Origin of the sequence: Tabrizicola sp. (genome assembly GCF_030694085.1) — a bacterium.
GTDB lineage: Bacteria > Pseudomonadota > Alphaproteobacteria > Rhodobacterales > Rhodobacteraceae > Tabrizicola.
In genome coordinates this window covers 55,404-109,926 of record NZ_JAUXZE010000048.1, presented here as the reverse complement: position 1 = coordinate 109,926, position 54,523 = coordinate 55,404, and the positions used below count along the sequence as shown (strand labels likewise).

56 protein-coding genes, 1 tRNA gene and 1 riboswitch (2 of these 58 only partly in view) are annotated in these 54,523 nt (G+C 66.1%); of the genes, 32 read left to right on the top strand and 25 right to left on the bottom strand.

Annotated features, from left to right (window positions below):
- The 3 genes from Q8M85_RS12675 to Q8M85_RS12665 all read left to right on the top strand — a co-directional run.
- Positions 1 to 1,656: the 3' portion of a nitrate reductase gene (locus Q8M85_RS12675; protein WP_305545076.1), read on the top strand. The gene continues 993 nt to the left of window position 1, outside the view; the window shows 1,656 of its 2,649 coding nt (coding positions 994–2,649); its start codon lies beyond the left edge, outside the window; it ends in the stop codon at positions 1,654 to 1,656.
- 187 nt (positions 1,657 to 1,843) lie between these two features.
- The gene (nirK, locus tag Q8M85_RS12670; RefSeq protein ID WP_305545073.1) at positions 1,844 to 2,992 is read left to right on the top strand and encodes a copper-containing nitrite reductase; all 1,149 of its coding nucleotides are present in this window, start codon (positions 1,844 to 1,846) and stop codon (positions 2,990 to 2,992) included.
- Positions 2,993 to 3,061: 69 nt separating this feature from the next.
- Positions 3,062 to 3,868: an SUMF1/EgtB/PvdO family nonheme iron enzyme gene (locus tag Q8M85_RS12665; protein ID WP_305545070.1), complete on the top strand. Its 807-nt coding sequence runs from the start codon at positions 3,062 to 3,064 to the stop codon at positions 3,866 to 3,868.
- Positions 3,869 to 3,938: 70 nt separating this feature from the next.
- Here the strand turns inward: Q8M85_RS12665 and Q8M85_RS12660 are convergent, their stop codons facing one another.
- A complete protein-coding gene (locus tag Q8M85_RS12660) occupies positions 3,939 to 4,373 on the bottom strand; it encodes a pseudoazurin (RefSeq protein WP_305545068.1) in 435 nt (144 codons plus the stop codon).
- Positions 4,374 to 4,464: 91 nt separating this feature from the next.
- On the opposite strand from Q8M85_RS12660, the gene Q8M85_RS12655 reads away from it, so the two are divergent.
- Positions 4,465 to 5,160, top strand: a complete 696-nt coding sequence (locus tag Q8M85_RS12655) for a Crp/Fnr family transcriptional regulator (RefSeq protein WP_305545065.1) — start codon at positions 4,465 to 4,467, stop codon at positions 5,158 to 5,160.
- On the opposite strand, the gene Q8M85_RS12650 is transcribed toward Q8M85_RS12655, so the two are convergent.
- Together Q8M85_RS12650 and Q8M85_RS12645 are read right to left on the bottom strand one after the other, a co-directional pair.
- Positions 5,141 to 6,322 (bottom strand): NnrS family protein, encoded by a 1,182-nt coding sequence (locus Q8M85_RS12650; RefSeq protein WP_305545062.1) that lies wholly within the window; start codon positions 6,320 to 6,322, stop codon positions 5,141 to 5,143. The two genes, Q8M85_RS12655 and Q8M85_RS12650, sit on opposite strands and share 20 nt — an antisense overlap.
- A 15-nt stretch (positions 6,323 to 6,337) precedes the next feature.
- On the bottom strand, positions 6,338 to 6,547 hold the full coding sequence (locus Q8M85_RS12645) for a DUF1858 domain-containing protein (RefSeq protein ID WP_305545059.1): 210 nt from the start codon (positions 6,545 to 6,547) through the stop codon (positions 6,338 to 6,340).
- Between the two features lie 140 nt (positions 6,548 to 6,687).
- Here Q8M85_RS12645 and Q8M85_RS12640 point away from each other — a divergent pair, with 140 nt between their 5' ends.
- The 9 genes from Q8M85_RS12640 to Q8M85_RS12600 all read left to right on the top strand — a co-directional run bounded on the left by Q8M85_RS12640 (position 6,688) and on the right by Q8M85_RS12600 (position 13,497).
- Positions 6,688 to 7,140 (top strand): cytochrome c, encoded by a 453-nt coding sequence (locus Q8M85_RS12640; RefSeq protein WP_305545056.1) that lies wholly within the window; start codon positions 6,688 to 6,690, stop codon positions 7,138 to 7,140.
- 9 nt (positions 7,141 to 7,149) lie between these two features.
- A complete protein-coding gene (locus Q8M85_RS12635) occupies positions 7,150 to 8,502 on the top strand; it encodes a cbb3-type cytochrome c oxidase subunit I (RefSeq protein WP_305545051.1) in 1,353 nt (450 codons plus the stop codon).
- A 68-nt stretch (positions 8,503 to 8,570) separates the two neighbouring features.
- Entirely contained in the window at positions 8,571 to 9,305 is a 735-nt protein-coding gene (locus Q8M85_RS12630) for a CbbQ/NirQ/NorQ/GpvN family protein (RefSeq protein ID WP_371135245.1), read from the top strand.
- Positions 9,306 to 9,309: 4 nt separating this feature from the next.
- Positions 9,310 to 11,190, top strand: coding sequence for a nitric oxide reductase activation protein NorD (locus Q8M85_RS12625; RefSeq protein ID WP_305545044.1), 1,881 nt, complete (start codon positions 9,310 to 9,312; stop codon positions 11,188 to 11,190).
- Between the two features lies 1 nt (position 11,191).
- Positions 11,192 to 11,368: a hypothetical protein gene (locus Q8M85_RS12620; RefSeq protein ID WP_305545211.1), complete on the top strand. Its 177-nt coding sequence runs from the start codon at positions 11,192 to 11,194 to the stop codon at positions 11,366 to 11,368.
- On the top strand, positions 11,365 to 11,583 hold the full coding sequence (locus Q8M85_RS12615; RefSeq protein ID WP_305545041.1) for an NnrT protein: 219 nt from the start codon (positions 11,365 to 11,367) through the stop codon (positions 11,581 to 11,583). The genes Q8M85_RS12620 and Q8M85_RS12615 overlap by 4 nt, the downstream gene beginning before the upstream one ends.
- A 292-nt stretch (positions 11,584 to 11,875) precedes the next feature.
- Complete coding sequence (locus Q8M85_RS12610) at positions 11,876 to 12,163, top strand: ATP-binding cassette domain-containing protein (RefSeq protein ID WP_371135244.1); 288 nt, start codon at positions 11,876 to 11,878, stop codon at positions 12,161 to 12,163.
- Between the two features lie 256 nt (positions 12,164 to 12,419).
- Positions 12,420 to 12,493: transfer RNA gene (locus tag Q8M85_RS12605), tRNA-Gly, on the top strand.
- Positions 12,494 to 12,672: 179 nt separating this feature from the next.
- Positions 12,673 to 13,497, top strand: coding sequence for a hypothetical protein (locus Q8M85_RS12600; protein ID WP_305545036.1), 825 nt, complete (start codon positions 12,673 to 12,675; stop codon positions 13,495 to 13,497).
- Between the two features lie 88 nt (positions 13,498 to 13,585).
- On the opposite strand, the gene Q8M85_RS12595 is transcribed toward Q8M85_RS12600, so the two are convergent.
- From Q8M85_RS12595 to fabB, 3 genes are read right to left on the bottom strand one after another with little or no spacing between them, the layout of a single operon-like run.
- The gene (locus Q8M85_RS12595) at positions 13,586 to 14,353 is read right to left on the bottom strand and encodes a hypothetical protein (RefSeq protein WP_305545034.1); all 768 of its coding nucleotides are present in this window, start codon (positions 14,351 to 14,353) and stop codon (positions 13,586 to 13,588) included.
- Between the two features lie 21 nt (positions 14,354 to 14,374).
- Positions 14,375 to 15,163 (bottom strand): enoyl-ACP reductase, encoded by a 789-nt coding sequence (locus Q8M85_RS12590; protein ID WP_305545031.1) that lies wholly within the window; start codon positions 15,161 to 15,163, stop codon positions 14,375 to 14,377.
- Positions 15,164 to 15,169: 6 nt separating this feature from the next.
- Positions 15,170 to 16,399: a beta-ketoacyl-ACP synthase I gene (gene fabB, locus Q8M85_RS12585; RefSeq protein WP_305545029.1), complete on the bottom strand. Its 1,230-nt coding sequence runs from the start codon at positions 16,397 to 16,399 to the stop codon at positions 15,170 to 15,172.
- A 279-nt stretch (positions 16,400 to 16,678) separates the two neighbouring features.
- Between fabB and Q8M85_RS12580 the strand changes: the two genes are divergently transcribed.
- Positions 16,679 to 17,380: a glycosyltransferase family 25 protein gene (locus tag Q8M85_RS12580; protein WP_305545026.1), complete on the top strand. Its 702-nt coding sequence runs from the start codon at positions 16,679 to 16,681 to the stop codon at positions 17,378 to 17,380.
- Positions 17,381 to 17,493: 113 nt separating this feature from the next.
- Complete coding sequence (locus Q8M85_RS12575; RefSeq protein WP_305545023.1) at positions 17,494 to 17,877, top strand: hypothetical protein; 384 nt, start codon at positions 17,494 to 17,496, stop codon at positions 17,875 to 17,877.
- Between the two features lie 9 nt (positions 17,878 to 17,886).
- On the opposite strand, the gene fabA is transcribed toward Q8M85_RS12575, so the two are convergent.
- A complete protein-coding gene (gene fabA / locus Q8M85_RS12570) occupies positions 17,887 to 18,396 on the bottom strand; it encodes a bifunctional 3-hydroxydecanoyl-ACP dehydratase/trans-2-decenoyl-ACP isomerase (protein WP_305545021.1) in 510 nt (169 codons plus the stop codon).
- Positions 18,397 to 18,484: 88 nt separating this feature from the next.
- Between fabA and Q8M85_RS12565 the strand changes: the two genes are divergently transcribed.
- The 3 genes from Q8M85_RS12565 to Q8M85_RS12555 all read left to right on the top strand — a co-directional run bounded on the left by Q8M85_RS12565 (position 18,485) and on the right by Q8M85_RS12555 (position 21,374).
- Positions 18,485 to 19,735, top strand: a complete 1,251-nt coding sequence (locus tag Q8M85_RS12565; protein ID WP_305545018.1) for an MFS transporter — start codon at positions 18,485 to 18,487, stop codon at positions 19,733 to 19,735.
- 70 nt (positions 19,736 to 19,805) lie between these two features.
- The gene (gene irrA / locus Q8M85_RS12560; protein WP_305545015.1) at positions 19,806 to 20,216 is read left to right on the top strand and encodes an iron response transcriptional regulator IrrA; all 411 of its coding nucleotides are present in this window, start codon (positions 19,806 to 19,808) and stop codon (positions 20,214 to 20,216) included.
- Between the two features lie 336 nt (positions 20,217 to 20,552).
- Positions 20,553 to 21,374 (top strand): multiprotein-bridging factor 1 family protein, encoded by an 822-nt coding sequence (locus Q8M85_RS12555; RefSeq protein WP_305545013.1) that lies wholly within the window; start codon positions 20,553 to 20,555, stop codon positions 21,372 to 21,374.
- A gap of 39 nt (positions 21,375 to 21,413) precedes the next feature.
- Here the strand turns inward: Q8M85_RS12555 and Q8M85_RS12550 are convergent, their stop codons facing one another.
- The gene (locus Q8M85_RS12550) at positions 21,414 to 21,956 is read right to left on the bottom strand and encodes a fasciclin domain-containing protein (protein ID WP_305545011.1); all 543 of its coding nucleotides are present in this window, start codon (positions 21,954 to 21,956) and stop codon (positions 21,414 to 21,416) included.
- A 106-nt stretch (positions 21,957 to 22,062) separates the two neighbouring features.
- Positions 22,063 to 22,932 carry a hypothetical protein gene (locus tag Q8M85_RS12545; RefSeq protein WP_305545008.1) on the bottom strand — a complete coding sequence of 290 codons (870 nt, stop codon included), beginning with the start codon at positions 22,930 to 22,932 and terminating at the stop codon, positions 22,063 to 22,065.
- Between the two features lie 118 nt (positions 22,933 to 23,050).
- Here Q8M85_RS12545 and miaB point away from each other — a divergent pair, with 118 nt between their 5' ends.
- The 8 genes from miaB (at position 23,051) to metK (ending at position 31,058) form a co-directional block, all read left to right on the top strand.
- Positions 23,051 to 24,370: a tRNA (N6-isopentenyl adenosine(37)-C2)-methylthiotransferase MiaB gene (miaB, locus tag Q8M85_RS12540; protein ID WP_305545005.1), complete on the top strand. Its 1,320-nt coding sequence runs from the start codon at positions 23,051 to 23,053 to the stop codon at positions 24,368 to 24,370.
- 155 nt (positions 24,371 to 24,525) lie between these two features.
- Entirely contained in the window at positions 24,526 to 25,116 is a 591-nt protein-coding gene (locus Q8M85_RS12535; RefSeq protein WP_305545003.1) for an OmpA family protein, read from the top strand.
- 4 nt (positions 25,117 to 25,120) lie between these two features.
- Positions 25,121 to 25,510, top strand: coding sequence for a hypothetical protein (locus Q8M85_RS12530; protein ID WP_305545001.1), 390 nt, complete (start codon positions 25,121 to 25,123; stop codon positions 25,508 to 25,510).
- A gap of 206 nt (positions 25,511 to 25,716) precedes the next feature.
- A complete protein-coding gene (locus Q8M85_RS12525) occupies positions 25,717 to 26,730 on the top strand; it encodes a PhoH family protein (RefSeq protein WP_305544998.1) in 1,014 nt (337 codons plus the stop codon).
- A 169-nt stretch (positions 26,731 to 26,899) separates the two neighbouring features.
- Entirely contained in the window at positions 26,900 to 27,400 is a 501-nt protein-coding gene (ybeY, locus tag Q8M85_RS12520; protein WP_305544995.1) for an rRNA maturation RNase YbeY, read from the top strand.
- Positions 27,401 to 27,443: 43 nt separating this feature from the next.
- Positions 27,444 to 28,325: a transporter associated domain-containing protein gene (locus tag Q8M85_RS12515; RefSeq protein WP_305544992.1), complete on the top strand. Its 882-nt coding sequence runs from the start codon at positions 27,444 to 27,446 to the stop codon at positions 28,323 to 28,325.
- Between the two features lie 3 nt (positions 28,326 to 28,328).
- Complete coding sequence (gene lnt, locus Q8M85_RS12510; protein WP_305544990.1) at positions 28,329 to 29,825, top strand: apolipoprotein N-acyltransferase; 1,497 nt, start codon at positions 28,329 to 28,331, stop codon at positions 29,823 to 29,825.
- 10 nt (positions 29,826 to 29,835) lie between these two features.
- A riboswitch (SAM-SAH riboswitch) is annotated at positions 29,836 to 29,884 on the top strand.
- Positions 29,885 to 29,891: 7 nt separating this feature from the next.
- The gene (gene metK / locus Q8M85_RS12505; RefSeq protein WP_305544987.1) at positions 29,892 to 31,058 is read left to right on the top strand and encodes a methionine adenosyltransferase; all 1,167 of its coding nucleotides are present in this window, start codon (positions 29,892 to 29,894) and stop codon (positions 31,056 to 31,058) included.
- 38 nt (positions 31,059 to 31,096) lie between these two features.
- Here the strand turns inward: metK and Q8M85_RS12500 are convergent, their stop codons facing one another.
- Positions 31,097 to 31,426 carry a GYD domain-containing protein gene (locus Q8M85_RS12500; protein ID WP_305544984.1) on the bottom strand — a complete coding sequence of 110 codons (330 nt, stop codon included), beginning with the start codon at positions 31,424 to 31,426 and terminating at the stop codon, positions 31,097 to 31,099.
- A 201-nt stretch (positions 31,427 to 31,627) separates the two neighbouring features.
- Between Q8M85_RS12500 and Q8M85_RS12495 the strand changes: the two genes are divergently transcribed.
- Together Q8M85_RS12495 and aroA are read left to right on the top strand one after the other, a co-directional pair.
- Positions 31,628 to 32,314, top strand: a complete 687-nt coding sequence (locus Q8M85_RS12495; RefSeq protein ID WP_305544981.1) for a tRNA (guanosine(46)-N(7))-methyltransferase TrmB — start codon at positions 31,628 to 31,630, stop codon at positions 32,312 to 32,314.
- A 107-nt stretch (positions 32,315 to 32,421) separates the two neighbouring features.
- Positions 32,422 to 33,768 carry a 3-phosphoshikimate 1-carboxyvinyltransferase gene (aroA, locus tag Q8M85_RS12490; protein ID WP_305544978.1) on the top strand — a complete coding sequence of 449 codons (1,347 nt, stop codon included), beginning with the start codon at positions 32,422 to 32,424 and terminating at the stop codon, positions 33,766 to 33,768.
- 338 nt (positions 33,769 to 34,106) lie between these two features.
- Here the strand turns inward: aroA and Q8M85_RS12485 are convergent, their stop codons facing one another.
- The 4 genes from Q8M85_RS12485 to ettA form a co-directional block, all read right to left on the bottom strand.
- The gene (locus Q8M85_RS12485) at positions 34,107 to 34,265 is read right to left on the bottom strand and encodes a DUF3309 family protein (protein WP_305544975.1); all 159 of its coding nucleotides are present in this window, start codon (positions 34,263 to 34,265) and stop codon (positions 34,107 to 34,109) included.
- Between the two features lie 245 nt (positions 34,266 to 34,510).
- The gene (locus tag Q8M85_RS12480; protein ID WP_305544972.1) at positions 34,511 to 35,425 is read right to left on the bottom strand and encodes an alpha/beta hydrolase; all 915 of its coding nucleotides are present in this window, start codon (positions 35,423 to 35,425) and stop codon (positions 34,511 to 34,513) included.
- 97 nt (positions 35,426 to 35,522) lie between these two features.
- Positions 35,523 to 36,416, bottom strand: coding sequence for an alpha/beta fold hydrolase (locus Q8M85_RS12475; protein ID WP_305544970.1), 894 nt, complete (start codon positions 36,414 to 36,416; stop codon positions 35,523 to 35,525).
- Positions 36,413 to 38,068, bottom strand: coding sequence for an energy-dependent translational throttle protein EttA (gene ettA, locus Q8M85_RS12470; protein WP_305544967.1), 1,656 nt, complete (start codon positions 38,066 to 38,068; stop codon positions 36,413 to 36,415). Before ettA ends, Q8M85_RS12475 begins: the two co-directional genes overlap by 4 nt.
- Positions 38,069 to 38,203: 135 nt before the next feature.
- Between ettA and Q8M85_RS12465 the strand changes: the two genes are divergently transcribed.
- Both Q8M85_RS12465 and Q8M85_RS12460 read left to right on the top strand, forming a co-directional pair.
- Positions 38,204 to 38,767 (top strand): hypothetical protein, encoded by a 564-nt coding sequence (locus Q8M85_RS12465; protein ID WP_305544965.1) that lies wholly within the window; start codon positions 38,204 to 38,206, stop codon positions 38,765 to 38,767.
- Between the two features lie 93 nt (positions 38,768 to 38,860).
- A complete protein-coding gene (locus tag Q8M85_RS12460) occupies positions 38,861 to 39,469 on the top strand; it encodes a nicotinate-nucleotide adenylyltransferase (protein ID WP_305544962.1) in 609 nt (202 codons plus the stop codon).
- Between the two features lie 74 nt (positions 39,470 to 39,543).
- On the opposite strand, the gene Q8M85_RS12455 is transcribed toward Q8M85_RS12460, so the two are convergent.
- The gene (locus Q8M85_RS12455) at positions 39,544 to 40,422 is read right to left on the bottom strand and encodes a helix-turn-helix domain-containing GNAT family N-acetyltransferase (RefSeq protein ID WP_305544959.1); all 879 of its coding nucleotides are present in this window, start codon (positions 40,420 to 40,422) and stop codon (positions 39,544 to 39,546) included.
- Between the two features lie 135 nt (positions 40,423 to 40,557).
- Here Q8M85_RS12455 and dacB point away from each other — a divergent pair, with 135 nt between their 5' ends.
- Positions 40,558 to 42,063, top strand: coding sequence for a D-alanyl-D-alanine carboxypeptidase/D-alanyl-D-alanine-endopeptidase (dacB, locus tag Q8M85_RS12450; RefSeq protein WP_305544956.1), 1,506 nt, complete (start codon positions 40,558 to 40,560; stop codon positions 42,061 to 42,063).
- A 450-nt stretch (positions 42,064 to 42,513) separates the two neighbouring features.
- Positions 42,514 to 42,747 carry a hypothetical protein gene (locus Q8M85_RS12445; protein ID WP_305544953.1) on the top strand — a complete coding sequence of 78 codons (234 nt, stop codon included), beginning with the start codon at positions 42,514 to 42,516 and terminating at the stop codon, positions 42,745 to 42,747.
- A gap of 40 nt (positions 42,748 to 42,787) precedes the next feature.
- Here Q8M85_RS12445 and Q8M85_RS12440 read toward each other — a convergent pair whose 3' ends face one another.
- The 10 genes from Q8M85_RS12440 to mrdA form a co-directional block, all read right to left on the bottom strand.
- Positions 42,788 to 44,041: an FAD-binding oxidoreductase gene (locus Q8M85_RS12440; protein ID WP_305544951.1), complete on the bottom strand. Its 1,254-nt coding sequence runs from the start codon at positions 44,039 to 44,041 to the stop codon at positions 42,788 to 42,790.
- Positions 44,042 to 44,054: 13 nt separating this feature from the next.
- Entirely contained in the window at positions 44,055 to 44,681 is a 627-nt protein-coding gene (locus tag Q8M85_RS12435) for a hypothetical protein (protein WP_305544949.1), read from the bottom strand.
- Between the two features lie 17 nt (positions 44,682 to 44,698).
- Positions 44,699 to 45,871, bottom strand: coding sequence for an iron-containing alcohol dehydrogenase (locus tag Q8M85_RS12430; RefSeq protein WP_305544947.1), 1,173 nt, complete (start codon positions 45,869 to 45,871; stop codon positions 44,699 to 44,701).
- Complete coding sequence (locus Q8M85_RS12425) at positions 45,868 to 47,250, bottom strand: aldehyde dehydrogenase family protein (RefSeq protein ID WP_305544945.1); 1,383 nt, start codon at positions 47,248 to 47,250, stop codon at positions 45,868 to 45,870. Before Q8M85_RS12425 ends, Q8M85_RS12430 begins: the two co-directional genes overlap by 4 nt.
- Before the next feature lie 64 nt (positions 47,251 to 47,314).
- On the bottom strand, positions 47,315 to 48,682 hold the full coding sequence (locus tag Q8M85_RS12420) for a glutamine synthetase family protein (protein ID WP_305544943.1): 1,368 nt from the start codon (positions 48,680 to 48,682) through the stop codon (positions 47,315 to 47,317).
- 218 nt (positions 48,683 to 48,900) lie between these two features.
- A complete protein-coding gene (locus Q8M85_RS12415) occupies positions 48,901 to 49,791 on the bottom strand; it encodes a DMT family transporter (protein ID WP_305544941.1) in 891 nt (296 codons plus the stop codon).
- A gap of 150 nt (positions 49,792 to 49,941) precedes the next feature.
- Positions 49,942 to 50,856: a glyoxylate/hydroxypyruvate reductase A gene (locus Q8M85_RS12410; protein WP_305544938.1), complete on the bottom strand. Its 915-nt coding sequence runs from the start codon at positions 50,854 to 50,856 to the stop codon at positions 49,942 to 49,944.
- Positions 50,857 to 50,964: 108 nt separating this feature from the next.
- Positions 50,965 to 51,585 carry a DUF1345 domain-containing protein gene (locus Q8M85_RS12405; protein ID WP_305544935.1) on the bottom strand — a complete coding sequence of 207 codons (621 nt, stop codon included), beginning with the start codon at positions 51,583 to 51,585 and terminating at the stop codon, positions 50,965 to 50,967.
- Positions 51,586 to 52,725 carry a rod shape-determining protein RodA gene (rodA, locus tag Q8M85_RS12400; RefSeq protein WP_305544933.1) on the bottom strand — a complete coding sequence of 380 codons (1,140 nt, stop codon included), beginning with the start codon at positions 52,723 to 52,725 and terminating at the stop codon, positions 51,586 to 51,588.
- A 10-nt stretch (positions 52,726 to 52,735) separates the two neighbouring features.
- Positions 52,736 to 54,523 carry the 3' portion of a penicillin-binding protein 2 gene (gene mrdA / locus Q8M85_RS12395; protein WP_305544930.1) on the bottom strand. It continues 159 nt past the right edge of the window, so the window shows 1,788 of its 1,947 coding nt (coding positions 160–1,947); its start codon lies beyond the right edge, outside the window; it ends in the stop codon at positions 52,736 to 52,738.

Genomic DNA, 54,523 nt, shown 5'->3' with positions numbered 1-54,523 from the left:
ACGGGCCAGCCAAACGCGATGGGCGGGCGCGAGGTCGGTGGGCTGGCGAACATGCTGGCCTGTCACATGGAGATCGAGAACCCGCAGCACCGCGCTGCCGTGCAAGCGTTCTGGAACGCACCCGGCATCGCGGAAACGCCCGGTCTGAAGGCCGTCGACATGTTCCGTGCGGTCGCGGATGGCCGGATCAAGGCGATCTGGATCATCCACACCAACCCGGTCGTTTCGATGCCCGAGGCTGATCTGGTCGCCGAGGCGTTGCGCGGCTGTCCGTTCGTCGTGGTGCAGGACATCACGGCCAGGACCGACACCGCCCGCCTTGCGCATGTGCTGCTTCCGGCGACGGCCTGGGCAGAAAAATCGGGCACGGTGACCAACTCCGAACGCCGGATCAGCCGACAGCGCGCCGCCTTGCCAGTGCCGGGGCAAGCGCGCGATGACTGGCGCATCCTGGCCGAGGTGGCGGGACGAATGGGGTGGGGCCAGGCGTTCGGCTGGGAAACGCCCGCCGAAATCTTTGCCGAACATGCAGCACTTTCCGGCGTGGCCGGTGCGTTCGGCCTGGACTTCGACATCTCTGACCACGCGTCGATCGACCCTGCCCGCTACGACGCGCTGGCGCCGTTCCTGTGGCCCGCAACGCCACGTCGTCGGGGTGGGCGGTTCTTCGGCGATGGCCAGTTCCATACGCCGGACGGCAAGGGCCGGATGCTGGCGGTTCAGGCGCCAACGGTATCGCAACCGGATGGAGTCCGGCTGAACACGGGCCGCATCCGTGACCAGTGGCATACGATGACACGGACGGCGAAAAGCCCCCGTCTGTCGTCGCATCTGGCCGAGCCATTCCTTGAGCTTCACCCGAGCGATGCCGAACCTCTGGGGCTGCGCACCGCCGACCTGGTCGAGGCGACGAATGACCTTGGGCGCGCCATTCTGCGTGTCCTCGTGACGGATCGCGTCGCCCCTGGACACCCCTTCGCCCCGATCCACTGGACAGGAGAGACGGCTCCGACGGGGCGGGTCGATGCTCTGGTGGCCGCCAACCCGGACCCTCTGTCGGGCCAACCCGACAGCAAGGCAAGCACGGTCGCCCTGCGCAAGTATCCTGCCGGCTGGTACGGTTTTGCGGTGTCGGCGGGCGATTTCATCCCGGACTGCGGCTATTGGGCCAAGGCGCGGATTCATGGCGGATGGCGGGCCGAACTGGCCGGGACTGTCGCGCCGGATGACTGGGTGTCGCAGGCGCGCAAGCTGTTCGCCCTGGCCGACTGCGGTTCGGTATCGATGACAGATCAGGCCCGCGGCATGTCGCGGGTCGCCTTCCACCGGGACGGGCGTCTGGTGGCAGCTTTGTTCGTCGGGCCAGACCCGGTCGAGCTGGCCCGCGACATGGTGATTGCCCTGCTGGAACAAGGCGGCGATGCGAATGACGCTCTGGCGGGACGCGCGCGGGGCGGGGTCGTCGACGCGGGGCCGACGGTCTGCGCCTGCATGAACGTCGGGCGGAACACAATCTGCCAGGCCATTGCGACGGGGCGCGCGCTGACGGTAGCGGCTTTGGGAGAAGCGCTTGGCGCAGGAACGTCCTGCGGGTCGTGTCGGCCCGAACTTGCGGGTCTGATCACCCGGTTCAGATGCCGTGAGGCAGCAGAATAGCTACCTTCGTCATAACGTTACCCCGCGCGACCTGTCCCCGGTCGCGCGGGTCGTCACCACACCTGCGATAGCCACAGAACTTGTCATGGGGGGCCGGTATCGGCGACGCACGTTGTTGCAGGACAACGAAGGCGTTCGGACATAGGGCTAAACTCGCCTCAACTGACACACAGATGAGGGAAGCTCGATGTTTACGCGACGCACTGCACTGATGGGGGCCGCGATGATTGCCGCTGCTCCGTTTGTCGTCAAGACCGCCGGGGCGGAGGAGGTGATGGACACCTCGGCTGCCGCGCCGGTCGATCTGTCAAGCTTGCCCCGCCGCAAGGTCAAGCTGGTCAAGCCGCCCTTCGTGCACCCGCATGAACAGGTGGCCAGCGACGGGCCTGCGGTGATCGAATTCGAGATGAAGATCATCGAGAAGGAGATCCAGGTGGACGAGGACGCCTGGCTGCAGGCCATGACGTTCAATGGCTCGGTTCCCGGCCCGATGATGGTGGTGCACGAGGGCGATTATGTCGAACTGACCCTGTTCAACCCGCCCGAAAACATGATGCAGCACAACATCGACTTCCACGCGGCTACCGGCGCTTTGGGTGGTGGTTCGCTGACGCTGGTCAACCCCGGCGAAAAGGCGGTGCTGCGGTTCAAGGCGACGCGGCCGGGGGTGTTCGTCTATCACTGCGCTCCGGGCGGTCCGATGATCCCCTGGCATGTGGTGTCGGGCATGTCGGGCTGCATCATGGTGCTGCCTCGGGACGGGCTGAAGGATCATCTTGGCAATCCGGTGTCCTATGACCGGGTCTACTACATCGGCGAGAATGACTTCTACATCCCGCGCGGCCCGGATGGCGCCTACCTGCGCTTTGCGGATGCCGGCGAAAGCTATTCCGACACGCTGGAGGTGATGAACCGGCTGATCCCGTCCCACGTCGTCTTCAACGGCAGGGTGGGGGCATTGACGGGCGACCAGGCGCTTGAGGCCGAGCAGGGCGAGCGCGTGCTCTTCGTCCACAGCCAGGCCAACCGGGACAGCCGTCCGCACCTGATCGGCGGGCATGGCGATCTGGTCTGGGAGAGCGGCAAGTTCAACAACCTGCCGGAACGCGATCTGGAGACCTGGTTCATTCGCGGCGGATCGGCTGGTGCGGCGCTTTACACCTTCCTGCAACCGGGCGTCTACGCCTACGTCAACCACAACCTGATCGAGGCGGTGAACCTGGGCGCGACGGCGCATGTGATCGTCGGCGGCACCTGGAACAATGATCTGATGGAACAGGTCGTGGCTCCGGTGGAATACGACGTCCTGCACGAAGGACGCAGCGCGCTGCCGTAACGGCGGTCGCATGCTGGCGGGGTGGTCTGTCGTCCCGGACCACTCCGCCCTTTTTTCCCGGAGGATGAAATGAAACGTCGTGTGGCATTGGGGCTGCTGGCAGGTGTCGCCATCGGCACGGCTGGGGCGATCCTTGTCGCGTCGATGCAACGACCGCCAGTGGCCCCGCCCCAGACCGTCCTTATTCCGGCGGGCCCGCAGGACTATCGCCCGGCAGGAGAATTCCGCCAGGGCACCCGCATCGTCGATGCCCCCTTGCAGCGGGTCGATGTGGCGACGCTGGAAATCATGACCCACCATGTCTCCGAGACCGACTATGCCCGATGCGTGGCGGCAGGTGCCTGCGCTGCCGCGCCGGTTTCTGGCGTGGCGGGGGCGGCTCAGACCAACGTCAACCATGCCGACGCCACCGCCTATGCCGTCTGGCTGTCTGACGAGACGGGGCAGCTCTGGCGCCTGCCGACCGATGCCGAGTGGCTTAGGGCGGCGGCGGAACGCGGCTTTGACGACGGTTTTGGGGAAGACGCCAACGGTGCCGACCCCTCGCGGCGCTGGATCGCCAGCTACCGGCGCGAAGTCGAATTGCGAGGCGAGGCTGACCTGCAGCAGCATCCGATGGGCCATTTCGGGACGAATTCGATGGGCGTGGCCGATATATCCGGCAACGTCTGGGAATGGACTGAAACATGTTTTCAGAACGGCACGCTGACCCGGGACGGCAAAGCGATTGCCACCAGCTCGGATTACTGCGGGGTCCGGGCGGTGCAGGGCAAGCACCGTGCGTTCGTCATCGATTTCATCCGCGATGCCCGTTCAGGCGGCTGCGCGGCGGGTGTGCCGCCAGATTACCTGGGGTTCCGGCTGGTGCGCGACTAGGCGCGGATCATCGGCGGACAAAGGAAAAGGCGGCCCGTCGAGGCCGCCTCATTTTCGGTGTGGCGTCAGGTCAGTTTGCGACTTGCGTGAACAGCGGCTCGAACCGGGTCTTGGCCTTGCCCTTCTGCGTCACGGCAGACGCCGCATCCAGATTGACCGGAGCACCGACCTGGATCAGCGCAACCATGCCCATGCTGTAGTGGGGCGTGCATTTCAAGCCGTATAGACCTTCGGCGGTCAGCGTCAGGACATAGTCATCCCCCATGCCGCTTTTGAACGCGTCCACACCCTCGGGAAGCATCCCGTCGATGCCCTCGACGTTGTGGCCCTTGTCGGTCGAGATGAAGGTGACGGTGTCGCCCACGGCGGCCTTCACGAAGGCGGGCTCGAAGACCATCGCGCCATCTGCCCCCTTGTTCAGCATCTTCACGTCGAAGTTTTCGGCCTGGGCCGCCGCGGTCAGCACCAGGGCTGTGATTGTTGCAGTGATCAGTTTCGGGAACATGTCCGGTCCTTTCAGGTTTATGGTCTTGCATCCCCTTCTAGGGTAAGGTCGCCCCCGGTTCGTTGTGCTGCCACAACATCGGAGGCATCGTTTGCACAAACTTGACGAAAGCCTTCTGGCCAGTCTCCCGCCCTTCCGCAGGCTTTCCCGGCCCCAGATCCGCGAGATCCTGGATGCTGCGACGGCGCTGCGGTTCGACCCGGGTGTTGCTGTCTTCAGCGAAGGCTTGCCGGTCGAGCGGTTCTTCCTGCTTCTGGATGGCCATATCCGGGTGATCCGCACCACCCCCGGCGGCGATCAGATCATCGCGCTGCACATCGCGCCGGGGCAGCTGTTCGGGATCGGGGCGGCCATCGGGCGCACCACCTATCCAGCGACAGCAATGACGGCGGATGATTGCGTGGCCCTGGCCTGGCCGAACCGGCATTGGGCCGAGTTCGTGCAGAAATACGACGGCTTTGCCACCGAAACCTACAAGGTCGTGGGCGAGCGGGTGGGCGAGATGAACAACCGCATCGTCGAAATGGCAACCCAGGCCGTCGAACAGCGCATTGCCTGCGCAATTCTGCGGCTGGTGACCCAGGCCGGACGCAAGGTCGATGGCGGGATCGAGATCGGCATGCCGATCACGCGGCAGAACCTGTCGGACATGACCGGCACCACCTTGCACACCGTCAGCCGCCTTCTCAGCGGGTGGGAGCGGGACGGGATCGTGCTGTCGGAACGGCGCAAGATCACGGTGACCGCGCCGCACCGGCTGGTGATGCTTAGCGGGGCTGCGGGTTAGGCACGCGGCGGGCGGGGTTCGGCATGCTCAGGATCGGGGCAAGCCGGGCGGCAAAGATTGCAAAACCGGCAGTCCAAAAGGTTGCCGCCACCCACAGGCTCGCCTCTGACGACAAGGCTGCGCGCGTCAGGGCTGCCAGCGCCACGCAGGCAAAGGCCAGGCTCAGCGCGCGGCCTGCCCGCAGCTCGCGCCCGGTATGGCCCAGCGAGGCGCGCATCATCACCGACAGCGTCATGCCGCCGATCGCGCCGATGCCAAGTAGATGCAGGCCCACCACAGCGGGCAAGGTGCCCAGCACCGAAAGACCAAGGGCCACCAGGCCGACCGGGATGAAACCATAGGCCAGATGCAGCATTGACAGGATAGCTGACCGCCAGACCCTCCACCCACGCCAGCGGGCCAGGCGGAAAGCTTGAACCACCCCTGCGAGGATCATGGCCAGTCCCGTCAGCCGCGCCTCGGGCAGCGCGACCCACGCGATCAGCGCCCCCAGCATCAGCACCAGACTGGCCCCATCGAACCGCCCGAACGGCACCGGCATCGGCCCGTCCCCCTGTTTGGCCAGCCAGTTCCGGGTGAAGCTGGGAATGATCCTGCCGCCGATCAGCCCGATCAGAAGGACGACCATCGCAAATCCCAGGCGGCGGCCATATCCGGCTGTGCCAAGCTGCATTGCCTCAAGGTGGAAGGTGATGTTGGCGGCAAGATACATGAGCACCGGCACGACCACGCGCAGGTTGCTCCAGTTCCGGCCCGCGACGATCTCGACCGTGATCATCGCGCCAATGGCCAGCAGGAAGGCGCAGTCCAGTGCCATGACCGCCACCGGCCCCAGGCCAAGGCCCCCGGCGACCGCCGGCCGCCCGGCCACCCACAGCGCGGCCAGAGCCATCAGCGGCCAGCCGCGCGTCGGCATCCGCCCGGTCCAGTTCGGGATCGCGGTAAACAGGAACCCCGCCAGCACGGCCGAGGTATAGCCGAAAAGCAGCTCGTGGATGTGCCAGTCAGTCGGGGTGAACGGCCCGCTCAGGCTGACGCGCCCGGTCCAGACCGCCATCCACAACGGGATCACCAATGCCGCAAAGCTGCCCGCCAGCAGGAAAAGCGGGCGGAAGCCATAGCTGAACAAGGCGGGGCCGGAGTAGGCTTTATCGGGCCGCATGTCGGCTCCTTCAGGTCAGCCCGCCGCTGCGGCCTGCAGTGCGGTGCGAAAGGCGATCTCGTCCAGGCCATATTCGGCGCAGGCGTCGATCACCGTGTGAAACGGCGCGATGGGGCAGCCGAAACAGGCCATTCCCTGCGCGCGGAAGACATTGGCCACCTCGGGCCAGTGTTCGAAGATCAGCCGCAGCGGCAGATCGGGATCGTCGAGTCTGGGCCTGCGCATGGTGCCTCCGCCCTGGCAGTCGTGCCATCTGGCCACATTGCTGCGCGCGAAGGGCCTTCGTCGTTGTGCTGGCGCAACGTCCGGCGGTGCGGTGGCCTGTAGAACCGGGCCTATCCGCAACAATCGCCAGGACCGACCCGATGTCAGAGATCCTTACGAAGTCACGGGCCAGAAACATCTTCTACGGGGGCTCGCTGTTCTTCGTCGTGGTGTTCGTGGCCATGACGATCCATTCCCACCGCTATGTCGTGAACGTCTCGACCGCCGGCATGCCGCTTACGCCCGAAGTGCGCCTGGGCAAGCATGTGTGGGAGCGTCACAGCTGCATCAACTGCCACACCCTGCACGGCGAGGGCGCCTATTTCGCCCCCGAACTGGGCAACGTGATGACCCGCTGGGGCGTGCTGGAGGACCCGCAAGCCGCCTATGAGGTGCTGGACGGCTGGATGGCCGCGCAGCCCAGCGGCGTCGCGGGGCGCCGCCAGATGCCCCAATTCGCCATCACCCCGGAAGAGATGCGCGCCTTGTCGGAATTCCTGCGCTGGGCGGATCAGACCGACACCCAAAGCTGGCCGCCCACGGACGCGGGCTAGGAGAAAGACATGAAATATCAATCGCAAAAGGTGGCTTACGCCTACTTCATGGTGGCAATGGGCCTGTTCGGGATTCAGGTTCTGGGCGGGCTTCTGGCGGGCTGGATCTACGTCTCGCCCAACACCCTGTCGACGGTGCTGCCCTTCAACATCATCCGCATGATCCACACCAACGCACTGATCGTCTGGCTGCTCTTGGGTTTCTTCGGCGCAGCCTACTTCCTGGTGCCCGAAGAATCAGAGCGGGAAATCTGGTCGGTCAAGCTTGCCTATCTGCAACTGGTCATCCTTGTCGTCGGCACCCTTGGCGCCGTCGGCAGCTATCTTGTCGGCATCCACGGTGGGCGCGAGTTTCTGGAGCAACCGCTCTGGGTCAAGTTCGGCATCCTCGTGGCTGCGGTGATTTTCCTTGTGAACATCTCGATGACCGTTCTGGCGGGCCGCAAGACCGCGATCACCGGCGTCCTGCTGACTGGCCTGTGGCTTCTGTCGCTTCTATGGGTTTTCGCTTTCATCAACCCCGACAACCTCAGCCTCGACAAGATGTACTGGTGGTTCGTCGTCCACCTGTGGGTGGAAGGCACCTGGGAGCTGGTGATGGCCGCGATCCTGGCCTTCCTGATGCTGAAGCTGACCGGCGTCGACCGCGAGGTGGTGGAAAAGTGGCTTTACGTCATCGTCGCCACCGCCCTTTTCTCGGGCATCCTTGGCACTGGCCACCACTTCTACTGGATCGGCCTGCCGGAGTACTGGCAGTGGACCGGGTCAATCTTCTCGGCCTTCGAGGTGGTGCCGTTCTTCGCGATGATGTCCTTTGCCTTCATCATGGTGTGGAAGGGGCGGCGCAATCACCCCAACAAGGCGGCGCTTCTCTGGGCGCTGGGCTCGGCGACGGTGGCGTTCTTCGGGGCCGGGGTCTGGGGGTTCCTGCACACGTTCCACGGCGTGAACTTCTACACCCACGGCACGCAGATCACCGCTGCCCACGGTCACCTGGCCTTCTACGGCGCCTATGTCGCGATGAACCTTGCCATCATCACCTATGCCATGCCGCTGCTGCGCGGCCGCGCGCCCTACAACCAGGTGCTGAACATGGTGTCGTTCTGGCTGATGACCGGGGGCATGGCGTTCATGACCTTCGTCCTTACCTTCGCCGGCACGATCCAGACCCACATGCAGCGCATCGTCGGGGACTATTACATGGACGTGCAGGACCAGTTGGGCCTGTTCTACATGATGCGCTTCGGGGCCGGTATTGCCGTGGTGCTGGGGGCGATCCTGTTCATCTACGCCCAGATCGTTGTCCGGCGTGAAGTCATCACGCCTGGCCCGGTGGCCCTGCCGGAAGGAGAGGCCCTGTGAACGCCCTTTCCCCCGAACGGACGCGGGCCGAGGCCCCCTACTACCGCCCCACGGCGCAGGAAGTCGCGCTGTTCGAGGCGGCCCATGCCAAAGGTCTGCCCCTGCTTCTGAAGGGGCCGACCGGCTGCGGCAAGACCCGGTTCGTGGAACACATGGCTGCCCGCCTTGGCCGCCCGCTCTACACCGTCGCCTGCCACGACGACCTGTCCGCCTCTGACCTCATCGGGCGCTACCTCCTTCGCGGCGGGGCGACCGAGTGGGTGGATGGCCCGCTGACCCGCGCGGTGCGGGAAGGGGCGATCTGCTACCTTGATGAGGTGATCGAGGCGCGCAAGGACGTGACGGTGGTCCTGCACCCCCTGACCGACAACCGCCGCACCCTGATGATCGACCGCACGGGCGAGGAACTGGTGGCCCCGCCCGGCTTCATGCTGGTGGCCAGCTACAACCCCGGCTACCAGAACATTCTGAAACGGCTGAAACCATCGACCCGCCAGAGGTTCCTGTCGATCACCTTCGGCTTTCCCGATCCGGCTACCGAAACCGCTGTGGTCGCCCGCGAAAGTGGCCTGGATGACGCCCGTGTGGCCCCCTTGGTGCGGCTGGCGGGGCATATCCGCGCGCTGTCGGGGATGGACCTGGAAGAGGGGGTCTCGACCCGGCTTCTGATCTACGCCGCCAGCCTGATCGCCGGGGGGATGCCCATCGAACGCGCCTTGCAAGCGGCGGTCCTCGAACCCCTGACCGACGAGCCGGACGTGGTGCAGGCCCTGCGCGACGTCATCGCCAGCGTTTACGGATAGACCGATGGCCCTGCACCCGATGGACCTGATGGACCCGGAAGAGACGGTGGGCAACCTCTGGCACGGGGTTGCACAGCGCCTGGCACCGGTCGCGGGCTACCCTGCGCACGCGGTCGCGCTTGACGCCCTACGCCCCAGCCTTGTGCTTCTGTTCCGCGCGCTGGGCGGCCGGCCGGGGGTCGAGATCGCCCCCAGCCCGGCAACCGCCTCGCGCCATCGCCGGGGGATCGGCGCCGGTCTGGCCGAGACGCGGGCACTGGAGCATGTCGCCACCTTTGACGGCGAAGCCTTGCGCCTGCCTCCGGTGATGGATGCCTTTCCCACGGTGGACCTGAACCGCGCCGCCTATCTGTGGCTGGCGGCTCTGGCGGCGTCGTCCCAACCCCGCCCGGCACCGGCGGACCCGCTTGCTGCCGCCCTGGCTCATCTGGACGCGATGGAGCGGGCGACGACCCGCGCGCTGCGCAGTTGCCCGGGGCTACGCAAGCCCCACGCCGCCCTGTGCAGGCATCTGCTGGACATCTATCCCGACCATGCCGTCTTGCCGACCGAGCAGAAGGTTGCGTCCCGCGTGCGCCTTTTGCTGGCGGGCGGCACGCTTGCACCGACCGATCCAGTGCCCGCCCCGCGCGGCTATGCTCCGCCACCGCCGCTGCCGATCTGGCTTCAGCTTGACCAAGGTGGACGCAGCACCGCCGCAACTCCGGCAGAGGACGCGATCATCGCGCCCCCCGGCCTTGCCGGCCCCACCCGCAAACAGGGCAAGCGCGAGGATAACGAACAGGCCAACCGCACCGACAGCTTCATCATGCACCGATTCGAATCCATCTTCTCGTGGGTGGAAAGCATGGGCCTGAACCGCGCGACCGATGACGATGATCTGGAAAATGCCCAGAAGGCGGCCGAGGATCAGGACCACATAACCCTCACCAGACACCACAAGCGCGCCGCCACCCGACTGCGCCTGCATCTCGACCTTGCGCCGCAGGATGCCGACCATGAACGGCTTTCCGACACCTTCACCTACCCCGAATGGAACCACCGCGCCTGCGCCTACATGCCCGACCACAGCCGCGTTCTGGAAGCGGACGCCACGCCCGGCGAAAGCTTCGCGCCGGACCCGCGCCTGATGACCCGCGTCCGGCGGCAGTTTCAGGCGCTGCATCCCCGCCGCATCCTGCTACCCCGGCAGGTCGACGGAGCGGAACTTGACCTCGACGCCCTTGTCACCGCGCAGGTCGCGATCCGCGCCACCGGCCAGGGCAGTGATCGTATCTTCCGCGATCTTCGGCCTGTAGAGCGGGACCTGTCGGTGGCGATTCTGATGGACTGCTCCCGGTCCACCGAATCCGTCGTGGGCACCCGCAGTGTCATCGACACCATGCGCGAGGCCTTGGCGGCCCTGGCCGGCGGCATCGATGCGGTCGGCGACCGGCAGGCGATCTGGGGATTTTCGTCGCTGCGCCGCGACCGGGTCTTCCTGACCCGCTGCAAGGGATTTGCCGACCGCCTGACGCCTGAAGCCACCGGCCGTATCGGTGGCCTGCGCCCGGGCCACTACACGCGGCTTGGGGCTGCGATCCGCCACGTCTCGACCCAGCTCGCGACCGAACCCTCGGCCCGCAAGCTTTTTCTGGTGCTGACCGACGGCAAGCCGAACGATCTGGACCACTATGAGGGGACCTACGGTATCGAGGACAGCCATATGGCGGTGCGCGAGGCCAGACGACTGGGCCAGGCGGTCCACGGGGTCATCGTCGATGCCGACGGGCAGGACTGGTTCGCCCGGATCTTTGGCCGCGCCGGATTCACCCTGCTGCCCGATCCCGGACGACTGGGCCGCGCCCTTCCCGACATCTACCGATCCCTGACACAGGAGACCTGACATGCGCCCGATGCTGTGCCTGATCCCTTTCCTCGCGCCGACCGCTGCCCTGGCCGAGGCGTTCCAGCGTCCGATCCCGCAGCCGCAAACTGCCGAGGCGGAGCTGGCCTACCTTGCCGCCTCGCTGATCTTCCTTGCCGCGCTGATCGCCGTGCAATGGCTGGTCAACCGCAGATGAGCGTCTTGCGGCTGACCCTGATCCTGTATCCGTTCGGGGCAGGGGCGATGGCGGTGAACCTGTTCTTCGCCTCGCTGATCTGGTCCTGGGTCGGCTGGCCGGTGCTGACACCCGTGCAATCGCTGGCAGGTGGCCTTGTGCTGGGCCTGCCCGCGACAGCGGTTTTCGCCCGTCACATCCGGGCACTGATGGCCAAGGCAGACAAGCAGCCATGAGGTCGCGGATTTTCCCGCTGCGCAAGGTCAGCTCGTGATGCCCAAGCCCGGAAACGAGGATATCCACATGCCGTGCAAGCGACGTGCGCATGGCCGGCAGACCTTCGGTCGTGAAGACGGTGCCCCAAAGCGACAGCATCGTCGCCGGAACCATGATCAGCCGCGGATCACCGTCCACCGCCTTGGGGCATAGATCGCCGCGCGCGACGCCTGCGTCGGGATTGGCTCGGACGGTTGCCAGGCTACGGCTGAGAACAACCCGTTCATGGCATGACACAAGGTCGGGAAAGCGATGCCCTTCGGACGGTCAGGGACACGACGAAGACCGCCGGCTTGCACGCAGGAAAGCCTGACCGCTCGACAGACTGTGCTGATGCGACTTCAGGATCACGGGCGCGGCGACCCGATCCGGCGGAACGCGGCAGCGGAACATCCGCTGACCCTGCTCGGCCTGGAAGACCGGATCGACTGTCTGACGGCCAACCTGTCGGGCGGGCAGAAACAGCGCGTCGCCGTCGCGCTGGTTGCTAACCCCGAGGTCGTGTTTGCCGACGAACCCCACCGCCGCGCTGGACCATGACCCGAGCCAGGCGGTCGTGCAACTGCTCAAGCGGATGGCGCTGACCGTGGAACGACCACTGTCATGGTGACCCACGACAACCACATCCTTGAACTGGTCGACCGGATCGTGACCCTGGAAGACACCCGCGTCGTCCGCGATACCGGCGCAGAGTAGATCCAGCGCTTGCGGGTCGGCATCTCCGCACAAAGAGGCAGGGTTCATCGGGGCACCGCCTTGACGAACCGGCTTGGTCCGAATACCTACCACATGCAGCGCGGGCGTTGTGTAATGGTAAGACCTTAGCCTTCCAAGCTAAAGACGCGGGTTCGATTCCCGCCGCCCGCTCCACCTTCCCAGCCTGGTCCGGTACAAAATTCAATGGCTTGGCCGCTGGCACTTAGCCTTTGTCAAGGTTTGGCCTGGGCCGCCTGTGCCCCAAGATCTGCCCACGCGGATGGGTCTGGTCATTCCGACGGATTGTCACGGCTTCGGCGTATGATCCAGGAGAGGCGATGGAGACGTGTGGAATGACCCGACCGGATGAGCATGGACCCGAAGGGCTGGCCGCGGACTTGCCGTATCTGGCACGGCGGCGACTTCTGGTGACGGGATTGGCGATGGGCGGTATGGCGCTGTCGCTCTGGGCCGCGCGGGGCAGGGCGCAGACGGCAACGGGGACGTCGGCGGACGGCAGCACCTGTGTCGCGCTGCCCGCAGAGACCCCCGGTCCGTTCCCGGCGGACGGAACCAATGTGCGCGAAGGTCAGATGGTCAACATCCTGACGGAAGCAGGCGTCATCCGCGAAGATATCCGCACCTCGATCGGCGGGCTTCTGCCCGTGGCCGAGGGTGTCCCGGTCAGGCTGGAAATGACATTGCAGGACATCCGCCGTGCCTGTGCGCCACTGGCGGGGCACGCCGTCTATCTGTGGCAGTGCGATGCGGCGGGGGTCTATTCGATCTACGGCGCGGCCGACCGCAACTACCTGCGCGGCGTCGCCATAAGCGATGCATCGGGACGGGTCCGATTCACCACCGTTCTGCCCGGTTGCTACCCGGGTCGCTGGCCGCACCTGCATTTCGAGGTCTTCACCAGCGCCGAAGCTGCGGTCAACGGCAGACAGGCGCTTCTTACCTCGCAGTTCGCGTTTCCCGAGGCCCCCTGCGCTGCGACCTATGCCGCCGACCCGCGCTACGCGGCAAGTGTTGAGCCTTTCGAAGGCGTGAGCCTGCGGCGGGACGGGATATTCCGCGGCTCTTCGGAGGCGGAACTTGCGGCACAGGTCCTGGCGATGACCGGCAGTCCCGGCGCGGGCTATCGGGCGTCTGCGGTTGTGGGCCTGCTGGCCTGACTCTGGTCGTAGGGTGGGCGGATCGCCCACCCTACGCGTGTTTCCCATTCCGACGCTTGTCGCACTGAACGGGCGTAGGGTGGGTGATTCACCCACCCTCCTTTGCGTCGGGGGGGACCAGATGCACCACGCCCGTCGTGCAATGCAGATGGCGACCCGGAAAGAGCGGCGCATATTTCTGCACGAAACGCGCTCTGGCCTCCTGGAACGACTGGTCCTTTGTTCCGCCGCCGTGGTGGCGCAGGTGGAAGTCTATCACATGGGCCGAGCCACCCAGAAGCTCGGCCTGGAGGCAGAGATCGGGGCCGTAGAAATGGAAGCCCTCCAGATCATAGGACCCGATGACTGGCCGCGACCGGCGCATCACGATGAAACATTCGTCCAGCGTCTCGACCCGGCCTGGCACCCCGCCCATGAGACGGTCGTCGCCCCAGGGGTCCGAGATGTGCATCCGCAGGAAGCGGCGGTGGTGCTGGACGGGCCGGTAGCGACCGCCCGCCACGCCCGCAAGCAGCCAATCGGGCTGGGTCCGGTCCAGGTCGTCCAGCGCCTGCAGAAGCTGGGCATGGCCCGCCCCCAGAAGCTCGACGTCGTCGTGGCAGAAAACCACAAAGCGACCCCGTGCCCGGGTGAGAAGCGATTTCTGCCAGCCGTAGCCGTCGAAGCGGTTGCCATCCCGGTTGTCGGCGGCAAGGAACTCGCTGTTCGTCGGGGTAAAGCCGGTGCGCGCGAACGAGCCCAGCAGGCGGTCGTACTTTTCCTGGCTGCGCACCAGGGTGCAGATGGTGAAGTCCGGGTCGTCAGCGCTTTCGTCAGTGACGCAGGTGGGGGTCACGTAGCTGGGGGTCAGGGTCATGGCACCTCTGGCCCCATTGCGTCAGAGGTTCTCGGCCTGCGGGAAGCCAAGCGCGTGATAGCCACCATCGACGTGGATGATCTCTCCGGTCGTGCAGGCACCGTAGTCCGAGCAGAGCCAGACCGCGGTGCCGCCGATTGCCTCCAGCGTCGCATTGGCGCGCAGGGGGGCGTTGTCCTCGGTGTGGCGGAAGGTCGCCCGCGCGCCGCCGATGGCGGACCCGGCCAGCGTCTTCATCGGGCCGGGGCTGATCGCGTTGACGCGGATCTTCTGCGGGCCAAGGTCGTTCGCGAGGTAGCGGGTGGCCGATTCCAGCGCCGCCTTGGCGACGCCCATCACGTTGTAATTCGGCGAGACGCGGTTCGAACCCTGGAAGGTCAGGGTGATCAGCGACCCGCCATCGGTCATCAGCGGCTCGGCGCGGCGGGCGATGTCGATGAAGCTGAAGCATGAGATGTTCAGCGAATTCAGGAAGTTGCCCTTGGTGGTGTTGATGAATCGGCCGGTGAGTTCGTTCTTGTCCGAAAAGGCGATGGCGTGGACGACGAAATCCAGCGCGCCCCAGCGGCGCCCAACTTCGCCGAAGCAGGCGTCCAGGCTGTCCTCGTTCGTGACGTCGACGTCGATCAGGAAATCCGACCCGACGCTTGCCGCCAGCGGCTGAACCCGTTTGCCGAAGGCCTCGCCCTGGTAAGAGAAGGCCAGCTCTGCCCCCTCGGCCGCCAGGGCGGACGCGATGCCCCAGGCGATCGAACGTTCGTTCGCCACGCCCATGACAAGCCCGCGCTTGCCCTTCATCAGTTCGGCCATGACGCGCTACCCTTGGTACTTGGACATGACGAGGGTGGCGTTGGTGCCGCCGAAGCCGAAGCTGTTGGACAGGACCGAGTCGAGCTGGACGTTGTCGCGCATCGTGGTGACGATTTCGGATGGGTCAAGGCCGGGATCCAGCGTTTCCACGTTGGCCGAGGCGGCGATGAAGTTGCCGTTCAGCATGATCAGGGAATAGATCGCCTCCCACACGCCCGCGCCGCCAAGGCAGTGGCCGGTCAGCGACTTGGTGGAGGCGATGGGAGGCGTGGACCCCTGACCGAAGACGCGGCGGATCGCCTCGACCTCGGTCACGTCGCCGACCACGGTCGAGGTGCCGTGGCTGTTGATGTAGTCGATCTTGCGGTCTTTCGGCAGGGTCCCAAGCGCCAGCCGCATCGCGCGTTCGCCGCCTTCGCCCGACGGGGCGACCATGTCGTAGCCGTCCGAGGTCGCGCCGTAGCCCGTGACCTCGGCATAGATCTTCGCGCCGCGCGCGAGGGCGTGTTCCAGCTCCTCCAGCACCACGACCCCGCCGCCACCGGCGATGACAAAGCCGTCGCGGTTGGCGTCATAAGTGCGCGAGGCGCGGTCGGGCGTGTCGTTGTACTTGGACGACATCGCGCCCATTGCGTCGAAGAGGCAGGAGAGCGTCCAGTCCAGTTCCTCGCCGCCACCAGCAAAGACGATGTCCTGCTTGCCCATCTGGATCAGTTCGGTCCCGTTGCCGATGCAATGGGCGCTGGTCGAGCAGGCGGAGGTGATCGAATAGTTCACGCCCTTGATCTTGAAGGGTGTCGCCAGGCAGGCCGAGACGGTCGAGGACATGCCCTTGGTCACGCCGAAGGGGCCGATCCGCTTGGGCGCGCCGGTTTCGCGGACGATGTTGTGGGCCTTGAAGAAGGCCTTTGTCGAAGGCCCGCCGGAACCGACGATGATGCCGGTGCGGTCGTTCGAGACGTCGGCTTCGGACAGGCCGCTGTCCTTTACCGCCTGGTCCATCGCGATGAAGGTATAGGCCGCCCCGTCGCCCATGAACCGCAGGTCGCGCTTGTCGATGTGGTCCTCCAGCACGATGTTCGGCTGGCCGTGGACCCGGCAGCGGAAGCCGTGTTCGGCATAGTCGGGGGCGAAGACGATGCCGGACTTGCCGGCGCGCAGGGAGGCTTCGACCTCGGCGGCCGTGTTGCCGATGGACGAGACGATGCCGATCCCGGTGATGACGACGCGGCGCATGGGGCCTCCTTCGCTGACTTGAGGACTGTTTAGGGCAGAGGGGGGGAGGGGGCAAGGAGGTTGGGGCGGAGAGCTGTGACCTGTTTCGTCCAGGCCAGACCCGTTTTGGCAACCGAAGGGACAGATCCTGCCTGTCCATCCCGCATACACTTGCAACGAACGCCGCCGCGCCTGCGCGCGGGCGTGTGCCGCTTGTCTCGACGAAAGCGACCGACTAATCCTGATGGCATGTCACCAGCCCACCCACCGACGCGATTTGACCGGGCCCTCCTGCGGGCTTTGTTCGATCGTGTCTACGTGATCAATCTGCCCGACCGGGCCGACCGGCGGCGCGAGATGACGGCGCAGCTGGCGCTGATCGGCCTGGCGGACGATCCGCTGGTGCATTTCTTTCCGGCGGTGCGGCCCGCAGACCCTGGCGATTTTGGGTCGCTGGGCGAGAGGGGCTGCTTTCTCAGCCACCTTGGCGCGCTGAAGGACGCGGTGGCAGCGGGCCATCGCAGCATCCTGATCCTTGAGGACGACGTGGACTGGACCCCCGCCGCCCTGGCGCGGAACGCTCGCCTTGACGCGTTGCGCGATACCGACTGGGGCTTTCTGCACGGCGGGCGTGGTCACGACCAGGCGGCGGCGGGCGGGGCAATCTCGTTACAGCGGCTGGAGCCGGAGCGGGAGTTGCTCCTGGGCCATTTCATCGGCCTGCGGGGGGATGTGATCGGTCAGATGGTGGACTACCTGGAAGCGATGCTGCGGCGCCCCAAGGGCTCGCCCGACGGCGGGCCGATGCATGTCGACGGGGCCTATTCCTGGTTCCGCCGCGCGCATCCCGAGGTGGCGGCCTATGTCTGCACGCCGTCGGTCGCGCAGCAGCGGTCAAGCCGGTCCGACATCTCGGTCCCGACTGGATGGCGGGCGACCAGGGCCGCCGACTGGGCGCGCCGGGTGCTGCGGCCGGTCCGGGCGCTTTTGCGCGGACGCTGATCGTTGTAACGGGCCGCGTCCGTGCATTGAAGGCTTGACCGCAATCGAGCTGGCAGGAAATCTTTCCGGGCCGGAGCATTTGTCCGGCACCCTGCTTGCAAGGAGTTCCAGGAATGTTGAATCGCCTGATTTCGACCGTGCTGATCTCGTTCGCCGCACTTCAAGGTGCCTTTGCGCAGGACGGCACGCCGATGACCACCGAGGAATTGACTGCCCTGACCGCGGATGGGGTCACCCTGACGCTGGGTGGCGCGGGGATGGGTTACACGGGCGAGCTTGCCTTGGAGGCCGATGGAACTGCCACGGGCGGCGCCAAGATGGACAATGGCAACAAGCTGTCCATCGCGGGGACCTGGGCGATTAAGGATGGCAAGTTCTGCCGCACCTGGACCGATCTCGACGGTGGGAAAGAGGTCTGCGAGACCTGGGTCAAGACCTCGGACACTTCGGTCGAGGTTTACAACGGCGACAAGATGCTTGGCGTCAATTCCTGGTAGCCGCCGACCTTATGCCTCGCTGAGCGCGACCTTCATGTCCTTGACGAGGTAGATCACCTCGCCATCCGCTTCGACCCGCCCGTCGGCGACGCCCATCGTCAGGCGGCGGGTCTGCAGGGCCTTGGTGAAGTCGACGTAATACGTCAGCTTCTTACGGTCCGGGCGGACCATGCCTGTCAGCTTCACCTCGCCCACGCCAAGCGCATAGCCGCGCCCCTGCCAGCCGCGCCAGCCCAGGTTGAAGCCGGTCAGCTGCCAAAGCCCGTCCAGCCCAAGGCAACCCGGCATGATCGGGTTGCCGGGGAAGTGGCAGTCGAAGAACCACAGGTCCGGGGTGATGTCGAACTCGGCGACGACATGGCCCTTGCCATGCTCGCCCCGGTCTTCCGAAATGTCGGTGATCCGGTCCATCATCAGCATAGGGGGCGCGGGAAGCTGGGCGTTGCCGGGGCCGAAGAGCTCCCCGCGCGAACAGGCCAGAAGCGCTTCCTTGTCGAAGCTTGTCGGATAGGACGCCATCCCTTGTGTCTCCCCGTGATCCCCTTCGCCCTCCCTAGCATTGGGTGGTGAAGGGTGGCAAGTCTGGCGCGGCAAAGAGGGCGTGGACATGACGGCGTTGCAGCGGTTCATCACCGCAAGCGGGATGACCAACCTGGCGGACGGGATTGCCGTTGTGGCCTGGGGCTGGATCGCATCGCTGCTGACGCGGGATGCGCTGCTTGTCGCGCTGGTGCCAGTGGCGCTGCGTCTGCCCTGGGCGCTGCTGGCGCTGCCCGCCGGGCTGGTGACGGACCGGGTGGACCGGCGGCGGCTGATCCTGGGCATGGACGCGGTGCGGGCGCTGGCCTTTCTGGGGGCGGCGGTGGCCCTGTGGCTGGCGCTGCCGCTGGACAGCGCGCCCAGCGAAGGCGTGTCGTCCCCGGGGCTGTATCTGGCGCTGGTCGTGGCGGCCCTGGTGGTCGGTGGGGCCGAGGTCTTTCGCGACAATGCCGCACAGACCATGCTTCCGTCGCTGGTCCCTCCTGACCAGCTGGAACGGGCGAACGGCCAGTTGTGGAGCGCGGAGCTTCTGACAAACGCGCTGATCGGCCCGGCGCTGGGGGCTTTTCTGATCGGGCTTTGGCTGCCGCTGGCGTTCGGGCTGAACGCGGTGGCTTACGGGCTGGCGATGCTGTTGGTGGCGGGGCTGGCTGGTTCGTTCAAGGTCGAGCGGACGGATAAGCGTGGCTGGAAGACCGAGATCCGCGAGGGTTTCGCTTTCCTGCGCGGGCGGCCCTTGTTGAAGACGCTGGCCTGGACGACGGGGTTCTGGAACCTGTTCCACAATATGATGATGATTGCGCTGGTGCTGCACACGCAGGAAAATCTGGGGCTTTCGGCTGCGACCTATGGGCTGATGCTGGCGGGCGGGGCGGTGGGTGGAATCGCAGGCAGCCTTCTGGGCGAACGGATTGTGGGCGCCCTGGGTCCAGTCAGGACGATGCGCTGGGCAATGGTTGCTTCTCCGCTGGGATTTGCAGCCATTGCCTTGGCTCCGGGACCCGTGACGGTGGCCCTGGCTTTCGCTGCGATGGAGTTTGCCGGGCTGGTGTGGAACGTCGTCTCGGTCAGCACGCGGCAACGGATGATCCCCAATGCGATCATGGGGCGGGTGAACAGTCTGTATCGGCTACTGGCCTGGGGGATGATTCCGGTGGGACTGGTGCTGTCGGGGGCGATCGTAAGTCTGGCCGAGCTTGGCCTGTCGCGCGGGCAGGCTTTGATCGCGCCGTTCTGGTTCGCGGCAATCGGGTCACTGGTGCTGACTTTGGCGGTCTGGAGGGCAATCGCACGCGGATTTGCGGGGATTTCCCGGTGATCCGGTCGATTCCGCATTGAAACTGTCGGGTTTGCGCCCCTATATCAAAGGGGATTTCAGGGGGCGGGCATTGACCGGCACGGAACGCAGTGCAGACTGGCTGAAGGCGGGGGGCCTGCGCCCCACGCGGCAGCGGCTTGCGTTGGCGGAACTTCTGGTCGGCGACGGGATGAACCGGCATGTCACCGCCGAAAGCCTGTATGCGCTGTCTGCCGATGCAGGCGAGAAGGTCAGCCTTGCGACTGTCTACAACACGCTGCGGGCCTTCTGCGAGGCGGGCCTGATGAACGAGGTCGTGGTCGATGGCTCGAAAAGCTATTTCGACACCCGCACCGATGACCACCCGCATTTCTACTGGGAAGACAGCCATTCCCTGACCGACGCCCCGGCCGAAGAACTGGAGATCGCGCAACTGCCGAAGGTGCCCCAGGGCATGGCGGTCAGCCGCGTCGACGTCGTGATCCGCCTGCGCAAGGCCTGAGACTCCCTCGACCGCTTTCCGAAACTGCGGCCTTTCGCGGCCCACCTCCGGCTGGGCCAGGCCGATCCGCAGCGACACGCCGGGCGAAGCTTTCGAGGGGAAGACGTCGGCAGCCCGGCGTGTCTGCGGCGCTGATGCGCCGTGCGGTGGTCGGGGAAAAGGTCCTGATCTGTAACCTGTTGGCAAAGGGCTTTGGACAACAATCTGGGGTCGGGCGCCGGTAATTGACGCTGCGTCAGGTTTGCCATGCGCAGCCCTTCGCGCACAGTTGCAACGCAAGGTCAGAGGTTGCGTTGACGTGCGGTCCGTTGCATCTGGTTGCACGGGAGGTGGGCGATGGAGATTCCCGAAGACTTCGCGGGCCGGCTGCGGCTGGCGCTGAAGCAGGCAAACATCTCTCCGGCGGCGCTGGGGGCGGCAGTGGGCGTGGACAAGTCCGTCGTCTCGCGCTGGCTTGCGGGGCGGGTCCGGCCGACGCAGCACAACCTGTCGCGGATTGCGGGCGTTCTGGCGCAAGGATTGCCGGGCTTCACCGTTTTGGCTTTCGAGGCCCCGGCCGCCCAATTCCGCGCCCTGGTGCAGCCCGTGGCCTCCCAGCCTGAGCCGGGGCAAAGCCTGACGATTCCCTTTGGCGTGCTGGAGTCGGCCCGACGCGAAACCGGACGGCGCGGGGTGGAGTATGTCGGGTCCTACCTGATGTACTATCGGTCGTTCAGCCAGCCCGACCGGATCGCCCGGATGGCGATGATGCTGCGCCCGGTCGATGGGTTGATCGAGGCGCGCTATGGGGCCGAGGGCTTTGCCTTCCAGGGCTGGGCGCTTCTGATGCTGAACCGGATGTATCTGGTGCTGGCGGAGGAACGCTTCGAGGCGATGGCCTTTCTGGTCCTGAACGCGGGCCAGCAGCCGAAGGCGCGCTTCATCACCGGCATCCTGTCCGGTCCTGCCGAGGGGATGCTGGTCCCTACCGCCTCGCCCGTGGTTCTGGTGCGCCAGCGTGACCTGACCGGAGAGGCGGGCGAGGACCTGCGGGCGCATCTGCTGGATTGCCGACTGCCGCCACTGATCGATCCCTCCGAAGCACCCGCGTCGGTGCGGCGCGTGCTGGGGGCGGGGCCGCTAATGCAGGTGCCCTTTGCCACGGGCGAGGAGCCATAGATCGGGCGGGGCTTCCCCCGCCCGAGGCGGTGTGCGGGCTTACTTCGGCACCATCACCGTATCGATCACGTGGATCACACCGTTCGACTGGTCGACGTCGCCGATGGTGATCCGCCCGATGTTCTTCGATTCCGAATAGATCATCGCGGTGTCGCCCCGAAAGCGGACCGACAGCGCGTCGCCCGACAGGGTCTTGAGGTTCGCGTAGCCATCCGCGCCCACCTTGGCGCGCAGATCTGCCAGTTTCAGGTCGCCCGCGACCACATGGGCGGTCAGGATCTTGGCAAGCATGTCCTTGTTCTCGGGCTTCAAGAGCGTCTCGACCGTCCCGGCGGGCAGGGCGGCAAAGGCGTCGTTCACCGGGGCGAAGACGGTGAAGGGGCCGTCGCTCATCAGCGCATCGACCAGACCCGCGGCCGTGACGGCAGCCACCAGGGTGGTGTGGTCCTTCGAGTTCACGGCATTCTCGACGATGGTCTTCGTCTCGAACATCGGCGCGCCGCCGACATCGGGGTTTGCAGCAAATGCGGTGGAGGCCAGTGCAGCCAGTGCTGCAGCGCCAAGGATCGACTTAAGGGACATGGTAGCTCCGTTCCAGGTTCCAGCCGGCCCATCCGGCTGTCATGATCCAAGGAACGGAGGCTTCAGAGCCGAAGTTTCGGGGCTGGGTTCACGGCTTCGTGAGCGGTCAGAACCACTGGCCCGGCTCCATCAGGCCCAGGTCCATCAACTGCTGGCTCTGCCAGGTGAAAGGGACCGAATTCGGCCAGCGGAAGGTGGGGATCGCGTGGCGCGAGCCGGGGTTGGTGCGCAGCGCCTTCGCCGTGCGGAAGGAACAGACAGCCGCTGTCAGGTTGTGGTGCCACTGGCAGGAATAGGTGTTCATCTCTGGCTCGGACAGGGTGAAGTCGGGCAGCAACATCACGCCTGGCTTGGCCTTGAACAGCGAGATGCGGTCGATCCTGCGCTTGCCGAAGGGGATATGCTCCTCGAACCGCCAGCGCAGGCCGCCGAAGAAATCCAGCTGGCGTTCCTTCGGCTGCCATTCGTTGCCGGGGTCCTGGCGGGCCAGCGCGTAATAGCCGCTGCGGTCCAGCCAGGCGTCGGTGATCGACACGGCGTTGGGGGCGGCGCCCAGGTCCCCGGCGTAAAGGTCAACGACATAGGTCAGCATGGCGTCGCGCCGTTCTTCGGCGTGGAAGGCCAGCATCTCGCGGACAGTCCTGGTCTCGCAGAACGGGAAGAACAGGTATTCGGCGTTGTGGCAGTAGTGCAGCCATGTGCCGGGCAGGGCCGCAATGACCTGGTTCACCGCCGCGACCAGCGCGCCTTCGGCAAAGACGTCGTGGCGGACGATGTGGACCTTCTCCTCCAGCTCTGCGGCGATCTGCACGCCGTCGGGGGCCAGCAGGACCACATGGCGGAAGCCGCATTTCAGTTGATGCGCCAGGGTGGAGGTCAGCTCGACGTCATCCTCGGCCAGGACCAGCGACAGGAGGCCGTCACCAGCACTGCCCTGCTGGCGATCGAGGAAGCTGGAAAGGCTGGAATGGCGCATGAGGTGTCCGGTCCGGGTCGCGCGGCAAATTCGACGATCCCTGCCCGCGATGCAAGGGCGCATGGGCGTTGAGGCGGGGGCCAAGGTAGGGTAGAAGCCGCCATCCCGGAGACCTTGCATGACCGAAGTTAAGAAGCTGTTCGTCAAGACCTACGGCTGCCAGATGAACGTCTATGACAGCGAGCGCATGGCCGAAGCCCTGGGCGCCAAGGGCTATGTTGCGACGGATGTGGTGGAAGAGGCGGACATGGTCCTGCTGAACACCTGCCACATCCGCGAAAAGGCCTCCGAGAAGCTGTATTCCGACCTTGGCCGCCTGCGCGCATTGAAGGTGGCAAAGCCCGGGATGAAGGTCGGCGTGGCAGGCTGCGTCGCCCAGGCCGAGGGCGAAGAGATCCTGCGCCGCTCGTCCGTGGTGGACCTGGTGGTCGGCCCGCAGGCCTATCACCGCCTGCCACAGATGGTCGAGGCGGGTGGGCGCCTGGTCGACACCGACTTCCCGGTCGAAGACAAGTTCAGCCAACTGCCCGAACGCAAGTCCTTGCGCGGGCCGACGGCCTTCCTGACCGTGCAAGAGGGCTGCGACAAGTTCTGCGCCTTCTGCGTGGTCCCCTATACCCGCGGGTCCGAGGTCAGCCGCCCGGTCGCGCGCCTGCTGGACGAAGCGCGGGGGCTGGTTGCGCAAGGCGTGCGCGAGATCACGCTTCTGGGGCAGAACGTCAACGCGTACCACGGCGACGGTCCGGGTGGCGCCTGGGGCCTGGCGCGGCTGTTGCGCGAACTGGCCAGGATCGAGGGTCTGGCGCGGCTGCGCTACACGACCAGCCACCCGAACGACATGGAAGACGACCTGGTCGCCGCGCATGGCGATCTGCCGCAGCTGATGCCCTACCTGCATCTGCCGGTGCAGTCGGGATCGGACCGCATCCTGAAGGCGATGAACCGCAAGCACACGGCCGAGCAGTATCTGCGCCTGATCGAGCGTATCCGGGCAGCGCGGCCGGATATTCTTTTGTCCTCGGACTTCATCGTGGGCTTCCCGGGCGAGACCGATGCCGATCACCAGGCGACGCTGGACCTGATCCGCGCCGTGGGGTTCGGCGCAGCCTTCAGCTTCAAGTATTCAGCCCGCCCCGGGACCCCGGCAGCCGAGAAGACCCCGGTCCCGGCCGACATCGCCGACGCCCGGCTGCAAGAGTTGCAGGCCCTGATCACGGCGCAGCAGCGCGCCGTGCAGGACACGATGGTCGGCCGCGAGGTGCAGGTGCTTTATGAAAAACCTGGCCGGCGCGAGGGTCAGATGGTGGGCAAGTCCGACCATCTGCACGCGGTCCATGTCCAGCACCCCGAGGGTCGCGTGGGACAGCTGATGCAGGTGCGGATCACCGGCTCGTCGACCAATTCCCTGGCGGCTGAACCGCTTTCGGGGCCGATCTGACTGTTGCAGAATGGCCGGTCTGCGGAAATTCTTCTCATTTGCCTGGGGATAACCTTGCCCGGTCTGCGGATTTCCTTCTCGCGAACCGATTTGTTCTGCTTTATTGGCCCCAACAAGACCGAGGACTCGGCAGGGTGTGTGAAGGAGTGGCGGCATTGCTTAACTTGGGGGGCGTGTTTCGGCATCGGCTGGTTGCAGCCGTTTCCGTAGCAAGTATCGGGGCAGGTGTTTTTGCCAGTATCGGGGCCGGGTCGATGGCGCTGGCGCAGGAACCCGTCATCAGTGGCAAGATCGATTGGGGACTTTGGGTTGATGCCGATGGCTGCCAGCACTGGTGGGCCGATGGCGGGACCGAGGGGTATATGGTGCCCCGGCGCGATCCCAAGACCGGCAAGCCGGTCTGCATGAAGCAGACAAGCTGCCTGACCGAAAGCGCCGACGCCTATTTCGCCACGGCCAGCGCCACCCTGACGGCAACCGGACGCGCCAAGCTGGAGGACTACTTCCGCCAGACCGAAGCCTACTCCTACAGCGTTGTCGGTCATACCGACAGCCGCGGCTCGGACGACTACAATCAAGGTCTGTCCGAAGCGCGGGCACAGGCGGTGGCGGCGGTCGCGCAATCGGTCGGCGCGGTGGTGGAAACGGTGACCGGCGCCGGGGAAAGCCAGCCTGTGGCCTCGAACGCGACGGCCGAGGGCATGGCGAAGAACCGCCGCGTCGAAGTGCTCTGCAAGAAGGGTTAACCAGATGAGACTTGCAGAGAAACCAGCAACGACCTCCGGCCCGGCAAGACGTCTTGCGCTTTTGCCCGTGCTGGCCTTCGGCCTGTCGGGCTGTGCCAGCGGAGAGTTCTTCGAGGACGTCCAGCGCTATAGCGGACCCGATTCGGTGATCGCCAAGGCCTCGGACTCCGGGGCCGATGACGACCCGGGGTTGATCGACGGCGAAGCGGCGATTGCCTATGATCCCGATGGCTGCCAGGTCTGGATCATCGATGACGGGGTGGAGGGCTATTCCTCGCCGCGTTTCGATCCGGCGACGGGTCTGCCGATCTGCGATGGCAAGTACCCGCCGGGAACCGTGCTTGGCCCCTATGAAACCTCGACCGCTCCGGGGCCTGACTACGTGCCGCGCTAGGCGTTTCGCGCATCGTCGCTGATCATTGAGGTTGCCCTCAAAGCCCCGGCCCCGCGCCGGGGCTTCTTCTTTGCGCGTTTCCTTGCCGGTTGTCATGAAAAGTGCGGGAAGTGACGCAACAAATTGTGTCTGTACGTGGTTTCGCTTGCCAGATGACGTGTCCGGCTGCAAACTTTCCCTGTGGCCCTTGATAGAAGGAGCGCCCTTTGGGCATCAGCGCGCTGACCCCCCCGTCCGCCGAGGACATCGTGGAAACCGTCCTCGAATTTCCCGACAACCGATTGCTGATCGATCTTTGCGGCGAGTTTGACCGCAATCTCGCGCAGATCGAACACCAGATGGGGGTGCACATTCTTCGGCGCGGCAACCGGCTGGCGGTGATCGGCGAGAAAGGCGCGCGCGAGCAGGCGGCCGCCGTGCTGCGGTCGCTTTATGCCCGGCTTGAATCAGGACGCAACGTGGTTGCGGGCGACATCGACGGCGCGATGCGGATGGGCCGCCCCGTGTCGGGACGGCCGTCGGATTCGGAAAGCGCCGAACAGATCGAGCTTTTCTCGACCGGCATGGAACTGCGCACCCGCAAGAAGCCGATCGAGCCCAGGACCGAGGCGCAGAAGGCCTATGTCGCGAACCTTTTCCAACATGAGATGGGCTTCGGCATCGGGCCTGCGGGCACGGGCAAGACCTATCTGGCCGTCGCCGTGGGGGTGACGATGTTCATCTCGGGCGCGGTCGAGAAGATCATCCTGTCGCGCCCCGCTGTCGAGGCGGGCGAGCGGCTGGGCTTCCTGCCCGGTGACGCGAAGGAGAAGGTCGATCCCTACATGCAGCCGCTCTATGACGCGCTGAACGACTTCCTGCCGGCCAAGCAGGTGGAAAAGCTGATGCAGGAAAAGCGGATCGAGATCGCTCCGCTGGCCTTCATGCGTGGCCGCACGCTGTCGAACGCCTTCATCGTGCTGGACGAGGCGCAGAACGCCACCACCATGCAGATGAAGATGTTCCTGACCCGCCTCGGCGAGGGCAGCCGCATGGTCATCACCGGCGACCGGACCCAGGTCGACCTGCCGCGCGGCACGGCAAGCGGTCTGGCGGATGCGGAACGGATCCTGAAAGGGGTGAAGGGCGTCAGTTTCAACTACTTCACCTCGAAGGACGTGGTGCGTCACCCGCTGGTCGGCCGGATCATCGAGGCTTACGAGGCGGACGAGGCGACCTGACGCCGGGTTTCAGGCGGAGCGCTGGCGCGCGAGGCTTTTGTCTCGTCGTCGGGCTTCGCCTCCTCCTCGGTCGATGGGGGCCTTGCCCCCAAACCCCCAGGATATTTGCTGCCAGGTGAAAGCTGGGCTGCGCTTGCGTCAGGCTTGAACCGGCGCTAAGGGCGCGGGCATGGAACTTGTCGAGACAGGGATCGAGGACGCGCGGTGGGAGGCTTTCGGGCTGGCCGCGCTGGCCGAACGCGCGGGGCAGGCGACGCTGGCCGGGCTTGGTCTGCCGATCGAGGGATTTGTGATCAGCCTGATGGGCTGTGACGATGCCCGGATCTCGGTCCTGAACGCCGATTTCCGAGGCAAGCCCGCGCCGACCAACGTCCTGAGCTGGCCCTCGGAAGAGCGCGGTGCAAAGGTCACGGGCGAGGCTCCCCGATTGCCGGAGCCCGGGGCGACCGACGATCCCGAACCCCTTGGCGACATCGCCATCGCCTTCGAGACCTGCGCCCGCGAGGCCGAGGACCAGGGCAAGCCGCTGGTGGACCATGTGACCCATCTGATCGTGCACGGTGTCCTGCATCTTCTGGGCTATGATCACATCGAAGCGGAAGATGCCGCCGTCATGGAGGCACTTGAAGTGCGGATACTTGCCAGCCTTGGGGTTTGTGACCCATATTAGGGGCCGCATCCGCGTAACGGGTGGTTTTCTGGACAAAGGACCGATGGGCAGTAGCACCGACGGGTCTCCCGCAGCGCAGAGCGCGCTGGACGGGATGACCGATGACCCCGCCTCTGATCAAGGCCAGCGTGGCTTTTTCGGACGGCTTCTTTCCGCTTTCAGCCCCGCTTCCGAGCCCGCCTCGACCGAGGCCGTGCCGGGCGCTCCGCCGCAGTCGCAGGGGCTTCATGCCTTGCGCCGGATGCGGGTGGACGATGTGGCGATCCCCAAGGTCGAGATCGTGGCCGTGCCGCTGGACATCGGCAAGGACGAGCTGGTCGAGGTCTTCCGCGAACATGGCTTCAGCCGCGTCCCGGTCTACAAGGGCACGCTGGACCATCCGCAGGGCCTGGTGCTGCTGAAGGACCTGGCGCTGCAGCACGGGTTCGGGGCTTCGGGGCGGTTCAGCCTGAAGCGGCTGCTGCGCCCGATCCTGTATGCGCCGCCCTCGATGCCGACGGGCGTCCTTCTGCAGAAGATGCAGAAGGAGCGGGTCCATATGGCGCTGGTGATCGACGAATACGGCGGGGTCGACGGTCTGGTCACCATCGAGGACCTGATCGAGACCGTCATCGGCGAGATCGAGGACGAACATGACGAGGACGAGGGTGCGCTGTGGAAGGAGGAAGCGCCCGGCGTGATCCTGGCGCAGTCCACAGCCCCTCTGGAAGAGATCGAGGCCGCACTGGGCATCGCGCTGCGCCTGGCCGAAGAGGACGAGGAGATCGACACGCTGGGCGGCCTGGTGTTCCTGCGTTCGGGACGGGTTCCCGCGCGGGGCGAGGTGATCGAGCACGAAAGCGGCGTCCAGTTCGAGATCGTCGATGCCGATCCGCGCCGGATCAAGCGGCTGCGGGTCCGGGTGCCGGTCGAAGGCGCGGCGTGATGCGTGGCTGAGGTCTGGCTTTCCGGTAGGCGCCGAGGTGCTTTGGCCTTCGGCTTGGGCGCGGTTGCCGCGCTGGGCCAGGCTCCGCTGGGGTTCTGGTGGGCGACCTTGGCAGCCCTGGCGGCCCTGGTCTGGCTTCTGGACCGGGTGAAGAACCGCCGTGGAGCCTTTCTGACCGGATGGCTGGCCGGGGCGGGTTACTTTGGTCTGAGCCTCAACTGGATCATCGAGCCCTTCCTGATCGACATCGCCCGCCACGGTTGGATGGCCCCTTTCGCCGTGGTGCTGCTGGCCTTTGGGCTTGGCCTGTTCTGGGCGGCGGCGGCCTTGCTGGCGCGCTTGGTCAAGGTGCCTGCCTTGGGTTTTGCCGTCGCCATCGTGGCACTGGAATGGCTGCGCGGGGTGATCTTCACCGGCTTTCCCTGGGCCATGCTGGGCCATGTCTGGATCGGAACGCCGCTGGACCAGCTTGCGGCCCTGGGCGGCCCGTCCGTTCTGAGCCTGATCACGCTTCTCGGTGCTGCACTGCCGGTCCTCTGGCGCTGGCCCGGCGCTGCCGGATCGGCAGTCCTGCTGGCGGCGGGTCTTGGCTTCGGGCTCTGGCGCCTGGCCCAGCCCCTGCCGGAACCGGGTGACTTGACCCTGCGCCTGGTCCAGCCCAACGCCGAGCAATCGGTGAAATGGGAAGCCGCCCGCGCGCAGGAGTTCTTCGACCGCCTGCTGACCCTGACGGCCAGGGGCGGCCCTGCCGACCTGACGATCTGGCCGGAAACCGCCGTGCCCTACATGCTGGAATACAGCCCCGAGGTCGCCGACATGGTGGTGGCGGTGTCCGGTGGGCGGCCCGTGGCGCTTGGCATCCAGCGCGAGGAAGCGGGGCGCTTTTACAACAGCCTGCGGGTGCTGGAAGGCGAGGGGGAACAGACCGCGTTATACGACAAGGCGCATCTGGTGCCCTTCGGCGAATACATCCCCTTCGGCGATCTGGCCTATGACTGGTTCGGGCTGCGTGCCTTTGCGGCCCAGGCGGGCAACACCTATTCGGCCGGGCCGGGTCCGCAGGTCCTGGACCTTGGTCGCTTTGGCAAGGTCCTGCCGCTGATCTGCTATGAGGCGATTTTTCCCCGCGAGGTCAATGCGATGCCCGAACGCGCCGACTGGATGCTTCAGATCACCAACGACGCCTGGTTCGGCGTCTGGACCGGCCCGTTCCAGCATTTCGATCAGGCGCGGCTGCGGGCCGTCGAGCAGGGGCTGCCGCTGATCCGAGTGGCGAATACGGGGGTGACGGCGGTCGTGGACGCACGGGGCCGGGTGATCCAGGAGTTGCCGTTCGCCACGATGGACGCGCTGGATACCCGCATCCCCGGTGCGCTGCCGCCGACACCCTATGCCCGCTGGGGCGACGGGCCGCTGGTGCTGTTGCTGGCCGGTCTCGCCCTTCTGGCGATGATCGGGCGGCGGCGGGTTCCCATTGACGCCCCGCCCCCCGCCGTCTAAGGCGCTTCCTGAACTGCCACAACGGCTTCCTGGCGTGGCGGGGATCATCCAACGGAGCACTTCCTCATGAGCCGCAAAGATTACGTCTTCACGTCCGAGTCCGTCTCGGAGGGACACCCCGACAAGGTCTGCGACCGCATCTCGGATGCCGTCCTGGATGCCTTCCTGAAGGAAGAGCCCAACGCCCGCGTCGCCTGCGAAACCTTCGCCACCACGAACCGCGTGGTGGTCGGCGGCGAGGTGGGCCTGTCGTCGAAAGAGGCCACCAAGGCGATGATGGGCCGGATCGACGGCATCGTCCGCGACTGCGTGCGGGACATCGGCTACGAGCAGAAGAAATTCCACTGGGACAAGATCAAGGTCCACAACTACATCCACGAACAGTCCGCCCATATCGCGCAGGGCGTCGACAAGGATGGTGCGGGCGACCAGGGGATCATGTTCGGCTATGCCACGCTGGAGACGGCGGAATACATGCCCGCGCCGATCCAGTATGCCCATGCGATCCTGCGCCGCTTGGCCGAAGTGCGGAAATCCGGCGCGGAACCCACGCTGGGACCGGACGCGAAAAGCCAGCTGACCCTGCGCTATGCCGACGGCAAGCCGGTCGAGGTCACGTCCATCGTGCTGTCCACGCAGCACACCTCCAAGCGGCAAACCTCGAAGGTCATCCGCAAGATCGTCGAACCCTACATCCGCGAGGTCCTGCCCGACGGCTGGATCACCCGGAAGACCGAATGGCACGTGAACCCCACGGGGACCTTCGTGATCGGCGGGCCTGACGGCGACGCGGGTCTCACGGGGCGCAAGATCATTGTCGACACCTATGGTGGTGCTGCCCCGCATGGTGGCGGCGCGTTTTCCGGCAAGGACCCGACCAAGGTTGACCGCTCGGCCGCCTATGCCGCGCGCTATCTGGCGAAGAACGTGGTGGCCGCTGGGCTGGCCGACCGCTGCACGCTGCAGGTCTCCTATGCCATCGGCGTGGCCAAGCCGCTGTCGATCTACGTCGACACCCACGGCACCGGCAAGGTCCCCGAAGCGGTGATCGAAAAGGCCGTGGCCGAGGTGATGGACCTGACCCCGCGCGGCATCCGCACCCATCTGGAGCTGAATCGGCCGATCTACGCCCGCACTTCGGCCTACGGCCACTTCGGCCGCGCGCCGGATGCGGATGGCGGCTTTTCGTGGGAACGGACGGACCTTGTCGAGGCGTTGAAGAAGGCGGTTTGATCGGGAACGCGCCGCCCTGACCCGGGCGGCGCAAGTCTTCAGGCGGGTGCCATGTATTTCTGCGCGATCTCGCCAGCCCGCTTTTGCGCCGCCGTGAACTCGGCCGACGAGAACGCCTGAACAGTCTTCAGGCCAGAGACGGACCCGGACGCCCCCGCCACGATCAGTGCGGCCAGCATGTCCTGCAGATTGTCGGTCTCGGTGATCATCAGAAAATCGCAATCCCCGGTGGTCATGTAGAACGAGTGGAGTTTTCCGCCCGCTGCCGCGACCAGTGCGGACGTTGCCGCCTCGCGGTCCGATGGCTTGGCCAAGAGACCTTTCATTGCCGCAGCGGTATAGCTTCCAGTGACGATGTAACGTGCCATTGGTTCACCTCCCTGGCACACCTGCATGGCCCGATGCCTTGCAGGCTGGTGCCAGCACGGACGGTATCACGATTGCGCGGCATTGTATTGCCGGATGTGAATATCACTCGGTGCGCGCGGCAGAACTGTGGGCAGCACGCTCGGCTTGACCCTTGCGCCCCGCTCTGCTTGAAGGCCCCGGAACACCAGCGGGGCCTTTGCATGACCGATACCGGCGACCGCCGCAACTTCTATGGCCGTATCCGTGGCAAGACCCTGCGCGCGAGCCAGAAGGACTATCTTGCCGAGGACCTTGGCCCTCTGACCCTGCGCAATGTCACGCGCGAAGAGAACCCCACCCGGTCCCCTCTGGACCTTGGCTTTGCCAAGGGTCCGCTGTGGCTGGAGGTCGGCTTTGGCGGTGGCGAGCATCTGGTCCACATGGCCGCGCGGAACCCCGACGTCACCATCCTTGGGGCCGAGCCTTTCGTGAACGGCATCGCCATGCTGTTGGGCAAGATCCGCGGGGCCGGGGTGACGAACCTCTGGCTGCATCCCGGCGATGTGCGCGACCTCTTCGACGTGTTGCCCGACAGCTGCCTCACCAAGGTTTTTCTGAACTACCCCGACCCCTGGCCAAAGGCCCGCCACCACCGCCGCCGCTTTGTGACGCCGGAATACCTGGGGCCTCTGGCCCGCAAGATGGCGTTGGGTGCCGAGTTCCGGGTGGCGACAGACATCCCCGATTACGTCCGCCAGACGCTTGAAGAGGTGCCCTTGGCGGGGTTCACGCTGGTCTCGCAGACCGGCCCGGGCGGGGCCTGGGACGATTGGCTGTCCACCCGCTATGAGCAGAAGGCCCTGCGTGAGGGACGTGCGCCGCATTACCTGACCTTCCGGCGGGGTTAGGCCCGAAGTTTTCGAAATCTCCGGTCCGATTTCTTTGCAGAAATCGGGGTCGCGCGGGGCTTTCGCTTGCGCTATCAGGCATCCCGGAACCTGTAGGGGAGACGACGATGTCCGGCCACGGCGAAGCGCAACCGATGAAATCCCGCAAGTCGGGGCCGCTCAGGGGCGTGGCCTCGGTGCCGGGCGACAAGTCGATCTCGCACCGCTCGCTCATCTTCGGCGCGATGGCGGTGGGAGAGACGAAGATCTCCGGGTTGCTGGAAGGTCAGGACGTGCTGGACACGGCCAAGGCGATGCGGGCCTTCGGGGCCACGGTGACGCGGCATGGCGAGGGGGCCTGGACCGTGAACGGCGTTGGCGTCGGCGGCTTTCAGGAGCCGGCGGATGTGCTGGACGTCGGTAATTCCGGCACTGGCGCGCGGCTGATCATGGGGACGATGGCGACGACGCCGATCACGGCGACCTTCACCGGGGACGCCTCGCTTCGCAAGCGCCCGATGGGTCGCGTGACGGACCCGCTGTCGCTGTTCGGCACCCGCGCCTATGGCCGTCAGGGGGGCCGTCTGCCGATGACCATCGTCGGCGCGACGAACCCGGTGCCGGTGCGCTATGCGCTCCCTGTCGCGTCGGCCCAGGTGAAGTCGGCGGTGCTGCTTGCCGGGCTGAACGCTCCGGGCGAGACGGTGGTGATCGAGAAGGAGCCGACACGGGATCATTCCGAGCGGATGCTGGTGGGTTTCGGGGCCAGACTGTCGGTCGAGAAGACAGCGGAGGGCCACGTCATCACTCTGACCGGCCAGCCGGACCTGCGGCCGCAGACCGTGGCGGTGCCGCGCGATCCGTCCAGTGCCGCTTTCCCGGTCTGTGCAGCACTGATCATCGAGGGGTCGGATATCCTGGTGCCCGGCGTCAGCCAGAACCTGACCCGGAACGGGCTTTACCTGACGCTGGTCGAGATGGGCGCCGAGATCGAGTTCCAGGACCCCCGTGAAGAGGGCGGCGAGCCGGTGGCCGACCTTCGGGTCCGGTTCAGTGGCAACCTGAAGGGGATCGAAGTGCCGCCAGAGCGGGCGCCCTCGATGATCGACGAATATCCGGTGCTGTCCGTGGTGGCCGCCTTCGCGACGGGGAAAACCGTCATGCGGGGCGTGAAGGAACTCCGGGTCAAGGAGAGCGACCGGATCGACGCGATGGCCCGCGGCCTGGAGGCCTGCGGAGTGCGGATCGAGGAGGACGAGGACACGCTGATCGTGCACGGGATGGGGCCAGGCGGAGTGCCGGGTGGGGCGACCTGTGCGACCCACATCGACCACCGGATCGCGATGTCGTTCCTGGTCTGCGGGCTGGCCGCGAAGGCTGCGGTGGGCGTGGACGATGGCTCGCCGATCCAGACCTCGTTCCCGGTCTTCGAGGGGCTGATGCGGAGCCTTGGGGCCGAGATCGAGCGGGGCTGACCTCGGCCCGCCTGCTTAGAAAACGTCAAGCAGGTAGAGGATGATGATGATCGGGATCGGGATGCCGATCAGCCAGGCAAGGGCGCCTTTCATGGGTGTCTCCTTCGGATGGTTGGTTGCCCGGACAACGCAGGCCGCGGCGGGGCGGTTCCCAGTGCGGGTCCCTGAGGGGTGTCCACGGTGGACACGCCGCATGTATCCAATGATTACAAACTGTTAGTCGCGGGCGTTAGGAGGGCGTTAAGGTTTGCCAGTCCGACCCGGCGCCGGCCCGGCCCGCCAGAACGGGCACGCCGGAAGGGCGCGCCCGTCCGGGGCGTTGCAGCTTTGGGTCCGCGTCAGACGCGTCCCATCAGGACCAGGATCAGCAGGATCACAAGAAGCACCCCGACCACGCCCGAAGGGCCATAGCCCCAGGACCGGGAGTATCCCCAGTTCGGCAACGCGCCGACCAGGAGGAGAACAAGGATGATAAGCAGGATGGTGCCAAGAGTCATGGGTCGCGCCTTTCGCTTCGAAGCCGGAAGGAACTCCGGTCGGCGGAAGAACGCCTGGGGGCAAGAGGTGGTTCCGACGTGGTGGAGCTTGGCGACCTCGCGGTTTCAACGATGAGATCAGGTCCATCTTTCCTGCGCGGGCGGTGGGCAGACTGCCCACCCTACGGCTGCCCGCCCCGCTTTGCCCGAGGGAAAAGGCAGAGCTTCGGTCTGGCGCAGCCTTCTGCAGCTGTCGGGCGGCAAGCTTACTCGGTCCCACTCTCTGCCACGAAGGCGCTGATCGCGGTGGTTATCCGCGCAAAGCTCTGCTGCGCGCGGGGCACCGAGTGGCGTGCGCGGAGGTAACCGTGGACGAGACCAGGTTCCACGACCCAGTGGGCGCGGCCTCCGGCTTTGGTGATCTTCGTCGCATAGGCGCGGGCGTCGTCGGCCAAGGGATCACACTCGGCGGCGATTGCGAGCGTTGGGGGCAGTCCGGTGAAGTCGGTATCCTGCAGCGGGCTGACGCGGGGGTCGCCTTCGGGGGCTGGACCGTCGTGGCGGATGTCCTTGTAGTAGAGGACGTCGTCGCGGGTCAGCATCGGGGCGTGGGCGTGGGTCAGGTAGCTGCCCTGGTTCAGGTCTCCGCCGAGGCCGGGGTAGATCAGGACCTGTCCCTTGATCTGTGGATTTCCTCGGAGTGCGTGGCAGGTGGCGGCGGCGAGGTTGGCCCCGGCGCTGTCTCCGACCAGGATCAGCGGGCCCTGGGCGGCCAAGGCGCGGGCTACGGCGCAGGCGTCGTCGAAGGCGGCGGGGTGTTTGTGTTCCGGGGAGAGGCGGTAGTCGGCTGAGACGACGGTCAGGCCTGTTGCGGCGCGGATATCGGCGCAGACCCCGTCGTGGGAGTGGAGGCCGCCGACCACGTAACCTCCGCCGTGGAGGTAGAGGACGGTGGGCTGTTTCCCCGGGTAGATGCGGCAGGGGACACCGGCGATGGGGTGGTCGTGGGAGGTCACTCCGGGCGGGTAGGGGGTGTCGAAGGCCGCGCACATCCGGTCGTAGATCGCCCGCTGGTCCGCGATGGAGAGGGTCGCGGTGTTCTCGGGGTAGCAGGCGTTGGTTTTTTCAATGAAGGCCCAGGTGGGGGCGTCGATGAGGGTCTGGTAGTCGGGCTGGGTCATGGGAAGCTCCCTTTGGGGGAGTGTAGGGGTGGCAGGTGGGCGAGGGGAAGGGCGAAGGCGGTGTCGCGGATCAGGGGTTTCCAAACCGATGCAGAGATCAGCCGCAGGGCGTGGTGTTGGTGCCCTGCAAGATGCGCGCGACCCGGTCGATCAGGTCCGCGCGGGACAGAAGTGGCATGTGACCATCCTCGGGCAGGACGCAGAGCGGAGCGTTCAGGCGCTGACCCAGGCGGCGGACACCGGAAAGCGGGAAAATGGGGTCGTTCTCGCCGTGGAAGAACGTGATCCTGGCCTTAGACGCCTTCGCCTCTGGCGAGAGGGTCCAAAGGAGGAGGCTTGCGGATTGCGAGCGACCTCTGCCCTCGCCCGGGGGCGTTATCTGGCCCTCGAACGCCTTGCGCAGGCGGTCGGCCATGGCGCGTTTCTCGGGTGAATTCCGCCAGCCAGAGCCAAGGTAGAGGGTGATGAAATACTCGTCCCAGACGGTCTTGGCCGCAAGGCTGCCGGTGGCAAGGGCGGATCCGGCCACCCCGATGCCGCCGCGGACAACCGCCACGGCCGCGCCCGGAAACGGGGTGGGGCTGGAGATGGCGATGACCTTCACGCGCTCGCCCCGTTCGATGAGGCCCGCGGATTCGATCGCGATCGCTGCACCTGTGGAATAGCCGACAAGGTTGATCCGGGCGTCGGGATACCGGTTGGCGTAGTCGGCGATCCATCGGGCCGAGCGCGCCAGGTCAAGAGGCGGAGAGAGGGGTTCGCCCCGCATGCCGGGAAGCCGGTATTCGACGATGCGGTGGCTTGGGGTCGTCCAATCGTTCGCGGGACCGAAGATGCGGGTGGTGGTCAGCGCGCCGGGCAGGAGAAAGGTGATCTGCTCGGGCGTGTCGGCCATTCCGATGGTGTAGAGCGGCGGCTTGGCAGCAACGGGCGGCTTGGCGCAGGCGGCGAGCAGAAGGCCCGCCGCCAGTGCCAGCCAGGCCAATTTCACCGCGCGAACCGTTTGTACTTCACCCGCTTCGGTTCCAGCGCATCCGGTCCCAGGCGGCGGACCTTGTCTTCCTCGTAGGCCTGGAAGTTGCCCTCGAACCATTCCACATGCGCGTCGCCTTCGAAGGCGAGGATGTGGGTGCAGAGGCGGTCGAGGAAGAAGCGGTCGTGGCTGATGATGATCGCGCAACCGGCGAAGTCTTCGATGGCGGCTTCCAGCGCCTGCAGGGTCTCGACGTCCAGGTCGTTGGTCGGTTCGTCGAGGAGGAGCACGTTGCCGCCGGATTTCAACAGCTTGGCCATGTGGACGCGGTTGCGTTCCCCGCCCGACAGGAGGCCGACCTTCTTCTGCTGGTCCGTCCCCTTGAAGTTGAACGCCCCGGTGTAGACGCGGGAGTTCATCTGCATGTCGCCCAGATGGATGACCTCGGCCCCGCCGGAGATTTCTTCCCAGACGTTCTTGTTCGGGTCCAAGGCATCGCGGGACTGGTCGACGAAGGCCAGCTTGACCGTTTCCCCCAGCTTGATCGTGCCCTCGTCCGGGGCTTCCTGCCCGATGATCATGCGGAAGAGGGTCGACTTGCCGGCACCGTTCGGGCCGATGACGCCGACGATGGCGCCCGGCGGGACGGTGAACGAGAGGTTCTCGATCAGAAGCTTGTCGCCCATGTGCTTTTTCAGGCCTTCGACCTCGATCACCTTGTTGCCGAGGCGTTCGCCGTTCGGGATGATGATCTGCGCGGTCGAGGCGCGTTCGCTGACGGTCTGGCCGGCCATCTCGTTGTAGCGGTTGAGGCGGGCTTTGCCCTTGGCTTGCCGGGCCTTGGCACCGGAGCGGATCCACTCCAGTTCCTTTTCCAGGGCCTTCTGCTTGGTCTTGTCCTCACGCGCTTCCTGGGCCATCCGTTTGGCCTTCTGGTCGAGCCAGGCGGAGTAGTTGCCCTCGTAGGGAATGCCGCGGCCGCGGTCGAGTTCCAGGATCCAGCCGGTGATGTCGTCCAGGAAATAGCGGTCGTGGGTGACGATCAGGATCGTGCCCTTGTAGTTGATCAGGTGCTTTTGCAGCCAGGCGATCGACTCGGCGTCGAGGTGGTTGGTGGGTTCGTCGAGAAGCAGCATGTCGGGCTTTTCAAGCAGAAGCTTGCAGAGCGCGATGCGGCGGCGTTCCCCGCCCGAAAGCGTGGTCACGTCGGCATCGTCCGGCGGGCAGCGCAGCGCGTCCATCGCGACGCCAACGGTCGCCTCAAGCTCCCACAGGTTGCCGGCGTCGATCTGGTCTTGCAGCGCGGCCATCTCGTCGGCGGTCTCGTCCGAGTAGTTCATGGCCAGTTCGTTGTAGCGTTCCAGGATCTTGGTCTGCTCGGCCACGCCCAGCATCACGTTTTCCTTCGCCGTCAGCGCGGGGTCGAGGTAGGGCTCCTGTGCAAGGTAGCCGACCTTGGCACCCTTGGCGGCCCAGGCCTCGCCTTTGAAGTCCTTGTCCATCCCGGCCATGATCTTCAGCAGCGTGGATTTCCCCGCGCCGTTGACACCGACGACGCCGATCTTCACGCCGGGCAGGAAGTTCAGGTGGATGTTTTCAAAGCAGGTCTTGCCGCCGGGGTAGGTCTTGGAGACGTTCTCCATGTGGTAGACGTATTGATAGCTGGCCATGACGCGCTCCATTCGGGGGTTGGCGCGTATGTAGCGACGAAGGGGGGCGGCTGCAACGGTCAGGGTGCGGGGAACCGGACTTGGCAGGAGGGCAAGCCTGGCCCCTTGTGTCGCACCTGAAACAGGAGATGCAGGATGCGGTTCGGATTGGCTTTCGCCTTCGCGGTGATGACGGCAAGCGGTGCTTCGGCCCAGGTGACTGAACTTGAAGCGCCGGGAATTCTTGCGCCGACCGGGGACCCGGGCTGCATGACGATGACCACGGCGGATACGCGCCTGTCGCCGCCTGATCTGGCGCTGGGCGTGCTGGCGTGTGGCAAGGCGGGCAACTGGGACGCGGCGGCCGAGCTTTATATCCTGATGCTGTTACGATCGGATTTCGACGTGCGGCGCGTCGTCGATGCCACTGCCCATCAGGCGGGTCAGGTCTTGACGCTGCAACTGGATGAAAGCCAGTCCGAGGCCGACCGGGCCAGCCTTGGCGAAGCGATCCGCCGGTTTGCCGATCCCACGACCACACAGCGCGACATCCTGTGTCAGATGCTGCAAACGTCGGGCGTGCCGCAGCATGATCCGTCCTGGATGATCCAGCACGGGATGGCGGCTTTCACCGCGCTGGAAGGCGACGGTCTGGTTCCGGGCTTCGATCCGGCCGCAGGGTGGGAGCAGGTAATGCGCGAGACAGTGGCATGCCAGTGAAATGGATGGCGTGAAGATGTTCCAGACGCGCGGCAGGCCATTGTAAAGCCGCCCCTCCTGCGGTCAATTGGCCGCGAGGGATGAGGTGCGCCGATGCGGCAAGGGTTTCCTTTGGCGACCAAGGGGATGGTCATCGGCCTGCTCGGCGGGTCGTTCGATCCGGCGCATGAGGGGCATGTGCATATCACCCGCGAGGCGCTGAAGCGGATGGGGCTGGACCAGGTCTGGTGGCTGGTGACGCCCGGCAACCCCTTGAAGGCGCGGCAGCCGGCGCCGCTGGCCGACCGGATCGCCAGGGCCAGGGCCGTGATGCGGCATCCCAAGGTCAAGATCACGGCGCTTGAAGCGGACCTGGGAACCCGGGCGACCGTGGACACCATCGCACGGCTGCGGGCGATCTATCCCGGGGTGACTTTCGTCTGGCTGATGGGGGCCGACAATTTGGTGCAGTTCCACAAATGGGGCCGCTGGCGGGACATCCTGCGGTCGGTCGCGGTGGGGGTGCTGGCGCGACCGGGGTCGGGGGTGGCGGCCCGGCTGTCGGTCGCGGCGCGGGCGTTCCGGGTGCACCAGGTCGACCGGGGCGAGAATTTGCGGGGGCGGATGGCTCCGGTTTGGGCCTTCGTGAACCTGCCGATGAATTCTGCATCCTCAAGCGAGATCCGGGCGAAAGGGGGCTGGCGGCCGGGGCGTCAGGGGTAGCTCCTCGTGCGGCTTCGCCTTCTCGTCGCGGGGGACGTCCGACGAGGAGACGCAGTCGAACGAGGAGGGGCCGGTCAGAGCGTCTTGCCCATCCAGACATCCGCAGGTGGGCCGGTATAGGGGCTGATGTCGGTCCAGCCGGTTGCGCGGTAAAGCGCAATCGCCTCGGACAGGGCGCTGTTGGTGTCAAGCTTCAGGGTGGTGTGACCCATCGTCCGGGCTTCCTCCTCGATCTGGGTCATCAGGCGGCGGGCAAGGCCCTGGCCGCGTGCGCTGTCGTGGACCCAGAGGCGCTTGACCTCGGCCCCGCCCGAGGCGAGCGGCCTGAGCGAGACACAGCCGACCGGCAGATCGTCGGACCAGGCGACGAAGCTGCGGCCATGCGGCGGGCGGTAGCTGTCGGCGCCGGGATCGGGCACGGGGAAAAGCTCGGGCCGGGCACCGGGAACGCGGGCGACCAGTTCGGCGACATAGCCGCGCCAGCACGCCAGAATCTCGGGGCTGTCGGGATCGGCGGGGCGCAGGTCCAACTGGGCGCGGTTCAGCAGCGTGGCGATGAGATCCATCGCCGCCACCATCTCGTCCGCGCGCGACCCGGCCCGGGCGATCAGCCGCGCGGCCCGGGCATGGCCGATGGCATCGTAGGCGGCAAGTTCCGCTTCGCCAGCCGGGGTCAGCCGGGCGATCCGGCGGCGGCGGTCGGCGGGGTCGGTCGCCGTCTCGATCAGCCCCTCGCGTTCAAGGCTGCGCAGGAAGCGGCTCATCAGGCCGGAATCCAGCCCCAGCCGGTCACGGATCAGCGCGACATCCGTTCCCTCGGGCCGGACCATGACCAGCACCCGAACCGTCCCGAGCGGTCGGCCACGGCCCAGGAACGACAGGTCCAGCGCCCCCGCCTCCCGCGTGACGGCCCGGTTGAAGCGACGAAGGCGGGCAACGGGGTCAAGAAACATATCGGACCTCGGTCAGACAACTTTTCTGACATTAGTCAGATATTAAACTCACGCAAGTGCGATTTCGGGATCGGCATCACGGACTGGCGGAATCGCCGCGGATGCGGCTATCACCGTTTCAAACGGAGAAGTGTGATGCTGATTTCACGGCGGACGATGCTGGCCGGACTTCTGGCCGGGGCAGCCTTCCCGGCGGCCGCCGAGGTGATGGAGACATCACCCCGTCCCGTTGCGCGTGGCGGCAAGGTGGCGGCGGGGCAGGCGGCAAAGGGGCAGGCGGCAAAGGGGCCGCTGGACGCCTCGGAGCTGATCGCGGCGGCCAAGTTGGGTGGGTCGGTCGCCTATGTGCTGATGGACGCGCAGACGGGCGCGCTTCTCGAGGCGCGAGAGCCGGACGTGCCCCTGCCGCCGGCCAGCGTGGCCAAGGCCGTGACCGCGCTTTACGCGCTGGAAAAGCTGGGGGCCGGGTATCGTTTCCTGACGCGGGTGCTGGCGACGGGGCCGGTGGCGCAGGGTGTGGTGCAGGGTGACATCGTGCTGGTCGGGGGCGGCGACCCGACCTTGCAGACCGACCAGCTGGGTGACCTGGTGGCGCGGCTGGCAAAGGCCGGGCTGAAGGGCGCGACGGGTCGCTTGCGCTACTGGGACGGGGCGCTGCCGCGGCTGGACGGGATCGCCCAGGATCAGCCGGATCACGTGGGTTACAATGCCGCCATTGCGGGTCTGTGCCTCAACTTCAACCGCGTGCATTTCGAATGGAAGCGCGTCTCGGGCGACTGGCAGACCACGGTTGATGCGCGGGGCGAACGCTTTGTGCCCGCGGTCGGCATGGTCCGCGTTGCGGTGGCGCAGCGTGAGGCGCCCTTGTTCACCTATGGCCGGGGCCGGGTCGAGGAATGGACCGTGGCCTCGGGTGCCTTGGGCAAAGGGGGAAGCCGCTGGCTTCCGGTCCGAGATCCCGGGGCTTACGTGGCCGAGGTGTTCCGCACGCTGGCTCGGGCGCAAGGCATCCGGCTTGACGCGGGCGAGCGGGTGGCGACGGTTCCGCCGGGTAACGAGATCGGGCGGGTGGAAAGCGCGCCCTTGCCCGAGGTGCTGCGCGACATGCTGCGCTATTCGACGAACCTGACGGCGGAATGTGTCGGGCTGACCGCCTCGGGTGTGCAGGGGCTGGACGCCTCGGGCCGGGCGATGTCGGACTGGGTGCGGACGACCTTCGGAGTGGGTTTTGACCTGCACGACCATTCGGGCCTTGGCGGCGGCTCGCGGGTGACGGCGGCGGGAATGGCAAAGGTCCTGGTGCAAGCCGGACGTGAGGGACGCGGCCTGCACCAGATCCTGCGCGACGTCGGCATGAAGGACGACAAGGGCAAGGTGATCGAGGGCCATCCGGTGAAGGTGCTGGCGAAGTCCGGGACGCTGAACTTCGTTTCGGGTCTGGCGGGGCACATCGTCCCACCGAAGACGTCTGGCTCTGGGGGGCGCGAGCTGGTCTTTGCGATCTTCACCGGCGACCCGGCGCGGCGCGATGCGGTGCCGGTGGCCCAGCGGGAAGAACCCGAGGGCGGCAAGGCCTGGACCGGGCGCGCACGGCGTCTGCAAGGGCAGCTGATCAACCGATGGGCCGGACTTTACGCCTGACCATACAGATGGAAGGTTCGATCTGTCTGGTTTTGACCAAGGCGGTGCCGACATCTTTGCAGTCTTATGCAGGATAATGCACTGAACGCGCCACTCGGTCGCCCGATTGCCATCCCGGAGGCGGACAACCCCGGTGGCAGGGCGCAAGTCCGCCGCTTATGCTTTGGAGCGTCCGAAAAAGCGGTCTGGGTAGGTTGTGCAAATCGCGGCCGGGGTAGTTGAAGACGCAAGGCCGGTTTGTCCGCCGACCCAGGATCAGAGAGTTGCAAGGGTGCCCGGCCTTTTGCCGGATCAGGAAAGAAAGGTGCTGCTGCCACCGGTCGTTCTCTAAGAAACGCGGCGCGACTGTGACTTTTCAGGCACAGCGCGGGGATGCCGACCACGGCCCGGGAACCAACCCCCAAACCGCCCGTTTTGCAATCACTGCACTGCTCCAGGAAAGGACCTTCCATGAAACTCCTTGTTGCCCCAACGCTTGTGCTGTCGCTGGCACTGTCCTCCACCGCCGCCTTCGCGGGCGGGCCGATCGTGATTGAAGAGGAAATTCAGCCCGAGGTCGTGGCCGAACAGCCGCGGTCCGGCTGGATCGTGCCGGTGCTTATCGGCGGCATCATCCTGTGCGCCATCGCCTGCGGGAATGATGACGACGATCCGCCGCCGCCCGTGACCGGTGGGCCTGGCTGAGGTCCACTTGACTGCCGCCGCCGCAGTGATCCTGCGGCGGCTAGAACCGGTTTGCCCGGCATGCAACGGCGACGCGTCCGGGATCGCGGCCTGCGACAAGGTCCGACACGATCCGCGCCGTGACCGGAGCCATCGTCACACCGAGGTGGCCGTGTCCGAAGGCCAGGATCACCTCGTCCCCTCCTGCCGAGGGGCCGATCACCGGCAGGCTGTCGGGCAGCGAGGGGCGGAAGCCCATCCATTCGCGGTCCGGGGTGCCGAGGTCGGGAAAGAAGGCCCGCGCGCCTTCCACCAGTTTGGAGACCCGATGCGGCGAGGCGGGCAGCTTTAGGCCGCCAAGCTCGACCGTCCCTGCCACCCGCAGCCGCCCGGCCATCGGGCAGAAATAGAACCCGCGCGCGGTGGGGCAGGCCGGGCGCGAGAGCAGCGGCTCGGCCATGTCCCATTCGACGTGGTAGCCGCGCTCGGTGTCAAGCGGGATGCGGTCCCCCGCCTGGGCCGCCAGCGCCCGCGACTGCGCCCCGGCGGCGATCACCACCCGGCGGGCGTGGAGGTGAAGGCCCCCGTCCTTGCCGCCACCCTCGATCACCACGCCATCGGGCCTGCGCTCCAGCCGCTCTGCCCGGGCGCGGATGTGGCGTGCCTTCTCCTGCACGGCAGCAGCGACAAGGCCCATCATCCGACCTGGGTCATCCAGGAAGGTCGCTCCGGTGAAAAAGGCCGCTCCGCCAAGGCCAGGTGGCAGGTTCGGCTCCAGGTCGGCAAGCCGGTCAGGGCCTAGAAGGTCGACCTCGACCCCCAGGGCACGGCGGCGGTCAAGTTCCGTCCAGGCCTGGGTAAAGGCTTGCGGGGTCTCGTAAAGATACAGGCACCCCCGCCGTTGCAGGATGCCTGCACCCTGGACGCGGAGGGCAAGATCGTCCCACATCTCGGCCGCACCGTTCAGCAGCAGTGCTATGCTGCGGGCGTTGCGTTCGGCCTGGGCGGGCAGGGACTGCCAGAGGAACCGCAGGAGCCAGGGCGCAAGACCGGGCAGCGCCCGGTGGCGGATGGCAAGGGGCGAGGTTTTCGAGAACAGGAGCGACGGCAGCGCGCGCAGGACATCAGGCGTGCCGACCGGGCTGGTGGCATAGCCCGCGATGGTGCCGGCATTGCCGTAGCTTGCGCCCATGCCGGGCGGGTCAGGGTCGACCAGGACCACTTCGCGGCCCTGATCGACAAGCTCCAGCGCGATGGTAAGCCCCACCACGCCCGCGCCGATCACGGCGATGTCGGTGGTTTCGCGCTGCGTCACTTTAAGGCCACCGTCATGCGCAGCAAACCCCGGCGAAGAAGCCTTCGGTGCCGATATCGACCCAGAGGCCGAGCCTTCCCGGACCGTCAGGCAGCAGCCGGTCGGGTAGGCTGAAGATCGTCACCCCGTCAACGCTGGCCGAAACGTCGGTGCCCAATTCGATCCGCAGATGGTGCCAGGTGTCGGGCCGAATATCGGCGGCAGCTTCATGGCGTCCCGGATCGGTCGCACGCAGGCGGTCGAACCTGTGGTCGGGATAGGCAAAATACTGCATCCCACGCTGGTCACGGGGCGGCGTCGGGGCCAACGAAACCCCGTTCAGCGGGCGCAGGTGCAGCGCCTCGAAGCTGTCCCCGTTTCTCTGCACATTCCAGCCCAGCCCGATGAAACCGCGCGCATGGTCGGGCGCGTCGGGCAAAAGCCGGGCGGATAGGTCGGCCTCGATCACAGCCGGGGCGCAGGTTTCAGGCAGCAACAGGAAGTTTGGCTCATCGCCGAAATCGTGGCCCAATTCGCCCTTGCGCCGCTCAGGCTCCGGTGCAAGCCGCAAGCAGTCGCGCCCGCGCAGGCTTGCAGTCGTGGCCTCGACCCCGCAGGGAACGCCCCGGGCAAGCATCTCGCCCGGAGAAGGGTGGTGCATGTCGGTTTCCATGCGCCTTACAGGCAGGCCTCGAACAGCGCGCGGGTGTTCTTCCTGGTCATCTTGACCGGGTTGCCGCCGCAGGACGGGTCCTCCAGTGCCATTTTGGTCAGCATGTCGAGGTCTGGGTCCTTGACCCCCAGCTTGGTCAGGGTCTTCGGGATATCCAGCGTCTCGCGCAGGTCGAGGATGCGCTGGGTGAAGCCCTTGTAGCCGCCCTTGATCCCGCAATAGGCCGCAGCCGAGGCGAGCCGGTCCTTCACGGCCTTGCGGTTGAAGTCCAGCACCATCGGCATGACGACGGCGTTCGTGGTGCCGTGGTGGGTGTTGTAGACCGCCCCGATCGGGTGGCTAAGCGCGTGGATCGCGCCAAGGCCCTTCTGGAACGCCACCGCCCCCATCGCCGCTGCGCTCATCATATGCGCGCGGGCGTCAAGGTCGTTCGGATCGGCATAGACCTTCGGCAGGTTCTCGAACACCAGCCGCATCCCTTCCAGCGCGATGCCCTGGCTCATCGGGTGGTAGAAAGGCGAGGAGAACGCCTCCAGGCAATGCGCCAGCGCGTCCATGCCGGTGCCTGCGGTGATGAACTTCGGCATCCCGGTGGTCAGGGCCGGGTCACAGATCGTGACGGCGGGCATAAGCTTGGGGTGGAAGATGATCTTCTTCTTGTGCGTTTCACTGTTCGTCAGCACCCCCGCCCGGCCCACTTCCGACCCCGTCCCGGCCGTGGTCGGCACCGCGATGATCGGCGCGATCTTCGAGGCATCGGCGCGGGTGTACCAGTCGTCGATATCCTCAAGCTGCCAGACCTTCAGCTTCTTCGGCTGATGCGCCATGAGGGCGATCATCTTGCCCAGGTCCAGGGCCGAGCCGCCGCCAAAGCAGATCACCCCGTCATGGCCGCCCGCAAGGTAGACCTCGATCCCGGCGGCCATGTTGATCTCGTTCGGGTTCGGGTCGACGTCGGAAAAGACCGCGCGGCCAAGGCCTGCGGCCTCCAGCACATCCAGCGCGTTCGCGGTGATCGGCAGGCTGGCCAGCGCCTTGTCGGTGACGAGGAGCGGCTTTGTCAGGCCGATGCTTTTCGCGTGGTCCGCCAGTTCGGCGATGCGGCCGACGCCGAACTTGATCGCGGTGGGGTAGGACCAGTTGCGGTTGGGAACGCTGTGGGTGATGGGGCGGCTCATTTCGGGGCTTTCTTGAGGTGATAGGATTTCGGCCGGGTCACCGAATGGAACCCGAGATAGCTCAGCGACGTGCCGCGCCCGGTGTCCTTGACCCCGGTCCAGGTCAGCGCCGGGTCCAGGTAGTCGGCCCGGTTCATGAACACGGTCCCCGTCTCCACCTGCGCGCCCAGGGCGGCGGCGGTGTCGTAGTCTTCGGTCCAGATCGACGCGGTCAGGCCGTAAGGCGAGTCGTTCATCAGGGCGATGGCCTCGGCGTCATTCTTGACCGGCATGATGCCGACGACGGGGCCGAAGCTTTCTTCCTTCATCACCCGCATCGAATGGTCGACGTTCACCAGAATCTGCGGCGCAAGGTAAGCGCCCCCGTCGTCGGCGAACCTCGATGGGTCCAGCAGCGGCTTCGCGCCCTTGGCGATGGCCTCCGCTGTCTGGTCGCGCACGGTTTGCGCGAACCGCTTGTGCGCCATCGGGCCGAGGGTGGTTGAGGCGTCGAAGGGGTTGCCGAGTTTCAACTGGCCGACCCAGGCCACGGATTTCTCGACGAAGCTGTCGAACAGGCTTTCGTGGACATAGATCCGCTCGATCCCGCAGCAGCACTGGCCGGCGTTGTACATCGCGCCGTCCATCAGGACGTCGACGGCGAGGTCGAGGTTCGCATCCTGCCGGACATAGCCGGGATCCTTGCCCCCGAGTTCGAGACCGAGGGGCGTGAAGGTCCCCGCCGCCGCGCGCTCGATGGCCTGCCCGCCGCCGACCGAGCCGGTGAAGTTCACGAACCCAAAGCTGCGCTTGGCGATCAGGGCTTCGGTGGTGGCGTGGTCAAGGACGACGTTCTGGAACACGTCTTCGGGGATGCCCGCGGCATGGAAAGCCTCGGCCAGGCGTTCGCCGACCAGCAGGGTCTGGCTCGCGTGCTTAAGCACGACCGAGTTCCCGGCGATCAGCGCGGGGATCAGGGTGTTGATCGTGGTGAGGTAAGGGTAGTTCCAGGGCGCGATGATGAAGACGACGCCGACAGGTTCGCGGGCAAGGTAGCGGCGGAACTGGGCGCTGTCCTCGATCATCGCGGGCGCCAGGGTCTTGGCCGCGATCGACGCCATATAGTCGGTGCGGGCGTTCACCCCGCCGAACTCGCCGCCATAGCGGGTGGGGCGGCCCATCTGCCAGGCGATCTCTTCCACGACCACATCGGTCATCGTGTTCAGCTTGGCGACGGCGGCCTTGACCAGCGCGATACGGTCTTCAAGCGGACGCGCCGCCCAGGCCTTTTGCGCGGCCTTCGCGCGGGCGACGACGGCCTCGGCGGTGTCCTGCGACAGCGGCATCCGTTCGGCGTAGACGCTGCCGTCGACGGGGGAAATCAGTTGGATCGGTTTCATGTCAGCCTCGTAGGGCGGGGTTTACCCCGCCGTTGTTCAAGAAAGAGTCGGGGTAAACCCCGACCTACGCGCGTTCCAAGAGCCGCTCGCGTTCAAAGTCCGTCACGACGCGGTCGGTCTCGGAAATCTCCCACTGGGCGGCGTGGTGGTAGTGGTCGATCACGTCGTCCCCGAAGGCCTCGCGCAGCATCTTCGAGCCGTGCAAGAGGTCCGCCGCCTCACGCAGATTGTGCGGAATCTCGCGGATGCCCTTGGCGGAATACATGTCGCCGCGCATTTCGGGTTCCAGCGCCATCTTCTTCTCGATCCCGTCCAGACCCGCCGCCAAAAGGGCCGCGCAAGCCAGGTAGGGGTTCACGTCGCTGCCGGGAATCCGACATTCCACCCGCACGGCCTTGGTCTGCACCCCGCAGACCCGGAAGCCCGCGGTGCGGTTGTCCGCGCTCCACACCGCCTTGGTCGGCGCGAACATCCCCACGGTGAACCGCTTGTAGCTGTTGACGTAGGGCGCCAGGAACGCCGTCAGGTCGCGGGCGTGGTGCAGCTGGCCTGCAAGGTAGTGCTTCATCAGCTCCGACATGCCGTGACCGTCCGCCTTGTCGGCAAAGGCCGCCTTGCCGTCCTTGGTCCACAGGCTTTGGTGGATATGGCTGGACGACCCCGCGCGGCGGTGGTCGTACTTGGCCATGAAGGTCACCGACTTGCCCTTGGTCCAGGCGATTTCCTTGATCGCGTTCTTGACGATCACATGGTTGTCGGCCGCGTCCAGCGCGTCGGAGTAGCGATAGTTGACCTCCTCCTGCCCGGCCTCGGCCTCGCCCTTGGAGTTTTCGACCGGAATCCCCGCGCCATAAAGCCCGTTGCGGATCGCCCGCATCACGTCTTCTTCCTTGGTGGTCTGGAAGATGTGGTAATCCTCGTTGTAGCCCGAGATCGGCTTCAGCGCCGAAAGCCCGCCGTCGCGCAGGTTTTCGTAGGAGTTCTCGAACAGGTAGAACTCCAGCTCGGTCGCCATCATCGGCTCGTACCCCATCGCACGGGCGCGTTCGACCTGACGTTTCAGGATCGAGCGCGGGGCGTGGGGGACGTCGGCATGGGTGGCGTGGTCCTGCGTGTCGCCCAGGACCAGCGCGGTGCCCGGCAGCCAGGGGATGCGGCGCAGGGTCCGAAGGTCGGGCTTCAGCGTGTAGTCGCCATAACCGGTTTCCCAGTTGGAGGACTTGTAGCCCTGAACCGTGGTCATCTCCATGTCCACGGCCAAGAGGTAGTTGCAGCAGTGGGTTTCCTCCCACCCGCTGTCGACGAAGAATTGCGCGTGAAATCGCTTGCCCATCAGGCGGCCCTGCATGTCGATGCCGGCGGCGACGACGGTGTCGATTTCTCCGGCCTTCACGGCAGCTTTCAGTTGGTCAAGGGTCAGATTACCGGGCATGTTTGCCTCTTTCAGATGTCGGAAAAGGGGGAAGGGGCCGCAGCCCGGGGAACGAAGGGGACGCCAATACCCCCGGCCCCGCCGAACTCGGGCTTGCGCGGCCAGCACGGGCCCTGCGCGATGTCTTGCGGCTCGGACCGCATCCGATCACTCTCCCCAGGTCGCAAGGCCCGCTCCATTTCAGATGCGGTCCGCGAATTTGATCAATTAATCACTGCTCAGGACGTTTCCGCAACCCCTTCGTTCCCAGGCCGACGCGCGCCCAGCACCGCGTTGAAGACGACACCCGCCAGAAGCACCCCGCCGCCGATCAGTGTGTTCTGGCTGGCCGTCTCGCCCAGGGCCAGCCAGACCCAGATCGGACCCAGAAGGACCTCGACCAGCGACAGAAGCGTGAGTTCGGCCGCAGGCACCACGCGGCTGCCCAACGTGAAAAGGACCATGCCCATCGCCACGACGAAGAAGCCGATGGCGAAGGCCACGGCCATGTCCTGTGGCAAGGCCGGGATCGGCTCGCCCCGGAAGATCAGGACGCCTGCCGCAAAGATCAAGGAGAAGATGCTGCCAAGGAAAGCGACGGGCATCATGTCCCCGACCCGGCCCCAGCGCAGCGCGACCGAGAAGATGCCGAAGCCCGCCGCCGACAGCAGGGCCGCCATGTTCCCGGCGAAGGCCCCGGTCTGCAGCCCGTCGCTGACCATCAGGTACATGCCGAAGACCGCGATGGCGATGGCGATCCATGTGCTGGGCCGCACGGCCTCGCGCAGGATGAGCCAGCCAAGGACGGCCGCCACAAAGGGCGAGGCGGCGAAAAGGAGAACCGCATTGGCGACGGTGGTGGTCTGGAACGCATAGATGGCCCCTGCAAAGGCGACGACAAGACCCAGGCCCCCGGCAATCCCGGCCAGGCCCACGGCCCGAAGTGCGGCAAGGGGACGGCCCTTGGAGGTCCACCACATGAAGCCCAGGAGTACGGGGATCATGCCAACCGAGCGCCAGAACAGGATCTGCCAGACCGAGGCGGCCTCGATCTGCCGCAATCCCAGGCCCATCAGCGACCAGATCGCCCCTGCAGCCAGGCACAGCGCCACACCCGTTCCATATCGCATTGCAGCCCCTCGTTTTCGGCCAAGCTGGCATGGTGCCCCGCAGGCGGCTGTTCCGTTCCCGACCTGTTGTGCGCCGGGACGGCTCCTCGCTTCCTTCGGTCGCTCCTCGCGAGGCAGCGAAAAGCGACCGAAGGAAGCGATGAGCGGTGGTCAGTAGCCGCGCGTGCGGTCGACGCGGTGGAGGAACGGCTCGCCCGCCTCGCCGCGGCGGATGTTCTCGGCGATCACGCGAGAGGAGGTGATGGCACGGGTGTCGGCGGCGATGTGGGGGGTGACGGTGACGCGAGGGTGGGTCCAGTAGGGGTGGTCCTGCGGCAGGGGCTCGACGCGGAAGACGTCCAGCGTCGCATGGCCGATCCGGCCCGCGTCCAGCGCGGCCAGAAGGGCATCGTCGTCGATCAGGGCACCGCGACCCGGGTTCAGGATCACCGCGCCCCTGGGCAACAGCGCAAGGCGGTCGGCGTTCAGCAGGTTCTCGGTCTCGGGCGTCTTGGGCAGGAGCGTGACCAGGATCTGTGCCGTCGAGAGCGCGGCGCGCAAGCCGTGCTCGCCGTGCAGCTGGCCCGGCTTTTCGCTGCGGCTCCACCCGGTCACGGGAAAATTCAAGGCGCGGAGGGCGGCGGCGCAGGCGGACCCCAGCGCGCCCATCCCCAGGATGGTGACCGGGCGTTCGCGGGCCAGGGGCGGGCAGGTCGGGTCCCAGACGTGGCCGGGGTTCACGATGTGGCGGTCCATCCCAAGGTGGTGGCGAAGGGTGTGGCCCGTGACCCATTCCACCATCCCCTCGGTCAGGCCGGGGTCGACCATCCGGGTCAGCGGCTGGACAAGGGTGGGGTTGCCCACGATCTTCTCGACCCCGGCCCAGAGGTTCAGAACGGCCTTGGTCCGGGTATAGGGAGTGAAATCCTGCAGGGGCGAGGCGGGGGCGTAGACGATGTAATCGACCTCTGCCGGGTCGGCCTCGGTGACGATGCGGGCGTCGATGCCTGCCTCGGCGATCGCGGCGGGCAGGGTCTCGTGGTATTCGGGCCAGAGGGCGGGGACGGCGAACAGGATCAGCGGCATGGGGGGCTTTCCGGTGGTGAACCTCGTCGAGCACTTCGTGCACTCCTCGGTGCGGCGTCAAGCGAGGAGTGCACGACGTGCGCGACAAGCGATCCGTGGCAAGGTCGGCTACTGTCCCGCGGTCACCGCGGCGTTGACCGCCAGGGCCAGGATACCTGTGTTGTAGAAGAACGAGGCCACGCCATGCACCAGCACGGCGCGGCGCAGGGGTCGGGAAGCGACCTCGACATCCGAGACCTGTGCGGTCATGCCGATGGTGAAGCTTGCATACAGGAAATCCCGGGCGTCGGGATCTTCGTTGCCGGGAAACAGGAAGCCTGCCCGCTCACCCCGGTAATGCAGATGGGCATAGTGGAAGGCGGCAAGGGTGTGCAGCGTCGCCCAGCCCAGGGGCAGGCTGACCAGCGCGGTCAGGCGGGCGACAAGGCCACTTGCGTCGGCGTTCAGCACCAGGAAGATCGCGGTCACGCTGACCCCGACGGCCAGGACCGCAAGCAGCAGGATCAGCGCCACGCCCTCGTCTTCTTGTTCGGCATGGCGGCGCAGGTCGTCGGCGCCGGTCTGGCCGACGATGCGGGCGGTCAGAAGAAGGTAGATCAGGAAGAAGGCGTCCACCGTCGTCAGAAGCGCGAAGACCGGCGAAACCGACAGCGCCCAGGCCGCCAGTCCCGCCGCGACGCCCAGGGCGAAGGCGGTCAGGAAGCGACCGTGCCTGGGGGCAAAGCGCATCTAGCGCGGCCGGTGGACATGGGCGCTTTGCACCAGTCCGAAGCCGACCAGCAGCACCATCATCGCCGAGCCGCCGTAGGACAGCAGGGGCAACGGCACGCCCACCACCGGGGCCATGCCCATGACCATCGACAGGTTCACCGCGATGTAAAAGAAGAAGTTCGCCGCCACTCCGATGATGAGAAGCGACGAGAACCGGTCGCGGTTCTGCCAGGCTGCGACCAGGCAGAAGCCGATGATCAGCGCATAAAGCGCCAGCAGCGAGAAGGCTCCGACGAAGCCGAATTCCTCGGCCAGGGTGGTGAAGATGAAGTCGGTATGCTTTTCCGGCAGGAAGTTCAGCCGCGACTGGGTGCCCTGCATGAAGCCCTTGCCGCCCCACCCGCCCGAGCCCAGTGCGATCTTCGCCTGGATGATGTTGTAGCCCGCGCCCAAGGGGTCGGCGGCAGGGTCGAGGAAGGTGTCGATGCGACGGTACTGGTAGTCGTGCAGAAACTGCCAGGGCGTGCCGCGGGTGAAGAATACCCCGACAATCGCTGCAATCGCCATCGACAGGACGCCGGCGAAATACCACAGCGACACCCCGGCGACGAACATCACCGTGGCCCCGGCCAACAGCAGCAGCAGCGAGGTCCCGAGGTTCGGCTGCATCAGGACCAGCACCGTCGGCGCCACGATCATCAGGACCGGGATCAGCACGTACAGCGGCCGCGAGACCCGCTTGGGGTCAAGCCAGTCGTAATAGGCGGCCAGCAGCATCACGAGCGTGAACTTCATCATCTCGGAGGGTTGCAGACGGATGAACCCCAGGTCGATCCAGCGCTGTGCGCCCATACCGACGTCGCCGAAGAATTCGACGAAGAGAAGCAGGATGAAGGCCACCAGATAGGCCACGCCGGACATTGATCGCCAAAACCAGATCGGAACCATCGCCACGATGAACATCAGCACCATGCCGACCCCGAACCGTTCCATCTGCGGGCGCGCCCAGATGTCGAGGTTCCCCCCCGCGATGGAATACAGCATCAGGAAGCCGACCGAGGCCACCGCGATGATCAGCACCACCAGCGGCCAGTTCAGGTAAAGGACCTTCCGCAAGCCGGTGGGCGCGAACTTGACGCGGTATTCCAGGAAACTCATCGCCCGCCCCTTACGTTTCGGTCTGGACCGGGGGCTGCCCGGTCACCGGATCGCGCAGGGGAAGCTCTTTCAGCATCGTCTCGATCCGGCCGCGCTGGCTGGACGGATAGGCCTCCAGCGGCGGAAGCCCGTCGGACAGCGCCCGCAGGATCACGTCGCGCGCGATGGGGGCCGCCGCGGTCGACCCGCCGCCGCCGTGCTCGACGACCACGGCGATGGCATAGCGCGGGGCGTCATAGGGCGCATAGCCGACGAACAGCGCATGGTCGCGGCGGTTCCAGGGCAGGTCCTCGTTCGAGATCACCCCGGCCTCGCGTTCGGCCTTCGAGATGTTGCGCACCTGGCTGGTTCCGGTCTTGCCGGCCAGGACCATCGTCGGCTCGACCACACGGCTTGACTTCGCGGTGCCGCGTTCGCCGTTCACCACCTCGTACATCCCCTTGCGCACGGCGGCGAGGAATTCGGGCGGGATGTCCAGCGGCAAGGACTGGGGGACCGGCACTTCCTTGTCCTGGACCATCCGCACCAGGCGCGGCGTGACCGCGCGGCCGCTGGCGATGCGGGCGGTCATCACGGCCAGCTGCAGCGGCGAGGTCAGCACATAACCCTGTCCGATCGAGGCGTTGATCGTGTCGCCGATCCGCCAGTCCTGCTTGTGGCGTTCCAGCTTCCATTGCTTGTTGGGCATGATGCCTTCGGTGATCGCCGACATCGGGATGTCGAAGCGCTGGCCCAGGCCCAGCCTGCGGCCCATGTCGGCGATCTTGTCGATGCCGACCCTCTGGGCGATGTCATAGTAGTAGACGTCGCAGCTTTCCGACAGACTGCGCTCCAGCCGCACGGTGCCGTGGCCCGCGCGTTTCCAGCAGTGGAAGCGCCGCCCGCCGAATTCGATGTAGCCAGGGCAGCTGACCTTGGTATCGGCGGTGATGACCCCGGCTTCAAGCGCAGCCAGCGCGGTGACCATCTTGAAGGTCGATCCCGGCGGATAGGCACCCGAAACGGTCTTGTTCGCCAGCGGCCGATGATCGTTTTCCATCAGCGACTTGTAGTCGGTATGGCTGATCCCGCGCACAAAGAGGTTCGGGTCGAAGGACGGGGCAGAGGCGCAGCAGACGACGTCGCCGTTGGTCACGTCGATGACCACCACGGCCGCACTTTCCTCGCCCAGGCGGACCTGGGCGAAATTCTGCAGGTCTGCGTCGATGGTCAGCCGGATGTCGGTTCCGGGGTCGCCTTCCTGGCGTTCCAGCTCGCGCATGACGCGGCCGGCCGAGTTCACCTCGATCCGCTTGGTCCCGGCCTCGCCGCGCAGGGTGTCCTCCATCCATTTCTCGACGCCGATCTTGCCGATCTGGAACTTGGGGATCTTCAGCAGCGGGTCGGGGGCATCCAGCACTTCCAGATCCTTGTCGCTGACCGGGCCGACGTAACCGACGACATGGGCAAAATCGGAGTCCAGGGGATAGCGGCGGGACTGGCCGACCTCGGGGACCACGCCGGGCAGGGCAGGGGCGTTCACCGCGACGTTCGAGAAGTCGTCCCAGCTTAGCCGCTCGGCAACGGTCACGGGGACAAAGGCAGAAAGCGCGTTCACCTCTTCGATGGCCTGGGACATTTCCTCGGCGGTCATCGGGATGATGGTGGCCAGTCGGCGCAGAACCAGATCGACGTCGCCCGCCGCTTCGCGCGTGATGACGACGCGGTAGTTCTGCTCGTTCCCGGCGATCACCTTGCCGTTGCGATCCTGGATCAACCCGCGGACCGGAGGGATCAGGCGGATGTTGATGCGGTTTTC

What these genes read in the sequence shown, in the direction of transcription:
- nirK (WP_305545073.1), top strand. Translation starts at nt 1,844, where the DNA reads ATGTTTACGCGACGCACTGCACTGATGGGGGCCGCGATGATTGCCGCT.
- Q8M85_RS12665 (WP_305545070.1), top strand. Translation starts at nt 3,062, where the DNA reads ATGAAACGTCGTGTGGCATTGGGGCTGCTGGCAGGTGTCGCCATCGGC.
- Q8M85_RS12660 (WP_305545068.1), bottom strand. Translation starts at nt 4,373, where the DNA reads ATGTTCCCGAAACTGATCACTGCAACAATCACAGCCCTGGTGCTGACC.
- Q8M85_RS12650 (WP_305545062.1), bottom strand. Translation starts at nt 6,322, where the DNA reads ATGCGGCCCGATAAAGCCTACTCCGGCCCCGCCTTGTTCAGCTATGGC.
- Q8M85_RS12645 (WP_305545059.1), bottom strand. Translation starts at nt 6,547, where the DNA reads ATGCGCAGGCCCAGACTCGACGATCCCGATCTGCCGCTGCGGCTGATC.
- Q8M85_RS12640 (WP_305545056.1), top strand. Translation starts at nt 6,688, where the DNA reads ATGTCAGAGATCCTTACGAAGTCACGGGCCAGAAACATCTTCTACGGG.
- Q8M85_RS12635 (WP_305545051.1), top strand. Translation starts at nt 7,150, where the DNA reads ATGAAATATCAATCGCAAAAGGTGGCTTACGCCTACTTCATGGTGGCA.
- Q8M85_RS12625 (WP_305545044.1), top strand. Translation starts at nt 9,310, where the DNA reads ATGGCCCTGCACCCGATGGACCTGATGGACCCGGAAGAGACGGTGGGC.
- Q8M85_RS12620 (WP_305545211.1), top strand. Translation starts at nt 11,192, where the DNA reads ATGCGCCCGATGCTGTGCCTGATCCCTTTCCTCGCGCCGACCGCTGCC.
- Q8M85_RS12615 (WP_305545041.1), top strand. Translation starts at nt 11,365, where the DNA reads ATGAGCGTCTTGCGGCTGACCCTGATCCTGTATCCGTTCGGGGCAGGG.
- Q8M85_RS12610 (WP_371135244.1), top strand. Translation starts at nt 11,876, where the DNA reads ATGCCCTTCGGACGGTCAGGGACACGACGAAGACCGCCGGCTTGCACG.
- Q8M85_RS12600 (WP_305545036.1), top strand. Translation starts at nt 12,673, where the DNA reads ATGACCCGACCGGATGAGCATGGACCCGAAGGGCTGGCCGCGGACTTG.
- Q8M85_RS12595 (WP_305545034.1), bottom strand. Translation starts at nt 14,353, where the DNA reads ATGACCCTGACCCCCAGCTACGTGACCCCCACCTGCGTCACTGACGAA.
- Q8M85_RS12590 (WP_305545031.1), bottom strand. Translation starts at nt 15,163, where the DNA reads ATGGCCGAACTGATGAAGGGCAAGCGCGGGCTTGTCATGGGCGTGGCG.
- fabB (WP_305545029.1), bottom strand. Translation starts at nt 16,399, where the DNA reads ATGCGCCGCGTCGTCATCACCGGGATCGGCATCGTCTCGTCCATCGGC.
- Q8M85_RS12575 (WP_305545023.1), top strand. Translation starts at nt 17,494, where the DNA reads ATGTTGAATCGCCTGATTTCGACCGTGCTGATCTCGTTCGCCGCACTT.
- fabA (WP_305545021.1), bottom strand. Translation starts at nt 18,396, where the DNA reads ATGGCGTCCTATCCGACAAGCTTCGACAAGGAAGCGCTTCTGGCCTGT.
- Q8M85_RS12565 (WP_305545018.1), top strand. Translation starts at nt 18,485, where the DNA reads ATGACGGCGTTGCAGCGGTTCATCACCGCAAGCGGGATGACCAACCTG.
- Q8M85_RS12555 (WP_305545013.1), top strand. Translation starts at nt 20,553, where the DNA reads ATGGAGATTCCCGAAGACTTCGCGGGCCGGCTGCGGCTGGCGCTGAAG.
- Q8M85_RS12550 (WP_305545011.1), bottom strand. Translation starts at nt 21,956, where the DNA reads ATGTCCCTTAAGTCGATCCTTGGCGCTGCAGCACTGGCTGCACTGGCC.
- Q8M85_RS12545 (WP_305545008.1), bottom strand. Translation starts at nt 22,932, where the DNA reads ATGCGCCATTCCAGCCTTTCCAGCTTCCTCGATCGCCAGCAGGGCAGT.
- miaB (WP_305545005.1), top strand. Translation starts at nt 23,051, where the DNA reads ATGACCGAAGTTAAGAAGCTGTTCGTCAAGACCTACGGCTGCCAGATG.
- Q8M85_RS12530 (WP_305545001.1), top strand. Translation starts at nt 25,121, where the DNA reads ATGAGACTTGCAGAGAAACCAGCAACGACCTCCGGCCCGGCAAGACGT.
- ybeY (WP_305544995.1), top strand. Translation starts at nt 26,900, where the DNA reads ATGGAACTTGTCGAGACAGGGATCGAGGACGCGCGGTGGGAGGCTTTC.
- Q8M85_RS12515 (WP_305544992.1), top strand. Translation starts at nt 27,444, where the DNA reads ATGGGCAGTAGCACCGACGGGTCTCCCGCAGCGCAGAGCGCGCTGGAC.
- metK (WP_305544987.1), top strand. Translation starts at nt 29,892, where the DNA reads ATGAGCCGCAAAGATTACGTCTTCACGTCCGAGTCCGTCTCGGAGGGA.
- Q8M85_RS12500 (WP_305544984.1), bottom strand. Translation starts at nt 31,426, where the DNA reads ATGGCACGTTACATCGTCACTGGAAGCTATACCGCTGCGGCAATGAAA.
- Q8M85_RS12495 (WP_305544981.1), top strand. Translation starts at nt 31,628, where the DNA reads ATGACCGATACCGGCGACCGCCGCAACTTCTATGGCCGTATCCGTGGC.
- aroA (WP_305544978.1), top strand. Translation starts at nt 32,422, where the DNA reads ATGTCCGGCCACGGCGAAGCGCAACCGATGAAATCCCGCAAGTCGGGG.
- Q8M85_RS12485 (WP_305544975.1), bottom strand. Translation starts at nt 34,265, where the DNA reads ATGACTCTTGGCACCATCCTGCTTATCATCCTTGTTCTCCTCCTGGTC.
- Q8M85_RS12480 (WP_305544972.1), bottom strand. Translation starts at nt 35,425, where the DNA reads ATGACCCAGCCCGACTACCAGACCCTCATCGACGCCCCCACCTGGGCC.
- ettA (WP_305544967.1), bottom strand. Translation starts at nt 38,068, where the DNA reads ATGGCCAGCTATCAATACGTCTACCACATGGAGAACGTCTCCAAGACC.
- Q8M85_RS12465 (WP_305544965.1), top strand. Translation starts at nt 38,204, where the DNA reads ATGCGGTTCGGATTGGCTTTCGCCTTCGCGGTGATGACGGCAAGCGGT.
- Q8M85_RS12460 (WP_305544962.1), top strand. Translation starts at nt 38,861, where the DNA reads ATGCGGCAAGGGTTTCCTTTGGCGACCAAGGGGATGGTCATCGGCCTG.
- Q8M85_RS12455 (WP_305544959.1), bottom strand. Translation starts at nt 40,422, where the DNA reads ATGTTTCTTGACCCCGTTGCCCGCCTTCGTCGCTTCAACCGGGCCGTC.
- dacB (WP_305544956.1), top strand. Translation starts at nt 40,558, where the DNA reads ATGCTGATTTCACGGCGGACGATGCTGGCCGGACTTCTGGCCGGGGCA.
- Q8M85_RS12445 (WP_305544953.1), top strand. Translation starts at nt 42,514, where the DNA reads ATGAAACTCCTTGTTGCCCCAACGCTTGTGCTGTCGCTGGCACTGTCC.
- Q8M85_RS12435 (WP_305544949.1), bottom strand. Translation starts at nt 44,681, where the DNA reads ATGCACCACCCTTCTCCGGGCGAGATGCTTGCCCGGGGCGTTCCCTGC.
- Q8M85_RS12430 (WP_305544947.1), bottom strand. Translation starts at nt 45,871, where the DNA reads ATGAGCCGCCCCATCACCCACAGCGTTCCCAACCGCAACTGGTCCTAC.
- Q8M85_RS12425 (WP_305544945.1), bottom strand. Translation starts at nt 47,250, where the DNA reads ATGAAACCGATCCAACTGATTTCCCCCGTCGACGGCAGCGTCTACGCC.
- Q8M85_RS12420 (WP_305544943.1), bottom strand. Translation starts at nt 48,682, where the DNA reads ATGCCCGGTAATCTGACCCTTGACCAACTGAAAGCTGCCGTGAAGGCC.
- Q8M85_RS12415 (WP_305544941.1), bottom strand. Translation starts at nt 49,791, where the DNA reads ATGCGATATGGAACGGGTGTGGCGCTGTGCCTGGCTGCAGGGGCGATC.
- Q8M85_RS12410 (WP_305544938.1), bottom strand. Translation starts at nt 50,856, where the DNA reads ATGCCGCTGATCCTGTTCGCCGTCCCCGCCCTCTGGCCCGAATACCAC.
- Q8M85_RS12405 (WP_305544935.1), bottom strand. Translation starts at nt 51,585, where the DNA reads ATGCGCTTTGCCCCCAGGCACGGTCGCTTCCTGACCGCCTTCGCCCTG.
- rodA (WP_305544933.1), bottom strand. Translation starts at nt 52,725, where the DNA reads ATGAGTTTCCTGGAATACCGCGTCAAGTTCGCGCCCACCGGCTTGCGG.